The organism is Bacteroides sp. 3_1_23 (assembly GCF_000162555.1).
Taxonomy (GTDB): Bacteria; Bacteroidota; Bacteroidia; order Bacteroidales; family Bacteroidaceae; genus Bacteroides; species Bacteroides ovatus.
On record NZ_GG774955.1, the window covers coordinates 1020747 to 1078417 of the forward strand.

A 57671-nucleotide genomic window follows, 5' to 3' on the forward strand; every position below is an offset into this window, starting at 1 on the left:
CGTAAAAAAAATAATATTGTTGTATATGCGTTTGATCTTACAGCTAATGAGCAAAATATGTATGAAGGAATGGTGAACGATATCGCGATAGGAGATGGCATTAACGCTATGATGGATGATGGTGCTTATTGGGGGCAATCCATCTATCCTCCTTATGATTGGGGATTTATTTCCGGTGAGTATTCTTATACTTATAAACCGTTGGACTGGCTTTTGCGCCAGATGTATAATGTGTATTCAAAAGGATGGGTACGTCCGTCCGGAATGTGAGAAATAAAATGAATCTTAAAACTAAAGATATAATGAGTCTGATAATTCAAAACAAGAATATAATGAAAATAAGTAATAATTGTTTGGTCATGGTTTTCCTGTTATTAATAACAGGTTGTGACAACAAAGATTATACTAAGGAATCTCCTTTTGGTAATAGTGTATATATTGATGCGGCGAAAGTGAAGGATATAGCTAATTTTACATTTAATAATCTTAAACAGGATGGACAGCAACAGATTTCTGCTGTACTGGCATATCCTGCTGAGCAGGATATAGATGTCAGCTTTCGGACAGATCCTTCATTGATAAGTTATTATAATGCACGTTTAGGGAATAATTATGCAATGTTGGATGCTAAGTATTATAAGTTCTCCACCCAGCATGTTGTCATTCCTAAGGGAAGTGTAGATTCGGAAATGGTAACTATTGAATTTTCCAACCTGATAGACTTGGATATTGACACTAGCTTTCTATTACCTGTTACTATTGGAGAAGCATCAGGAGGGATGAGCATATTGGGCGGATCTAAAAATATCTGTTACATAGTGCGTCGTTCCAGTGCTATAACTACTGCTGTCAGTCTTGCTAACAATTATTTTGAGATACCGGGATTTGTTGCCGGTAGTCCTACTGCTAATGTAGTAAACGGATTGAAGCAACTTACTTTCGAAGCTGTTGTTCGAGTGAATAGATTTGATCCTCTTACTGAAATCTCATCCATTATGGGTATTGAGCAATATTGTTTGTTACGTTTTGGTGATTCTGGCTTTCCTAGACAGCAATTGCAATTTGCGGTTAATGAAATGAAATTTCCAAATGCCAATGATGGTAAACTGTTGCAACCTGGTGAGTGGTATCATGTTGCCGTTACTTATGACACGGAGACAAAGGCTGCTATTATGTATGTAGATGGTAAAGAGCAGAGCCGCATTGACGATTACGGAAATGGGGAAGCCATAAACCTTGGAAAACAGAAGAAAGGAGACTTTATGTTTAAGATAGGACACTCTTATGGAGACCCCGACGATATGAGTCGGCAATTAAATGGAGAGATTTGTGAAGTACGTATATGGAATGTGCTCCGTTCACAAGAAGAAATTTACAGGAATATGTATGATGTTGATCCCCAAACTACTGGTTTGAAAGCTTACTGGAAGTTCAACGAAGGTAAAGGAAATAACATTGCAAAAGACTTGACCGGTAATGGAAATGATGCTGTGGCTTATACAACTGCTATATGGCCGGAGGGGATTGAAGTACCGCAGAAAAATAAAGAGTAGCTTTCGGGAATAATATCTTGAAATGAAATTAGTGCAAATAAATCACCTTTGTTACATTGTGTTTCAAAGGTGATTTTTCTGTTTAGATTCAATTCTTTAAAATATCAGTCATTTTATCTTAGGCGATATATAATGTGCATTTGCTATAAGAATAATGCTTGGTGCTTTGGTTTTCTCGGATTTTATGTTCACCTTTGTATTGCATTACAATATTTAAGTCGTTTATATGTCTTAGGAGATCCTTAGTTGTCGTCAGTTGCAGGTATATATATACTTTGCAGTTAATGATAGTACGGCTCTGTGTTCCTCGTGTGGTAGGTTAATTACCCCACTCATATCCTAGGCTGCGGCTAATAGATTTGTAATGCAGCGGGGGATCAGGGTCGTATCTTTTTATTGAGATTTTTATATATCATTCTGTATTATTTTATAATAAAACATTGATTTTATTGGCTTTATAAGGAAATAGTCTTATCTTTGTAGGGCATTACATGTCTATTTTGCCGACTGGAAGCCAAGGAGCCTTTAGTCGTAAACGACTACGAACATATTTTTAATATGTTCGTAGTTTCGCGATATTACGGTTCTGTCCCCGTGTGGAGGGTTAATGCCCCCACTGTATCCTAGGCTTCGGCATAGATATGTAATGCAATGGGTCGGCAGGACCGTATTTTCTTATAATTGATTTAGAAAACTTGACTCTGTAAAGACTCTGTAAATGGCCCTGTAAACGGGAAAATTTAGCAATATAAATATTATTTTATGTATCGCTTATCGTATTGATTGAGTAATGAAACGTGCGATATAGTTTAGTGATTATGCAGAGTACAATTCTCAAAGTTATGGTTTAACGTTCGGGATAAAACTCTTTTTCTTCTTACTGAACTATCTGAATTTTTCAGATAGTTGCGTCTTCTTGTACTTCTTCTGATTCGTAATAATGGAAGTCTTTTTATCTTTTTGTATATTAATCTGAATATTGATTTGGGTAAGTGAGTGTACGTTAAATATAATTATGGTTTGAGATGGTTATTCTAATATTTTTCTTTTAGAATATCTTCGACTAAGGCAAATGTAAGATTCTCGGAATCGTATTCGGATATTTTTTTGTGCTTCTTCAAATAGGCAATTCGAGCATCTGTATATTGCTCATATAGATAATCGAATATAGAATGAATCTTACTGGTGGAAACAGTGCCATTGTTATATTCGATATAAGCGATCAAATCGCTGATATTGCAGTCTTTGGGTTGTTCGTTTCCCGATGCGACTAAATAGAATTGTGATTTAGCCCTCGAAACAGCAACATTGAGCAGGTTGGGATCGTCGGAAAAGGAAGTGATGACATCGTCGACGGTGGTCATAATGATAGCATCCTTTTCTCTTCCCTGAAATTTATGGACTGTTGCGACATCAATATCCTCTTCAAGTGCGGATTTTACTGCATCTACTTGTTTGTTATATGGAGCTATGACGCCAATTTCATCTGTTTCATAAGATAGATTCGGTAGTACTTCCTCTTTGATAACATCTATTTCCCGTTGATTCATGTGGCTGCGGGAGTGGTTACCTTTGGCTGTCCGTACGGCACAAATGACATCCTCTTCTCCTTTATCACGTGTCATGATGACAAGATCTCCACCATAAAATTTCTGATTACAGAAGTTGATGATTCGAGGATGGCATCGATAATGTTCCCGTAACAAGGTCTGCGGTACAAATGACCAATCGGGGATAAAGTTTAGATGACTTCGATGGATGGCTCTTTCTCGTCCAAAATTGGCATATGTTTTTTAAGCGCTTCTATAATTCTTTCTTTTTTATCCGTTTTCATCATTCTCAGAATCAATTTAGGATATTCATTTGATGATAACTTTAGAATACCTGAAATTTGGAGGTGTAAGCTTTTCCGATTATAGATTTTCAGTAGGTTATCATAATCTTGCGATGTAACTATGGCATCAATTTTCTGTTTAGATTGGTTATATATTTGCGGAATATCAATAGAATTCACAATCTTTTGTGCTTGCGCCTCTAAAGCTTCCATTGTATTTTCACTAGGTTTTGTGTAACATTGAAGTTTATGGCGGATTTCTCTAGAACAAATTGAACATAGTTGTAAATCATATTCTCTTTTAAACTTGTTGAATAAAAACTGTTTTACCTGATTAAATGTTTCATTAGGTTCTAATGCTTGGTTCTCTGCCACTAGTTTTATTATATCCTCGATTAGGTATAAATTTTCGACTTCAGCCACATCTAGCGTGTAAATATTCGATTCCTTATAGCATGAAATCTCCGCTTCCGTCATATAATCACGATCTATTAGCCCTTTTATGCTATAATTATGCATGTTTTTTATTCGCTCATTATTGAATGATTTTGTCATTTCTATGACTTTAGAGCAATCATGGCATGGAATTATGTTATAGTTACTGTAAACGAAAGGGTATAATTGATTATCGTAACTTCCTCTTTCTCCTTCGACAAATAGAACAGGTTTTCTATTGCCTAATACCTCAAACATTAAACTATCAGGAATATTTTCATCGGGATCTAATATTTTAATATCCCATCGGTTATTGCCAAAATATGACTTAACCCATATTTTAGTTGCTTCTTTTCTTGAAGCAGCAAAGTCTAAATCATGAGTTATATATATGAATGTTTTGTTTGGACAGAATTCTTCAATTTTATCCCATAAACGATACATAATAGATTTGTGCAAATGTATTTCAGGTTCATCTATTATGATTGTCATATCATTCGGCGCAATAAGGCATTGACCTAATAGATAAATTGTTACTCTTTCTCCATCAGACATTTCTTTGGCATGATATTCCTCTGATGAAGTGGTTTTGGCTTTTATCTTTGCATCCTCAAGAATAATTTGTCTATGAGGATATATAGCATTCCATATAGAAGTAATTTTGTCTATAATCATTTGTGGAACATCGGCTTTCGTTTCACCTCTTTTTTCTTTATCCTTACAGTCTATAACATAAGCTCTATCTTCTTTATTTAAACGGGCAAAGATAGCAGATAAAACGCTGTCATAATCATCTATTAGTTTAGTAGTTAATCCATTCCCCCAATTCCATTTGTAATTTTTATCATGGTGAAGTTCTTCACCATAATATATTTTATTCCATGCCGCTTCTTCGCTTTTGATAGTGATATTATCCGGGATTGACAATGCTCTTTGAGCTGAAATTCTAAGGACTTCTCCATTTGCTGATTGCTGTTCAATCCAAGCACCTAGATGGCTTTTTCCACTTCCATTTGCGCCTACAATAACAAAATTTTGTACACTCTCAATTTTTGTAGGTTTATTGTTCACAGGTATGATTATAGACTTGTTACTCATTGTTTTTTTCTGATAAATTATTGTATTTGATGTTTGGTTCAGCAGTTATGGTGTATGAACTGCTTTCAGGAAACTCATATTTCTTCGGGGCTTTTTGATAAAGAGGTTCTGAATCATCATTATCCGTTCATTGTTTGCATTGACGAATGACTGTTTCCAATGCATTAGCAGCTTCCTCGGGCGGATATTTATATTTCTTCAGCAACCGCTTTATCATTTTGCGCATTCCGGCTCTGGCAGATTCTTTTTTCTGCCAGTCAATGTTAGTTATCTCTTAATTTAGCTTCTATCTCTTCAATGGTAGGCATGGTACCTTCCACTTTTTCGGGATAGAACTTCTCCAGATCATATTCGGAAATACCCAAAGGTTGGCTGCTCGACTCCAAAGCATACTGAGCTTGTATGCGGTCTTTCTCTTTGCAAATCAGTAAGCCGATGGTTGGGTTATCCCGTCCTTCCTTACGCAGCAAATGATTGCAAGCTACCACATATCCACCTAATTGACCGATGTCGGCAAAAGCAAATTTACCGATCTTTACCTCTACCACTACATAGCAGGAAAGCGAAAGATTATAAAAGAGTAAGTCGATAAAGTTTTCCGTTTCGCCTATTTCCAAACGATATTCTTTGCCCACATAAGCGAAACCTGTACCCAGTTCAATCAGGAATCGGGTAATGTTATTCAGTAGAGCATTTTTGAGCAATCGTTCATTGTAACGCCCAGTTATACCCGTGAAAGCAAAATTGTAGGGGTCTTTGGTCAACTCCTGTGCAAGGTCGCTCATCGCATCGGGCAATGTTTTTGTAAAGTTAGTCAGTGCCTTGCCCTGCCGCTCATAAAGGTCGGTGCTAATGAAATTGAGCAGCATACTACGACTCCAGCCGTTCTCCACCGTCTGGTGAACATAGAACAGAGCTTTGTCTATATCGTCTTTCACTTTATCCATTATCAAGCAATGGTGTCTCCATGGGACTTCAAATATTCCACCAACTTGGTGGAAAGTTTTCAGAGCATCCTTATATAACAAATAAAACTTCCTACAATAGTAGATATTGCTCTTTGACAAACCAGCCGCATTGGGTATAGCTTCACGTAAATCTTTGCTCAATTGAGTGATAACACTTTCGCCCCAGCGTTCTTCTACGTGCAATTCAACAATGTCACGACCTAAAAGCCAGTTGAATTTCAACTGTTCCACATTTACTTTCACCGCTGCCTTTATTTGGCTTTGACGATAGCGACCGCAAAGGTCTTTCACCCATTGCAGATATTCTTTATCAAGTATGTTTATTGACTGGTTCATCGTAATCTATAATACTTCAGTTGCGTTAATTTTTAGTTCTCCTGACATCAGCTTCGGGAGAAGAGTGTCGCGTAGAATTGTTAACCTAATACTTTCCTGTTCATTTCTTAGTATTTGGTCGAAATACGGTTTATTTATCTGCCTATTTTGGTAAAACAGATGATTCTTATTGTTATGTGTATTGTATCTTATCCGCATTTTAATTAATGTATTAAAAGTAGAAAATAATTTCCATTGTGCTGTCGTACTTTAAATGAGAAGTAAATGTAGGTATTATTATTGATGTAATTGTTATAGTTGGAGTAAAATTTATTCTTTTGGTTGTTAGAATATGCAGAAACTTCTATTCTAACAAAAAAAATGATTTGCAATGAGCATTCTAATGCAAGTTTAATACTTCGCTTAACTTATCTCCAATAATTTTTTTCTCATTACTACCTATAGTAGACAATCTCACCAATGGAATTCCGTACAACTCTAAGATACGATCCTTTTTAATATCACGTTCTGACTGACTCGTCCCCGATTTGTGGAATGTATAACCATCTGTTTCAATAGCCAATATCGGTTGTTTACTCACACGATTATAAATTAGAAAATCGATATGAGTATTTATATTTGCAGCATATTTGCTTTCCTCTTCATTCAATAGAGAATAATCCTGAATCAACATATAGAGTGGTAAATGGCAAATGATATTCAAATGACGCATATTGATATTTTCTTTCAGGATATCTTCAAGTAATGCAAATGTAAGATTCTCGGAATCGTATTCGGATATTTTTTGTGCTTCTTCAAATAGGCAATTCGAGCATCTGTATATTGCTCATATAGATAATCGAATATAGAATGAATCTTACTGGTGGAAACAGTACCATTGTTATATTCGATATAAGCAATCAAATCGCTGATATTGCAGTCTTTGGGTTGTTCGTTTCCCGATACGACTAAATAGAATTGTGACTTAGCCCGCGAAACAGCAACATTGAGCAGGTTTGGATCGTCGGAAAAGGAAGTGATGACATCGTCGACAGTGGTCATAATGATAGCATCCTTTTCTCTTCCCTGAAACTTATGGACTGTTGCGACATCAATATCCTCTTCAAGTGCGGATTTTACTGCATCTACTTGTTTGTTATATGGAGCTATGACGCCAATTTCATCTGTTTCATAAGATAGATTCGGTAGTACTTCCTCTTTGATAACATCTATTTCCCGTTGATTCATGTGACTGCGGGAGTGATTACCTTTGGCTGTCCGTATGGCACAAATGACATCCTCTTCTCCTTTATCACGTGTCATGATGACAAGATCTCCACCATAAAATTTCTGATTACAGAAGTTGATAATTCGGGGATGGCATCGATAATGTTCCCGTAACAAGGTCTGCGGTATATTCGGAATAACTTTGCAGATGGATTGCAAAAAACTCATATTGGCACAATCATATTCCGGCTTAATCAGGCACGCATTAGCGATAAAGTTTAGCTTTTCCTTATTTTCTTCCGTGACCACATTGGGAAGTTGCATGGTGTCACCGACAATGATTGCATTTTTAGCACATGACAAGGCTAAAGCTCCGGTCTCAACGGAAACCTGTGATGCTTCGTCCATAATGATATAATCATATACGGCATCTCGTTGCAGACTGCTTAATGATGAAAAGGTCGTACTTAAGATAATAGGGTATTCTTTCTGTACCTCTCGCCAATTATTTTTTAGATCAGGGAGCGTAAAGATGGGCTTGTCATGATTATTGCCATAGGTATGAAATAACTGATTCTTTAGATATTTCATTGATGTATCGGCCATTTGTCTAGCCATTTCTGCTGCATCTTTGTTGGCAAGTTCCTTTTCTAATGTGTCTATTTCAACTTCCAGTTCTGCATACTTTGTTTGGTAGAATAAGATTTGGAAGTCGGCGATAATCAAACTCATCTCCCGTTTATAAAAACCTTTATTGGGGATTTTACAAATCGCTTTGCTTCTGAATTTAAAGAATAACCATTTCAACCGTTGAATAAAAGCTGCTATTCCCCGAGGACTTGATGATTGTTCTTTTTCTGCAAATTGCTGACATTCATTCCATAAATTCAGAAGGTCTGCCGAACTGGAATTTTTCCGTTGTTGGAGAGTAAATTCTTTTGTTCCGAACTCTTGCAGATAATGTTGCCACTCTATTTTTAAAGCTTGTATTTCCTGTCTTGCCATGGCAAGGCGTTCCTGTTTGTAAAATATGCTTTTTAGTTCTTCTGTCTGATGATGTATCTGATTGAGAAATTGAGGTTGGTCGACATCCGTATTATGCCATGACTCAAAGTGCTCCGGATATTGTTTTTCCTCTTCTTGAGTCTCGATGAATTTCTCTTTGTTAGCTGTGCTGCCAAGCAATGCAACAATGAATCCCATATCGTATTTGGATAACTTCTCAAGTACATTGACAATGGCGGAGTTATTATTAGATACTACCTGAACAGTCTTACCACGCACAAGGATATTGGCAATGATGTTCAGAATCGTTTGGGTCTTTCCAGTTCCCGGAGGTCCTTGTATAACACTGATTTGATTCTCAAAAGCTGCCTGGACTGCTTTTTGCTGGCTTGCATTACAACCGAAAGGAAAAATCAAGGTTGAGGCAGGCTGGGTCTGCATTTTATATTTTTGAGGATTCAGATATACAGCAATAGCTCTGTTGTTTGCGATGAAATGAATCTTTTCATATTGTTTTGCCAATAGCTTCGTTCCGTCATCAGCTTTCAATTCGTTCGCATCGGCAACTTTCTTCAAATATTCGAATATACTTTTCGAACGACTCTCTCCCAAGCATGATTCGATAATTTCTAAGTCCTTTTCTCTGTAATCATACTCTTTACCATTCAGAAAACGAATGTGCCAATAGTTGTGTGATCCGGCCTTAAAAATAGATAAGGCTTTGATGTTTGATAAAGTTCTCCCTTTACTGATTATTTGATAATTATTGGGGTCCGGTTTGTCCGGATCAGTCAGCCAAAGGACATTTTCTTCTTTGTAAGTATACGCACTGGGAACATTCCGGAATACTACCTTATAGTTGCCATTATGATTTTGGCAACTTTCTATTTCAGGAGTCTTGATTTGACCTTTTATAATAATCAGATTTTCGGAAGTATCTATCATAGGCTTGTGTGTAAATATAATAAGTCATGCTGCTGTTTTTATTTATTATTTAGGATATAAAAGTAAGAATATTTTCCAGAATATCAAAGCTGAAGTAGAAAAAACAGTGAATGACTTTATTCAGCTTTGTATTGTTATAAATATAGAGTGAGATTCGGTTTGGGAGTATTGAACGTGATAAAAGAGATTTGTTTTGCCAATGAAATCATTATCTTTGCAAGGTATATATTAATGAACGAGGAGGATATTATGCTTGCATACACATATATTGAACACGGAAAGTTTGAATTGCAGGAGAAAGCAAGACCGGAAATAAAGGATTCACGGGATGCAGTCGTGCGTGTAACACTTGGTAGCATCTGCACCAGTGATCTTCATATTAAACATGGCAGTGTGCCGCGTGCTGTGCCCGGAATAACTGTCGGGCATGAGATGGTAGGTGTGGTAGAACAAGTAGGGGCTGATGTCACTTCGGTGAAGCCTGGTGACAGGGTGACTGTGAATGTCGAAACTTTCTGCGGTGAGTGTTTTTTCTGTAAGCATGGATATGTGAATAACTGTACTGATCCTAATGGCGGTTGGGCTTTAGGTTGTCGAATTGATGGCGGTCAGGCGGAATATGTCAGAGTTCCTTATGCGGATCAAGGTTTGAATCGTATTCCGGATACAGTGAGTGATGAACAAGCTTTGTTTGTCGGTGATGTGCTTGCAACAGGCTTTTGGGCAACACGCATCTCGGAAATAACCGCGGAAGATACTGTTCTTATCATCGGTGCCGGACCTACTGGGATTTGTACTTTATTGTGTGTGATGCTGAAGAAGCCCAAACGCATTATTGTCTGTGAAAAGTCTCCTGAAAGAATTCGGTTTGTCTGCGAGCATTATCCTGATGTGTTGGTGACTGAACCGGAAAACTGCAAGGATTTTGTTCTCAAGAACAGTGACCATGGTGGTGCAGATGTCGTTTTGGAAGTGGCAGGGAGTGACGATTCCTTCCATTTGGCTTGGAATTGTGCCCGTCCTAATGCTATTGTCACGATTGTAGCCCTCTATGATAAACCACAACTTCTTCCTTTACCTGATATGTATGGCAAGAATTTGGTTTTTAAAACAGGTGGAGTGGATGGCTGCGATTGTAACGAGATTCTCATGCTGATTGAGGAAGGTAAAATTGATACAACTCCTCTTATTACACATCGATTTCCATTAAATGAGATTGAGGAAGCTTACCGTATTTTCGAGAACAAGTTGGATGGGGTTATTAAAGTAGCTATATCAGGAAATAAATAAAAATAGAATTTTTGTATGAAGAATATACTGATAGTAAGTAATAATGATATGTGCCGCAGTCGTATGGCACAGGAAATTTTGAACTCCTTCGGTAGAGGGATGAAGATTAGTACTGCCGGTATTTTGGCTGGAAATTCTGTTCCTGACGTTGTTTGCCAAGTGATGGAACAAAATGGATATGACTTTTCGCGTAGAAAGCCCTGTGACGTTGCGACGTATGCCCAACAGACATGGGATTATGTCATTACCCTTTGTCCGGAAGCGGAGGAAGTGCAAAAGGAAATGCAGAGTGTAGTGAGAAAATACGTTTCTTTCAACTTTACAGATCCCTTTCAGGGAGGAATTCATGTAGAAGATGAGCAGGAAGAACGGGTTAGGGCACTATATGACATCATGCATAAAGAACTGTATGAGTTCTTTCGGAGTGAATTGATGGAAAAGTTGTTGCCTCGCTGTTCCTGTGGCGCAAATACGTATTGTAGGTGTGAGTAGGAATTAAGTAATCATATATGTACATCATCCGGTAATGGTGGCAGAATTGCGTCATTTTGAACGCGAAGTTGCCAGAAAGCAATAGCGGATGCGGCGGCTACATTGAGAGAATCGACACCGTTTGCCATAGGAATGCGGACTACATAGTCCGCCTCATTAATTGTTTCGTTTTGAAGACCATCCCCCTCTGTTCCCATTACGATGGCTAACTTGGGTTCGGTTGCTAAGATAGGATTATCGATAGAGATTGATTTCTCCGTGAGTGCCATAGCGACTGTACGGAAACCCAGTTTGCGCAACTCATTGGGAGAACCGTCCAACCAAGTCCATGGTATCAGGAAGACAGAACCCATCGAAACCCTGACTGCACGTCGGTTTAACGGATCACAAGAATTGCGTGTTAATAATATAGCATCTATCCCCAAGGCGGCTGCGGAACGGAAGATGGCTCCGATATTAGTAGCGTCTACCACGCCCTCAATGACTACGATCCGCCGGGCTTTCCGACACACCTCCTCTACACTTGGTAGTGCCCGACGACGCATGGCACAGAGGACACCGCGCGTCAGTGTATATCCGGTCAATGTGGCAAGTAACTTTCTTTCACCGGTATAGACAGGTATATCACCACAACGTTCAATGATGCCAGCGGCATCACCAGTGATATGCTTCTGTTCACACAAGAGGGCTAAAGGCTCATAACCAGCATTCAGAGCTACATGGATAACTTTGGGGCTTTCTGCAATAAGCAATCCCTTATCAGGCTCGATACGATTCCGTAATTGAGCTTCGGTGAGGGTACTGAATATTTCTACTCCGGAGTCTGTTAAGGATGATATTTCTATAATGGGCATAGTGATTTCTTTAAACGATCTATTTTATTGCAGCAATGATAGTATGCGCTTCTTACTTACCAATACAAAAATGTTGAAAGATATTTTGAAGCACCATATCATTCGTAACCTCCCCCGCTATGTCCGAAATAAAGAAGATACACTCTCGTATGTCTTGCGAAAGAAAATCCCCGGAAATCTGCGAATCAAGTCCGTTTTGTACTCTATGAATAGCTTCCAAAGCTTTGTTTAAAGCTTCGTAATGTCTTACGTTTGTCACAATAATATCATTCTGTGTCACTGTAGGCAAGTGTGCAGCATCAATAAGCATTTTTTGTAGCTCACTTGTATTCTTCCGTTGTTTGGCCGAGATGAAAATAGATTCCGTAGATTCTTTGGGGAAGTCTTTTAATAAAGATAATACATTCTCTTTCTGTTTATCTTCAATCAAATCAGTCTTATTGAATACAACAATCAAATGTTTTCCTTCACAACGTGGAATTATTTTCTCCGATAACTGTTCAATTTGAGAAGCGGCATTCACAGCATCTACCATCCAAAGAACAATCTCCGCCTGATCCAACTTCTGAAAAGTACGTTCAATACCCAAACTTTCAATCGTGTCATTGGTTTCCCGGATTCCGGCGGTATCAATGAACCGGAAAGTGATTCCTCCGATATTGACAGTATCTTCGATTACATCACGTGTTGTCCCGTGAATATCACTGACAATGGCTTTATCCTCATTCAATAATACATTCAGTAAAGTCGATTTTCCGGCATTTGTTTCACCGATGATAGCTACGGGAACACCATTCTTAATGGCGTTGCCGACACTAAATGAATGAGCCAACCGCGAAATGACCTGTTCAATTTCATCTGCCAGTTTCCTTAATGCCGAACGATCGGCAAATTCCACATCCTCTTCGCTGAAATCCAACTCCAATTCAATCATGGAAGTGAAATTCAACAACTTGTTGCGTAGATCTGTCAGCTCTTTACTGAATCCACCCCGCATCTGGCTCATTGCCAATCGGTGAGTGGCAGCAGATGAAGAAGCAATCAAGTCCGCCACAGCTTCTGCCTGACTTAAATCCATTTTTCCATTGAGGAAAGCACGTTGCGTATATTCTCCCGGCTGGGCCATGCGGCAACCGTTTTTAATAAGCAACTGCATTACCTGTTGAAGAATATAAGTGGAACCATGACACGTGATTTCCGTACTGTCTTCTCCCGTATACGAATGAGGAGCACGGAAAAGGCTGACGAGCACTTCATCAATCATCTCGTCTCCGTCATAAATACGCCCGAATGTCAAAGTATATGGTTTTTGTTCGCTCAATAATTTGCCAGCTTTGGCTGGCTTGAAGATGCTGCCGGTAATAGAAATAGCTTCCGGACCGGAAACGCGGATGCTTCCGATAGCACCGCCTTGAGCGGTAGCGATGGCACAGATAGTATCTTGAATCATTGTTTTTTCTTTTTGGATGAGCAAAGATAATTGTTTCTAAGTAAAAAACAGAAAATTGAGCACAACTTGTGCTTTATTTGTTTATATTTGCTGCCATGCAGTGGTACACCAAACAAAATAAAACAATAATGCTTATGGAACCAGCGATTAATTTATATTCTTCCAATGAAAAGAGTGAACTCATACGGGAGAACTCACAAGAAATACTTTCTGTCCTTGCAGCTCATCAAATAGCTTTGTGGGAATATGATATCATTACGGGCAAATGCTCCTTTTCAAACGATTATTTTTTTACACTGGGATTAAAGGATGCCGGGATCATTTTTGAAGATATAGATGATTTCTATCGGTTTATTCATCCGGAAGATATTGAATTCTATAAACAAGCCTTTGCAGAAATGCTTTCATCAGACTCTAAGACCTCACAAATTAGAGTTCGTTGTATAAGTGAACAAGGGAAAGTAATTTGGCTGGAAGATCATTTTCTGTCTTACAAAGAGAGTTGCGAAAGTCATCCGGGTAAACTGCTGGCATATACGGTGAACGTCACTTCACAATGCGAAAAGGAGCAACATATCAAATATCTGGAAGAGTATAATCGCAAAATAATTGAAGCATTGCCGGAATTCATTTTTATTTTTGATGATAATTTCTTTATTACCGATGTCCTGATGGCACCGGGAACGATATTGCTTCACCCTGTGGAAGTGCTACGCGGAGCAGATGGACGATCTATTTATTCACCGGAGGTTAGCGACTTGTTCATTTGTAACATTAGGGAATGTTTGCGTGATGGTAAGTTGAAGGAAATAGAATATCCGCTTGAAGTGGATGGAAGTCTGCATTATTTTCAGGCACGTATCGCCCCCTTTGAAGGAAACAGGGTACTTGCGTTGATACATGATATCGGAGACCGGATTCAGCGTTCGCAGGAATTGATCGAAGCTAAACGTCGTGCGGAAGATGCTGATAAAATGAAGTCGGTCTTTTTAGCTAATATGAGCCATGAAATTCGTACTCCGTTGAATGCTATTGTCGGTTTTTCGGAGATTATCGCAGTGACAGAAAGTGAAGAAGAGAAAATGGAGTATCTGGAAATTATTCAGAGAAATAGCAACCTGTTACTGCAGTTGATTAATGATATTTTAGACCTTTCCCGTATTGAATCCGGCAAATCGGAAATGCATTTCCAGCAGGTTGAGATCGCAGGACTAGTGGAAGAAGTGGAAAAAGTGCACCAGCTGAAGATGAAGTCGAATGTAGAATTGAAAGTGATTCGTCCCGAAGGAGAATACTGGACTTCTACTGATCGTAACCGTGTGATGCAGGTATTGTTCAATTTCTTGTCGAACGCAATTAAAAATACGGAAAAGGGAAGTATAACTTTAGGCTTGAAACATGAAGGCTCCTGGCTGAAACTGTATGTCAGCGATACGGGTTGCGGTATATCCAAAGAGAAACTCCCTCAAATTTTCACCCGGTTTGAGAAACTGAATGATTTTGTGCAAGGCACCGGATTAGGGCTTTCAATTTGTAAAAGCATTGTAGAACGACTGGGCGGCCGTATCGAGGTAACTTCAGAATTGGGGCAGGGGAGTACGTTTGCACTCTATTTGCCTTATCAGGAAGTACCGAAAGAAGTTGCTGAAAGAAGCCTCTCACATAAGAAGAACGTCGATGAGGATAAACGTAAAAAGATATTAGTGGTAGAAGACATTGAGTCGAACTTTGTCCAACTTAATATTCTTCTGAATAAGGAATATATTATTTCATGGGTACGCAACGGACAGGAAGCCATCAATAGTTTTATCCGCGAAAAGCCGGATTTGATTCTGATGGATATTCGTATGCCGATCATGGACGGTATTCAAGCCACTGAAAAGATCCGTACTATTTCTCTGACTGTGCCTATTATTGCAGTGACCGCGTATGCTTTCTATACTGAACAGCAACAGGCTATTCAGGCAGGATGCAACGCTGTTATCTCAAAGCCCTATTCTTTGGAAAGGTTGAAAGAGACAATAGAATCTTATATCGGATAATTAATTTTCTAAAAGAGAACTAACATTCTGAATGTTGTAGTGTTATTTATTATATAGTAGTAACATTATAATATATTAGAATATGGAGAAAGTGAAAAAGATAGTCCTTATCGGGGCAAGCGGCTTTGTGGGCTCTGCCCTTCTGAATGAAGCATTGAATCGTGGTTTCGAGGTTACGGCAGTGGTTCGTCATCCGGAAAAGATAAAGATAGAGAATGAAAATCTGAAAGTGGTGAAAGCCGATGTCTCCGCGCTTGATGAAGTGGCTGCCGTTTGTAAGGGTGCAGATGCTGTTATTAGTGCATTCAATCCGGGATGGAATAATCCTGATATATACGATGAAACAATCAAAGTTTATCTGACCATTATTGATGGAGTGAAGAAAGCGGGTGTTAATCGCTTTTTGATGGTAGGCGGTGCCGGTTCTTTGTTTATCGCTCCGGGCTTGCGTCTGATGGATTCCGGTGAAGTACCTGAAAATATATTGCCGGGAGTGAAAGCTCTAGGAGAGTTCTATCTGAACTTTTTAAAGAAAGAAAAGGAAATAGACTGGGTATTTTTCTCTCCGGCAGCGGATATGCGTCCGGGAGTACGTACAGGACGTTATCGGTTGGGAAAAGATGATATGATTGTAGATATTGTAGGAAACAGCCATATCTCTGTTGAAGATTATGCCGCCGCCATGATTGATGAACTGGAATATCCGAAACATCATCAGGAGAGATTTACAATTGGTTATTAATAAAAAAACAATGGCTTGAATCTACACATATTATCAGTGAAAGATTCAAGCCGTTATACATTCTTTTAATTGCAATTTTATTCTTTCGATTACAATTTAACTCTCCTGAATATAGATTTATATCCTGTCAAGTACTGTCTTAATTAGCGTATCGATTGTATTCTTATATCCGGTGTTGGCCTCTTTGATAAGTCGGTTGGCTATCACCATGCAGACGGTCATAGCCTTGTGTCCCATCAATCGGCTAAGTCCTGCCAAAGCTGAACTTTCCATTTCGAAGTTGGTAATTTTGTAACCTTTATATTCGAACGCTTCAATCTTATCATTCTGTTTCGGGTCTGCTAACGGGATACGAAGTTCACGTCCTTGAGGACCGAAGAAACCTCCGGCAGCGATTGTCACTCCACGTACCATGTCGTCTTTGGCGATCCGGTCAATCAATTCTTCATTGGCATCAATGACGTAAGGAGCAGGAGCGCACATATTTCCCGACCAACCCATGTGATTGAGGAAAGCACGTTCGAAAGGCAAATCGCATACGGCATTACGTCCGGCATAGAAATTCAGTAACCCGTCGAAACCGATGGACTTTTGTGAACAGACAAAAGTTCCGACAGGCGTATTGGGTTGCAGACCGCCACATGTGCCGATACGCACTAATTCCAGTTGGCGGAACTGATCCTTTTCTTCACGGGTGACAAAGTCGATATTGGCGAGTGCATCTAATTCATTCATTACGATGTCGATGTTATCGCAACCGATTCCTGTAGAGACTACCGTAATCCGTTTACCTTTGTAAGTACCCGTGATGGTTTTGAATTCGCGGCTTTCCACTTCACATTCTTTGTTTTCGAAATGAGAAGCTACGAGTGCTACACGTCCGGGGTCACCTACCAGGATTACTTTATCTGCCAACCATTCGGGTTTTACGTGAAGATGGAATACTGAACCGTCTTCATTGATTATCAATTCAGAGGATGGAAAGTACTTTTTCATGTCATTGAAAGGTTTTAGTTTTATAATAGGATTGTATCTATAAATAGAAACGCCGGAACCGGATTTAAGTTCAGAAGAAGTCTCTTTCTTTTTCCATAGGAAAGGGGAGAACGTCTTACGACTGAAATAAAATCGGATTCCGGCGTTTGTGAACGATTATTTGCTCAATGGCTGATTGCCAGCATTGCCTGTTGTCGGCTTGGCGATATTCTCACGCATGGAAGTATCAGCTTCGATATTCTTCATGCGATAATAATCCATGATGCCTAAGTTTCCACTGCGGAAAGCTTCAGCCATTGCTTTAGGAACTTCAGCTTCTGCTTCGATCACTTTGGCACGAGCTTCCTGTGCTTTTGCTTTCATTTCCTGTTCGGAAGCTACTGCCATAGCACGGCGCTCTTCAGCTTTTGCCTGTGCAATATTCTTATCTGCATTAGCCTGATCGATTTGCAGAGCCGCACCGATGTTCTTACCTATGTCGATGTCCGCAATATCAATAGACAGAATCTCGAAAGCAGTTCCTGCGTCCAGACCTTTACGAAGTACAAGTTTAGAGATAGAATCCGGATTCTCCAATACCGATTTATGGTTTTCAGAAGAACCGATAGACGAAACGATACCTTCACCTACACGGGCAAGGATCGTATCTTCACCTGCACCACCGACCAGCTGGCGGATATTGGCACGTACTGTAACACGAGCCTTAGCTATCAACTGGATACCGTCTTTCGCAACAGCCGTTACAGGAGGAGTATCAATCACTTTCGGGTTTACAGACATCTGTACAGCTTCGAATACGTCACGTCCTGCCAGGTCGATAGCAGTAGCCATCTGGAAAGGCAATTCGATGTTGGCTTTCGATGCCGATACTAAGGCGTGAACTACCTTTTCTACGTGTCCGCCAGCCAGATAATGGGCTTCCAGTTCGTCGCGGGTGATATTTTTCAGACCGGCTTTGTGGGCTTCGATCATTCCCGGAACGATGATATACGGCGGAACGTTACGTATACGCATTAAGAATAGTTGTATCAGCGAGATGTTAACTCCCGAAACTTTAGCCGACAACCAAAGGAAGAACGGCACGTAATGGAAAAATATTATCAAGAAGATAATACCTCCGGCTATCAGAAAGATAGGCAAGTAGAAAGATGATTCCATTGATGTTTTTATTAAGTGAATATTATTCTTTGTGTTTCTCAACCATGATTGTACCGTCGGTGATCCGGCTTACGATTATCGGAGTCTTCTCATTGAGGAACCCGTCTATTGACTTTACCTCTACAATTTTTCCGTTAATCTCGGCATAACCGATTTGTGCCAGGCGGGTAGTACTGATTCCTATATCACCCACTTTGACGCTATCTTCTGCGCTACGGTCTACTTTTGAATCGATATCTTTTTTCAACGCCAGTTTGTCCAGCATTTTCGATCGCATAAACCAAATCAGGGATCCGATACAGGCAACCGTTGATATGCCAAGAGTGACAAATCCTCCTGCCATACCTAAATTGGTGAATGCATAGTAGTTGGCATACAGGATGCAAACCAATGCAGAAATTCCGGCCAGACTAATGCCCGGGATGACGAACAGTTCTACCAGAAACAGTATGACTGCGGCAATAATGAGAACGGCGATAATGAGTATATCCATAGTTCAGAGTTATTATTTATTTTGTTTTTTCTGCATTACGTACATTCACTTCGAGAGCATCGAGTTCTTCGGACATTTGCAGTATCCGCTTTTCGAGGTCGAGAATGGCAGGAGCCATTTTGGCTTTTCCCTGTTGGTTGGCACCGGCATATTGTTGACGAAGGCCGTTCAGCTTTTCTTCTTGTTGATAATAGTCTTTTTCCATCTGCTGATAGCGTCGGAAAAGTGTCTTGGCTTTTGCGGATTTAAAGTCGCTCATCAGATAGTAAGTCGTATGGTCGTCAATGACAAACTCAAAGTCCATGGCACGGCGTTCTTTGGGCTTATGACTGATAGCAGCTTTCAATCGTTGCAGTGCTTCGGTAACCGCTTGTTTATCCTTCCAGGTTTCTTTCAGCGAATGAATCTGTGCCAGACGAATGATCTCTTGCTGCTCCATTGCTTCATAATTATAAGTCTGTTTGGAAGTGTTAGGGATGAATACATAAATACATACCTTTCCTTCCGGTTGGAAACGGTCGGAAGCAAACCATCCGAGGTTGTTGTATTCATCGATGACGTACATATAATCGTTGTACGGCGAGTTGAACGGCATACCCACATTTTCCGGAACAAGATAAGTGTCGGTATTCGTGTTGTAGCGAGTGACAAAAATATCATAGCCACCCAATCCCTCGCCATCGCTGGCGTAATAAACGGTGACTCCATCCGATAGAACAAACGGATAATTCGCATTCCCGGAAGCATTGATACTACCCGGTAACGGACGTCCGTCACTCCATTCATTCAACAACTTGTTCTTTGAAAAGATATCAAGATTACCTTTCTCGCCCTTTTCGCTATAATAAATTTTATTTCCGATTTCTGTTTCATAAACAGTTCCCGGATGATCTCCTTCTGTCTTGAAGAATTCATTGAAAGTAAACAGTTTGCCCGATTCTTCGCTGATCTTGTAAGCGTTCAGGAAAGTTGCTTTGTCCACAACGAAACTGTCGATGATACATACTTCCTCAACCCCCTTCAACATACGAAGGTCAGATTTGCTTTTCTCTAGAAGTTTCTCCGCTTCTTCCGTCGGTTTCTTGCGTTTACTTAAGTCTGCGATGTATTCTTCAAAGCAGTTCACGGCATCTTCGAAGCGGTACGTCTCATTATATGCTTGTCCCAAATAGAGTTGTCCACCGGTGATACGTTTCTTTACCGCTATTTCAAGAGGTTTCACCGCCTCTTCCGCCTCTCCGGTTTTCAGGCAACATACGCCATACCAATAATTATAATTCCCGTTCGACGGTTGTGATTTAGTATACTTCTTAAAAACTGGTTTGGCTTGTTCGTACTCACCTTTGGTAAATAAGGTGCGTGCCTGTTCCAACGTTTGTGCAGAGACTTCGCAAAGGAAGAGGCTGCAAATTAAAAATAGAATATATTTTCCTTTCATCGTTTTGAGCGTTTATGAGTGACGGGTAGATTGAAAACATCGCTGCTTTCGGGCACCGGTCCATTTATCAATTGTTCAAAAGTACAAATTTATTAGAAATAAACCCTTTTTCAGTGATTCTATTATGTTAATTCTTCTTTAAATCATTCTTTTCGCTTACTTTTGCAGCCGATTTTTAAAGATATGACACAATTTACGGAAGAAGAGAAAACCATTCGCCGCATTGAACGGCGGTTTAGCAAAGGAGTGGTGCAATATGGATTGATAGAAGAAGGAGACAAAATCCTTATCGGACTATCGGGAGGAAAAGATTCGTTGGCGCTTGTGGAACTGTTGGGGAGACGCGCACGTATCTATAAACCTCGCTTTTCTGTCGTTGCCGTCCATGTAGTGATGAAGAATATTCCTTATCAGAGTGATACGGAATATTTGAAAGCGCACTGTGAGACGTATGGAGTTCCCTTTGTGCAGTATGAGACAGCTTTTGATCCTGCTACCGACACACGTAAATCTCCCTGCTTCCTCTGTTCATGGAACCGTCGGAAAGCCCTGTTCACAGTTGCCAAGGAACACGGATGCAATAAAATCGCTCTCGGTCACCATATGGATGATATTTTGGAAACTTTATTGATGAATATCACTTATCAGGGAGCTTTCAGTACAATGCCGCCCCGGTTGATGATGAAGAAGTTTGATATGACAATTATTCGTCCGATGTGTCTGGTCCATGAAGCTGATTTGGTAGAATTGGCAGCTTTGCGTCATTATCAGAAGCAAGTGAAGAATTGTCCTTATGAATCGCAGTCCAGCCGGAGTGATATGAAAGGAATTTTACGGCAGTTGGAAGCGATGAACCCGGAAGCTCGTTATAGCCTTTGGAGCAGTATGACTAATGTACAGGAGGAATTATTACCAGATAAAATAGATTAATTTGAATAGATTGTTATGAAAGGATTCTATACCATTTTGTTACTGATTGTATCTAATGTCTTTATGACATTTGCTTGGTACGGACATTTAAAGATGAAACAGGAGTACAGTTGGTTCGCAGCTCTTCCGCTGATCGGTGTGATTGCGTTCAGCTGGGCGATCGCCTTTTTTGAATATTCCTGTCAGATACCGGCCAATCGCATTGGCTTTATAGGCAATGGAGGCCCGTTTTCATTGATGCAACTAAAAGTCATTCAAGAGGTAATAACACTTGTTATTTTTACAGTGTTCACTACCATCTTCTTTAAAGGTGAGGCTTTACATTGGAATCATCTGGCTGCATTTATTTGTCTGATTGCAGCAGTGTATTTCGTGTTTATGAAATAGATATTTGCCAATTGAATAGAGGTTCTGTTTTACTCAAGTAGAACCTCTGTTTGTATAATATATATATATATATATATTACGGAGTAGTTATGTATTTTTTCATTCCCTCCGTATAATAAGTCTTGAACTCTCCATTTTCTCCACTATAAATAAAGTAGGCGTCAATCGTTGTATCCGCTTTGCAGAAAGCTTCCGCTTCTTCCAGTCCCATCACCATGAAGGCGGTGGCAAGGGCGTCGGCAGTCATACAGTCTTTGGCGATTACCGTAGAGGACAAGATATTGTGTTGTACCGGATAGCCAGTTCTAGGGTCAATCGTATGGGCGTATTTCTTCCCATCCTTATAATAATAATTGCGATAGTTTCCGGAAGTAGCCAAGCCTAAATCTGTTATCTCAAGAATTGTCTGTAAGTCTTGGTTTACGGCCAGTGAATCGTCGATGGGCTTATTGATTCCAATGCGCCATAAGCCTTTGGAAGGATTTTTCCCTTTCACTACCACCTCGCCTCCTATATCTACCATATAGTTTTTTATTCCCTTACGGTCGAGCAGTTGTGCAATTACGTCTACCGAATACCCTTTGGCAACGGCACTACAACTTAACATGGTACGAGGATCCTGTTTGATAACTTTGCCGTTATCCATTTTCACTTTTTTATATCCGGTGATTTGTAACAGACTGTCTATCATTAATGAATCAGGAAAAGCACCTTTTTTGAAACCGAATCCCCAAGCATTGGCAAGAGGGGCTACTGTAATGTCGAAAGCACCCTTTGTCTCGCGGGAAATTTCCATCGAGCGATGGAAGCATTTCTGGAAAAAACTATCAGTCACCAGCTCTTCATTGCGGTTGACGCGACTGATAACAGAACTGTCATTGAATGGCGATAAAGATTGGTCGAAGCGTTTTAGTTCAGCTTCTATTTCCGGTTTTAAGTCACCGTCATGCTGATAAGTAATTTTATATACTGTCCCAAACACCAAACCTTTGACACTGTAATAGCCACCTTGTTGATTATGTCTGACTAATATCCAGATAGTTGCCAAAATCAGGAAAGCCAGCCAAAGGAAACTTTTTTTTGTTTTCATACGCTCTTCTATTTGATGAGAAAACTCGTTTTATTGAAGAAATAAATGTTCAATTAATATCTTTAGTCCGATAATGACTAGAATGATACCTCCCCATAACTCTGCTTTCAGTTTCCGGGCGATGCCGCAGCCACATTGGATACCAAAGATCAGACCGATGAGTGACATGACAAATGAAACAAATCCGATAATGCTGATAGGAGGGAGGATTTCGGTATAATCCTGAACTCCCAGAAAGGCAAAGGAAATGCCGATTGCCAATGCATCAATACTCGTGGCTATTGCCATGGTTAATACCACTTTCGGATTTGCCGGATTGAACAGTTTACAACATTCTTCTTCTTTGAAAGATTCTAAAATCATTCGTCCGCCTAAGAAGGCAAGGATCGCGAAAGCAATCCAATGGTCTACACTTTCTATAAGATGACTGAATGTCTTTGCACACATCCATCCGATAAATGGCATGATTGCCTGAAAAAAGCCGAAAGCAAAAGCCATGACTAGCATGGGTTTCCATCGGGTACGTTTCAAAATAATACCGCTTGCAATTGAGACAGCGAAACAATCCATCGCCAGACCTATTGCAAGCAGCCAAATCTCTAGTCCTGTCATTGTATTCTAAAGAGGCAATTTATAAATAAGGGAATAAGTGATTCCCATGTTATTTGATTTAAACTTTCCGTAACCGGGCACGTACCATGGGTCTCCATATTCTCCGGTAGATGCTTTGGTTTTGTATTTCATACGTACCGACCACCCCATGTTGAAGTTTTTGTAAATACGTACTTTGACGCCTAAAACGATTTCCAGCCATTGCACCGATCCTTTCATACCCAGATGGCTGAATGGCACACTTCCTCCCCAATAACCGTCTTCCAAACTGGGGTTACCTATTACATCTCCCCAGATAGGATCATCTGCCGGCATTGTGGAAACATCATATTTAAATGAACTGAATGCATAGCGAAGTCCTGCATACAAGTAGCTATTCTTCTCTTTTTTCTTTGCCATGGTGTTGTAGTCCACACCGATTCGGAAGAATGGGGCCATTTTGCTCTTATAGTGTATGCCTGTTTCGCTCCAGGTATCTGTTCCTCCCATACCAAACTCAATAGTAGGGATGAATTTATTCTTGAGGTTAACGGCTACGCTGACTTCAGAACTCATAAAGTCGCCTCCCAGCAGCTTGCTTCCAATGCCATATAAATCCACACCGACATACGTACCATTGTAGAGCGGAATGGTATCTATCTCGGCAACCTCTTTTTTCTTCTGATCTCTTTTGGGCGTTTGCGCCGGACGTTGCTGTTGTGCCAGCAACGGAAGCCCAATGCAAAAGAGCAGAAGCAGACTAATTAGTCGTTTCATCAGGTGTGCGTTCTGGCCGATAATTATAGAATATCTGCAAGTTCTCGATTTCATTTGTATTGGCTTCTTTATTTTTTATATGAAGAGAATCTATCTGGTCCGGCTGCCCGTTGCCATAGGGAGGAGGGTTACCCGGTCTTCCCGGTTTTCCAAATTTAGCGCTGATTATATTTTGTTTCATCATATAACCACATTCCATGGACTGGAAATAAGGAGTATTTTGTTGTACAATGTATAATGTGTCAAAATCTTTTTCTCTACGTTTGGGATCGTATCTGAATATGAACACAGTAGTGTCACTTGTGTATCGTAGTGGCAACATCAGGGTATGCACATTCTTTTCATTGTTCAGAATGATAGAGTCGGTGCCTAATGCTGTGATTGTTAATGAATCAAGCGTGTCTTTTAATGCAATAGTAGGATTATCCGGATTAATGGTATATATTGTGCAGTACATCATCGGACGTCCTGCCAATGAGCAATCGTTCTCATCCGAGCAGGCACTGTGTAAGCTGACTGCACCGCCAATGATAGTCAATATGAGAAAGATACGAATTAAATTCTTCATAGTCAGTTTATTGAATGTGAATCAAATTTTCTTTTCTATCTGATAGTTATTCCGTTCCGGTGCATTGCGCGAGATGAGTTCGCCAAGGAATCCGGCTAAGAATAATTGCGTACCTATAATCATTGCCGTAAGTGACAAATAGAAATAGGGAGAGTCGGTCACCAGTCGGTAGGGGAGACCGTTGTACATGGCATATAGTTTGCTGGCACCTACGATGATGACAGAAATCATTCCGATCAGAAACATCAATGATCCCAACAGTCCGAAGAAATGCATCGGCTTGATGCCGAATCTGGAGAGGAACCAAAGAGAGAGTAAATCCAGATACCCGTTTACGAAACGGTTCAGTCCGAATTTTGTTGTGCCGTATTTACGCGCCTGGTGGTGTACCACCTTTTCACCGATTTTCTTGAATCCGGCGTTCTTTGCCAAATAAGGTATATAACGATGCATCTCACCGTACACTTCGATATGTTTTACGACCTCTTTGCGATAGGCTTTCAATCCGCAGTTGAAGTCGTGCAGGTTTTTGATGCCTGATACTTTGCGGGCAGTAGCATTAAACAACTTGGTGGGCAGTGTCTTTGAAATTGGATCATATCTCTTTTGCTTCCAGCCGGATACCAGGTCGTAGCCATCCTTTGTAATCATCCGGTAAAGTTCGGGGATTTCGTCCGGGCTATCTTGTAGGTCCGCATCCATCGTTATGACTACGTTTCCTTCCGCTTCAGCGAATCCACAGTAGAGTGCAGGTGATTTACCGTAGTTACGGCGGAATTTGATACCTTTTACATGTTCCGATTGAGCTTTAAGCTTTTCGATCACTTCCCATGAATGGTCGGTACTTCCATCGTTAACGAAAATCACTTCGAATGAGAATCCGTTGGCTTGCATTACCCGTTCTATCCAAGCATAGAGTTCGGGTAGTGACTCTTCTTCATTGAATAATGGGATTACAACTGATATATCCATTTTTTTATTACTAATTACTTACGAATTACAAATTACGATTGAGACACTCCGTCATTTTCCGATTTGGCCTTTTTCATTACCATCAATGCGGTAGGAATGGCCAGGATGCTTCCCCAAAATACATCCCATGACAATAGTTGCATGGTGATATTGATGGAAGTAAGTGAACGGGCGGTATCTATCGTTTCTTTTATAACTTCTTTGTTTTCTATCAGAGCCGGGGTGTTGGTCATCAGTTCGTCCCACAACTGGATGTAAGAGTTGATGATAAATCCATGATCGATGAATTGGAAATAGGCGTAGTGAGCCACAGCTACCAGCAGAGAAGCAAACATATACATAAATATGGTAAAGAGCATGGCATGTGAAAATTGGATACTTCCTCCGCAAATCTTATCCCGGTACATTTTCGCATAGTGATATCCGATGAAAGGTACGGACAATGTCAGGATTACAAATAAAAGCGAAAGGAAAGGTATGTGGAATCCCAGCGGAAATAATATGAACTTCAATATCCAGTAGATTCCCATATACGTGCCAAAATGCATGGCATATTTTTGTAAATAGCTTCTGTTCTCTGTCATCTTCATTTATAAATTGCGCACAAAGGTACAAATAATATCGGTTGGTAGGGGAAATCTGGTTGTTAAAGTTAATAAAGCAGAGGAAGTTGCTGTCTGAATATTTTTTTGCAATTTTAATTGCCTGAAATGTAGTCTGTTAGTCTTTTGTTAGTAAAAAAGTTGTCTGCAGCTATTGCAGAATACATAAAAATGTCTACCTTTGCAACCGCAAAACGGGTAAGTCCTATACGGCCAGCTCCCTTCGAATCCTCCAGGGCTTGATCGCAGCAAAGGTAGTTGGTTGTAGCGGCGCGATATAGATAGCTTACCCACCCGCCTCTTTAGCTCAGTTGGCCAGAGCACGTGATTTGTAATCTCGGGGTCGTTGGTTCGAATCCGACAAGAGGCTCAAAAAAGGATATATAACAAATCCAAGAAAAAAGCATTCAGGTATTAGTCTGGATGCTTTTTTTATATATTTGCATATTATCGAAATACACAGTTCTGAAATGACCAGTTCGGAACTGTGTATTTCGGAAACTGATAAAGTGTTGATAATATGAAGCTTGATAAGCTTTCTGTTCTTCTTGAAGCTTTGATGAATTTTGGTTTTTCCCTAATTGTTGTAATATTCCATTTTTAAGAAAAGCAAATATTTATAGTTTCTTTTTGATTCATTATTGTTATTCATTCTTGTATATTATGCTCAGGATAGGATCTGAGTAAAAGCATCACATTGGATAAATGGCGTTGCAATATTCCATGAAGTTGCTTGATGATATTTATATTCCCGGAGAGAAAAACGATGAATTGCAGTTGAGAGGCAATTTCTTGGTTCGTTTGTTTGCGTTCTTTACTTTCGATGTTATTTTGCATTAGATAAATGCCTAATGCTTTCTGAATATCGGCTATTCCCTTGTCCCATTCATGTTCGCCAAGTGTTTGAATGAAAGTACAATATTGCTTGAGCTTTTTGCTTAGCTTTTTTAAACTGTTGTATTCGGTGTCAATGGGAGGATTAATGTGCGCAGAGCGTATTATGTTTGACATCAGCAAATAATACGTTTTCATTCCATTTTCAGAATTGAATGTAGTCAGGATATACTGTTTCGTAGCTTCTGAAACCTCTTCCTGTAAGTCTTTTAATTGACTGTTTTCCATAATCATTAGAATTTAAAAGATGAATAATAGATTGATGGGAGAGGAAGAAGTGCTAATAAAAAAGCGGTTTCGCCTGTCCCATTGTCTAACATACCGACGGCAGGTTTAGAGGTGCATTAACACTCTCTATGGGGGTACGAAACCGCCCATATAAGAGTTCACATACGAACATAAAAATGCTCGCTGCGATAGTAGGCAGGTTTCCCCACCGTCTGTTAATATGTTAGACGTTGCAAATGTAGCCTTATTAATTCAATTCGCAAAATATTGGAGATATTTATTGATGCTTAGTGAAGCTAGTTTTCTTACAATGCAAAAAGATTTAGTGAATGGTTAATATGTAAAAATCCCCGGATAATCTAATTGTCCGGGGATGAATTATTCAAGTAAGAGAATATTGAATTATTTAATTCTCTTGTAACCATATACAGCCAAATCTCCCAGTTCCTCTTCAATGCGGAGTAACTGATTGTATTTAGCCATACGGTCTGAGCGGCTTAAAGAACCTGTCTTGATCTGTCCGCTGTTAGTAGCTACTGCGATATCGGCGATAGTAGCATCTTCTGTTTCACCCGAACGGTGAGAAGTAACAGTAGTGTATCCATGACGGTGAGCCATTTCGATAGCGTTCAGTGTTTCTGTCAGCGAACCGATTTGGTTTACTTTAATCAGGATAGAGTTGGCACAGCCTTTTTCGATACCCATTGCAAGGAAATCTACGTTGGTTACGAACAGGTCGTCACCTACCAACTGGCAACGGTTGCCGATGCGTTCGGTCAGCTTTTTCCAGCCTTCCCAGTCGTTTTCGTTCATACCGTCTTCGATAGAGTCGATAGGGAATTTGTTGATTAGTTCTTCCAGGTAGTCAACTTGTTCTGCGGAAGTGCGTTTCTTACCTTTTTCACCTTCAAACTTGGTATAATCGTAAATACCATCGTGGTAGAATTCGGAAGAAGCACAGTCCATACCGATCATAACGTCTTTGCCCGGTTCGTATCCTGCAGCTTTGATAGCGGCCAGAATAGAGTTCAAAGCATCTTCCGTACCCTCGAGGTTAGGTGCGAAACCACCTTCATCACCTACAGCAGTGCTAAGGCCACGGTCTTTCAAAACTTTCTTTAAAGCGTGGAATACTTCAGCACCCATGCGCAGACCTTCTCTGAAAGAAGGAGCACCTACGGGACGGATCATAAATTCCTGGAATGCGATCGGAGCATCGCTATGTGAACCACCGTTGATGATGTTCATCATCGGTACAGGCATTACATACGTATTTGTTCCACCGATATAGCGGTATAGAGGAAGATCCAGATAGTTGGCAGCAGCTTTAGCTACGGCAAGAGATACACCGAGAATAGCGTTAGCACCTAAATTCGATTTAGTCTTAGTGCCGTCCAATGCCAGCATTGTGTAGTCGATACCTCTCTGATTGAGTGAAGACATACCAATCAGTTTCGGAGCGATGATTTTATTTACATTATCAACCGCTTTTTGTACTCCTTTTCCACCATAGCGCTGTTTGTCACCATCGCGAAGTTCCAATGCTTCGTGTTCACCTGTGGAAGCACCTGACGGCACAGATGCACGTCCCATAATGCCGGATTCCAATACTACGTCAACTTCTACTGTGGGGTTACCTCTTGAATCGAGAATTTCTCGAGCTACAATTTTTTCAATTTTCATCGTTTCTATTGTTTTTGAATAAGATTTCTGCAAAAGTACGGACTTGACGGGGAGTGAGAAATCACTATAAATAGGTATTCTTTTTGTGCCTATTCCCTATATGTCGTTAGTCCGACCTTATACTATAACAACGGGACGATGCTTTTTGTTTGAGTGCGGCGGGGTGAATTTGCAGGATTTTAATCTTCGATAATAACCCCTAACAGTGGAAGCAAATCCATTGCTTGCAGGGAAGTGATGACAGCCCCTTTCAGATCGCTGATGTTAAGCGTGATTCCGCTGATACGGGAAGTGCGCAAATCTATTCCGCGAAGCGGAGCGTGTGAAAAATCGGCTTCTACGAGATCGCAACTCTCAAATGCGACGGATGAAAAACGGCAGTCGTTCAGACTTCCGTTGCGGAGCTGGCTGTGTGCAAAACGTACCTGGTTCATTTTACTCATAGCCAGATTGATATAACCTGCGTTGCAGTCATGCAGCAAGACGTGATTCATTGTTGTTTCCGATAAATTGGTACCCAATAGCTTGCAGGAAATGAATTCTACCCGGTAGAGCGAACTTTCAGCGAAAGAAATGTTGGATAAGTCGCAGTTCTCGAACCTGACATCGGTCAGTTGGGAGGAACGGAATTTACATTCGCTGAATGTCTGATGCTGAAAGGTGCAGTTTTTGAAACTTTTATAAGATTTGTCGATGCCTTCTTCTTTTCCTTTGCAGAATAAAAGATGAGAGACGGTTTCTTCTCTGTCGAGCCATTTCTGTAGGGTAATAGTACTGACTTCCTGTTCTTCCATCATGGGAGGAACAACGCGGACGGGTTTGGTTGGGCTTCTTTTAATCATGGCGTAAAGGTAGGATTTATATTCGAATTATTAAATCTGTTTTCCCACATATCCGCCGGCTAACGTTGCGGCTAATCCTATTCCTATACTTAATAATGTATATAGAACAAATGCTCCGTAAAATTCTCCTTTCAGCAGACCTACGCCGTCACTGGAGAAAGTAGAGAACGTTGTGAAACCTCCACATAAACCCGTTGTCAGAAACAAACGGAACTCGAACGGAAGGTGGAATCGCTCTGAAAGGGCATAGAACAGGCCGATGAGAAAACTGCCGAGAAGATTGACCGTGAAAGTGGCCCATGGAAAATGATAAGGGACGATTCGTTCGTGCATTAACAACTGGATGAAATAACGCAGTGCACTACCGGTTCCTCCACCGATAAAGATATAGATAACTTCTTTACTCATTTGATTGAAAGATTGATATTATTTGTAGGCGGCTTCAAAATCTTTTTCGAATTGCTGGAAGCCTCCGGGATAAACAAGATTGATTTGTTCTGAAACGGTTGACGGATCATTTTTGTTTTGCAGAACGGATATGAACTTTTTGAATATCTCGCGAGGAACGCTCTCTATCCAGAAAGTGACAAGCGCATGCGAAAGGATATAAGAGTATTGCTCGTCCGTCATTTGCTGTTTCATAAATTTGCTCTGGCTGCTATTTAAAAATGTAGGAAGGTTTACTTCTCCCAGCATATACATCGTCCGAACTCTCCCTTGTTCGTATTCGGTAAATGTGTGGCGGACTGCTTTTTTGTGAATGGTGCAATGTTCGAAGTACTCCGACAGTCCTTCGTTAAGCCAGCTTGGAGGACGCTTGCCGAGAATCTGCGAAACGAAATGATGACTCAGTTCGTGATAGATAATGGCAAGACTTCTCTCCCGTCCATTCTCCCGTCCTAAGATGACTGCCTTTTGTAGCTTAGGTGAGTATGCACCACTTGCCTTGATAGGCAGAGACACATTGATACTTTCTAAGTAATCGATTGCTTCTCTTCTATTTTCAAATACATATAGTTGGAGGCTCAGCGTATCGGGCAGTCCGAATTGTGAATAGAAATCAACCTCATGTTGAAGAAACTGTTCTATCTTCTTCCGGTCTTTGTCGGGAAGCGGGTCACCGCCATATTCCACTTTTACGGTTTGGGCATGAAGCAAACCGCAGAAAAAGAAGACCGGGAAGAAAAGTAAAAATATGCGCATGATACATCTATTATTTCAGGTTGTGTAGCTTCATATATTTCTTTTTATCACGTTTACTCATGTCCTGCATGATAAGGTCATGGTCGGTCACAGCCTGATAGATGGTTTTCTCTTCCGGTTTCACATCTCCTTCAGTTGTGCGGAATACAGGAATAAAGTGGGAGTAAGGGTATCCGGATGATAATCCTCCTTTGAACTTATTTTCATCCAGAAAAAAGAAAGAGATGGCAGCACCTGTGGGGCCTGCCTTTCCTATGGCTTGTCCAACTTGTACTTCTTCGCCCGGTTCGATAAAATTCTCGTTCATCACCAGATAGGCTGCAAAAGTCTGATCGGGATGATAGATGAGCAGCTGTTGCGGGTTGGTGGTTTTACAGGCTATTCCGCTGCGGGTGGCGTAGATTGTATCACCTTGTTTGATGTGAAAATTCAAGGTCTTGAATGGTTCACGCGGATCGGTTTTCCAGGCTGTCTTTTGATTGTTCTTTACGGGTAAGGCATAAGGAGTCTGAATATTGAAATCTTTAGGAAATTTGCCCCGGCAGAACGTATAAGAAGAGGCACTTTTAAACGGATTGTCTACCTGTGCGTTCTTTTCTATTTTAAATATAGTGTTTTTTCCGTTACTTAAATTGTAGGAACGGTCGTTGGCACGATACAGATAATAGTCGCAATAGTCTTCATTGTAGTAATTGAGTTCGGTAGTTCCCTGAGCATCTTTTTCCCATTTTGACTCGATGATACCGTATGGACGTTCCAGCAGTTTACGTAAAGACTGCGCGGAAGTGTAGCTGGCGGACAATGTGAAAATCAATAGAGCGATCAATTTAAGGTGCTGTGCCATATTCTAAATAGTAAAGTGTTTATTGATATAGTTGGGATAATACGTTGCAAATATAGAAAGATTATGTAATATGCGTTTTTAATCCTTTTAATTTCTTCACCATAGACACTATATTTTTTCTAGCTTCTGGATTTGTTATCTGCTTTATATTTAAATGTTTATCCCGTTTCAACTTCTATATCCTTCTATATTTTCTTTATAAAGAAAAACACCTCTATTGTTTCCTGTCTATCTTTGCCATACGATTATTAACTAACTCATTTATATCATGAAGAACATGAAAATAGGAACTGCAATATGGGTCTGCCTGTTGCTCTCTTTTTTCTTCGGCACATCAGCAAAGGCCGAAAGTATCACTTCTCCTGACGGACAATTAAAACTTAATTTCTCTGTCAACATGCAAGGAGAACCGGTGTATGAACTCTCTTATAAAGGAAAAGAGGTGATTAAACCTTCGAAACTGGGACTGGAATTGAAAAATGATCCCGGACTGATGAAAGGATTCACTCTGGCCGATATTAAAACTTCTGCTTTTGATGAAACATGGGAACCGGTGTGGGGAGAGGTGAAATCGATCCGCAACCATTATAATGAAATGGCTGTTACCCTGAATCAAAAGGCGCAAGATCGTAATCTGATTATTTGTTTTCGTCTTTATAATGATGGCTTGGGGTTCCGCTATGAGTTCCCGCAGCAAAAGAATCTGAATTACTTCGTTATAAAAGAAGAACATTCGCAGTTTGCTATGGCCGGCGATCATACGGCATTCTGGATTCCAGGCGATTATGATACGCAGGAATATGACTATACCGAATCCAAGCTTTCAGAGATTCGCGGATTGTTGCAAGGGGCAATTACTCCAAATGCTTCTCAAACTCCTTTTTCACCAACAGGTGTGCAGACATCTTTGCAAATGAAGACAGCCGACGGGTTGTATATCAATCTGCATGAAGCGGCTTTGGTTGATTATTCTTGTATGCATCTGAACCTTGACGATCAGAACCTGATTTTTGAATCATGGCTGACTCCTGATGCAAAAGGGGATAAAGGTTATATGCAAACGCCTTGCCGTTCACCCTGGCGCACGGTGATTGTCAGTGATGATGCTCGTGATATTCTGGCTTCCAAATTGACTTTGAACTTGAATGAACCTTGTGCCTACGAAGATGTTTCCTGGATTAAGCCGATGAAATACATCGGTGTGTGGTGGGAAATGATTACCGGAAAAAGTTCCTGGTCGTACACGGATGATGTTTATTCTGTGAAACTGGGACAGACGGATTATTCCCAAACAAAACCGAGCGGGCGTCATGCAGCCAATAATGACAAAGTGAAGCGTTACATTGACTTTGCTTCAGAGCATGGATTCGACCAGATCTTAGTGGAAGGCTGGAATGAAGGATGGGAAGACTGGTTCGGAAATTCGAAGGATTATGTCTTTGATTTCGTAACTCCGTATCCTGATTTTGACGTGAAGATGCTCAATGCGTATGCAAAGGAAAAAGGAGTGAAGCTGATGATGCATCACGAGACTTCCGCTTCTGTACGTAACTACGAGCGTCATCTTGATAAAGCCTATCAGTTTATGATAGATAACGGATACAATGCTGTGAAGAGCGGGTATGTAGGTAATATTATTCCGCGTGGAGAACATCATTACGGACAGTGGATGAACAATCATTATTTATATGCGGTGGAAAAAGCGGCCGAATATAAGATCTGTGTAAATGCTCACGAAGCAACCCGTCCGACAGGATTATGTCGCACATATCCGAATCTGATCGGTAATGAATCGGCTCGTGGCACGGAATATGAAGCCTTTGCAGGGAATAAGCCGTTCCATACCACTTTGCTTCCTTTCACCCGTCAGATTGGTGGACCGATGGATTATACACCGGGTATCTTTGATACAAAACTTTCTTTCCTGTCAGGCGACCACAGTTTTGTACGTACAACTTTGGCAAAACAGTTGGCACTTTATGTAACGATGTACAGTCCTTTGCAAATGGCAGCCGACCTTCCGGAGGGTTACGAACGTCACATGGATGCATTTCAATTTATCAAGGATGTAGCCGTTGATTGGGATGACAGCAAGTATCTGGAAGCGGAACCGGGAGATTATATTACCGTAGCACGTAAGGCAAAAGGTACTGATAACTGGTTTGTAGGTGGTATCACCGATGAGAATCCCCGTACTTCTGCTTTTACACTTGATTTTCTCGAACCGGGAAAACAATATGTAGCTACTCTTTATGCTGACGGAAAGGAGGCGGATTTTGAAAAGAATCCTACTTCTTACCAGATAAAAAAAGGACTTGTTACAAACAAGAATAAGATGTCTGTGAAGCTGGCACGTAGCGGAGGATTTGCAGTAAGTTTGATTGAAGCAACTTCCGCTGACTTGAAAACGATCAAGAAATGGAAATAAGATTCCGGTAAAAAGATTGTTTCCGGATTCCCCGCTTTTTAATAAATATTAGTTGTGCTTCGCAAAGAAAACTAAAACTTTGCGGAGCGCTTTTTTTATAGGACGAATTCTTTTTTGTACTTTTGCGCCATCTTTTTTAAAACATCATCAATAAAGAGAACAACATGGGAGGTTTTTTCGGAACAGTCTCGAAAACTAGCTGCGTGACTGATTTATTCTACGGCACAGATTATAACTCACATCTGGGTACCAAGCGAGGAGGACTCGCAACATACAGTGAGGAAAAAGGTTTTATACGCTCCATTCACAATTTGGAAAGTACTTATTTCCGAACCAAGTTTGAAGGAGAACTGGACAAATTCAAAGGAAACGCCGGCATCGGCATCATTAGCGACACAGACGCACAACCTATCATCATCAATTCTCACCTCGGGCGCTTCGCCATTGTCACAGTCGCTAAAATAGTCAATATCCAGGAATTGGAAGAAGAACTTCTCAGTCAAAACATGCACTTCGCCGAACTTAGTTCGAGCAACACCAACCAGACGGAACTTATCGCATTACTTATTATACAAGGCAGAACTTTTGTGGAAGGTATCGAAAATGTGTTTAAGCACATTAAGGGTTCTTGTTCGATGTTGCTTCTGACGGAAGATGGTAGTATCATCGCTGCCCGTGACCGATGGGGACGTACTCCGGTGGTGATTGGAAGGAAAGACGGTGCTTATGCTGCAACGAGCGAATCGTCCAGTTTTCCGAATCTGGATTATGAGATTGAGAGATATTTAGGTCCCGGTGAGATTGTCCGTATGTATGACGATCATGTTGACCAGCTTCGCAAGCCCAATGAGGATATGCAGATTTGCTCGTTTTTGTGGGTGTACTACGGTTTCCCGACTTCTTGTTATGAAGGAAAGAATGTAGAGGAAGTGCGTTTCACCAGCGGATTGAAAATGGGACAGACAGATGAATCGGAAGTGGATTGTGCTTGCGGTATTCCTGATTCGGGAGTGGGTATGGCTTTAGGATATGCTGAAGGAAAGGGGGTTCCTTACCATCGTGCTATTTCAAAATATACACCGACATGGCCTCGTAGCTTCACTCCGAGCAATCAGGAGATGCGTTCGCTTGTTGCTAAGATGAAGTTGATTCCCAACCGTGCCATGCTGCAAAATAAACGTTTGTTGTTCTGTGACGATTCAATCGTGCGGGGAACTCAATTACGTGACAATGTGAAGATTCTGTATGATTACGGAGCAAAGGAGGTGCACATGCGTATCGCTTGTCCGCCATTGATTTATGCTTGTCCGTTTGTTGGTTTTTCGGCTTCTAAAAATGCATTGGAGTTGATTACCCGTCGTATTATCAAGGAACTGGAAGGGGATGAGAATAAGAACCTGGAGAAATATGCTACTACCGGTTCTCCGGAATACGATAAGATGGTTAGTATTATTGCAGAGCGTTTCGGTCTCAGTTCATTGAAGTTTAATACACTGGAAACGCTGATTGAGGCTATCGGATTACCTAAATGCAAGGTTTGTACACATTGCTTTGATGGTAGCAGCCATTTTTAAAGTAGTCAAATAGGATATTTAAGTATCCGGATAAAAGTATACAATAAAAAGAGCCGTGAATTGCTTTGTAATTCACGGCTCTTTTTTTACCTTTACGGCACTATAAACTATCAATTTGTAAATTGTAATTAGTAACTTGTAATTAAAACAATATGACTTTAGTAGACAGATTTTTAAAGTATGTAAGCTTCGATACACAATCTGATGAATCGACAGGGCTTACTCCAAGTACTCCGAAGCAGATGATTTTTGCTGAATACTTGAAAAAAGAGTTGGAATCTTTGGGATTGGAAGATATTACTTTGGATGAGCATGGCTATCTTTTTGCTACACTTCCTGCCAATATAAATAAAGAAGTACCCACTATCGGGTTTATTGCCCACATGGATACAAGTCCTGATATGACGGGTAAAGATGTCACTCCGCGCATTGTGGAAAAGTATGACGGTTCGGATATTGTGCTTTGTGCTGAAGAGAATGTAGTCCTTTCTCCATCACAATTCCCGGAATTGCTGGATCATAAGGGAGAAGACTTGATTGTGACCAATGGAAAGACGTTGCTTGGTGCTGACGATAAAGCCGGGATTGCGGAAATTGTATCTGCAATGGTGTATCTGAAGGAACATCCTGAAATCAAGCACGGAAAAATCCGTATCGGCTTCAATCCGGACGAAGAAATTGGTGAAGGTGCTCATAAATTTGATGTAGAGAAATTCGGTTGCGAATGGGGATATACGATGGATGGAGGTGAAGTAGGGGAGTTGGAGTTTGAGAACTTTAATGCTGCTGCCGCAAAAATAACCTTTAAAGGACGTAATGTGCATCCGGGATATGCCAAGGATAAGATGATTAACTCTATCTATCTTGCCAATCAGTTTATTACGATGCTTCCCTCACAGGAAAGACCGGAACATACGACCGGCTATGAAGGATTCTATCATTTGATCGGTATTCAGGGGGATGTGGAGCAAAGCACTGTGTCTTATATCATCCGCGATCATGACCGTGCAAAATTTGAGAACCGTAAAAAAGAGATAGAACGTCTGGTAGCTCAAATGAACGCTGAATATGGAGCTGGTACTGCGACACTCGAACTGCGCGATCAGTATTATAATATGCGTGAGAAAATAGAACCGGTAATGCACATCATCGATACTGCTTTTGCAGCTATGGAAGCCGTGGGTGTGAAACCGAATGTAAAACCGATTCGTGGAGGTACGGATGGTGCGCAGCTTTCTTTTAAGGGATTGCCTTGTCCGAATATCTTTGCCGGTGGTCTGAATTTCCACGGTCGTTACGAATTTGTGCCTATCCAGAATATGGAGAAAGCAATGAAAGTGATCGTAAAAATAGCAGAACTGGTGGCTTCCAAATAAAAAGACGGTAAGCTCCGGTAATACTTAATACCTGATACTTAAAACTTAATACTTTAAAATAATGAAAACCACTCCGTTTACAGAGAAACATATAGCACTTGGTGCTAAAATGCACGAGTTTGCAGGTTATAATATGCCTATTGAATACTCCGGCATCATTGATGAACACATAACTGTTTGTCAAGGTGTCGGTGTATTTGATGTATCGCACATGGGAGAATTTTGGGTGAAAGGACCGCAAGCGTTGGCCTTTCTGCAGAAAATAACATCTAACAATGTGGCGGCACTGGCTCCGGGTAAAATACAATATACTTGTTTTCCGAATGAGGATGGGGGGATTGTAGATGATTTGCTGGTTTATCAGTATGAACCGGAAAAATACATGTTGGTGGTGAATGCTTCCAATATGGAAAAAGACTGGAACTGGTGTGTTTCTCACAATACGGAGGGAGCCGAGTTGGAAAATTCGTCGGATAACATAGCTCAACTTGCTATACAGGGTCCGAAGGCTATTTCGGTTCTGCAAAAGTTGACGGATATTGATCTTGCTACTATTCCTTATTATACATTTAAGGTTGGAACGTTTGCAAGTGAAGAGAATGTGATTATCTCCAATACGGGTTATACCGGTGCGGGAGGTTTTGAGCTTTATTTCTATCCGTCTGCGGCTGATTCTATATGGAAGGCTATTTTTGAAGCTGGTGAAGAGTATGGCATTAAACCTATCGGTTTGGGTGCCCGTGATACGCTCCGGTTGGAAATGGGCTTCTGTCTGTATGGCAATGATCTGGATGATACGACTTCTCCGATAGAAGCCGGATTGGGATGGATCACTAAGTTTGTGGAGGGCAAGGATTTTGTCAACCGTCCGATGCTGGAAAAACAGAAAGCGGAAGGTGTTACCCGTAAACTGGTTGGCTTTGAAATGGTTGATCGCGGAATTCCCCGTCATGGCTATGAACTGGTGAATGATGAAGGCGAGAAAGTGGGAGTGGTGACCTCCGGTACGATGTCGCCTACCCGTAAGATTGGTATCGGTATGGGATATGTGAAACCGGAATATAGTAAGGTGGGTACGGAAATCTGTATCGATATGCGTGGTCGGAAATTGAAAGCTGTGGTAGTGAAACCGCCTTTTAGAAAGTAAAAAATAAGCTTGTTATTGTGTATAGCCCCGGATAAGTTACGACTCTATCCGGGGCTAACTTATTTTATGATGGTTATTGCAAAACATATCCGTAAATATGTTGTTTATCCCATAGAAATAATATAATTTTGTCATCAAATACGATAAAATAATGTCTCAATTACCTACTCTTATAGCTGACCTCGCACTTATATTGATTTGTGCCGGTGTTATGACTTTGTTGTTTAAGAAGTTGAAACAACCTCTGGTCTTGGGATATGTAGTTGCCGGATTTCTGGCAAGTCCGCATATGCCGTATACTCCTTCAGTGATGGATACTGCCAATATTAAGACTTGGGCGGATATTGGTGTTATTTTCTTGCTGTTTGCTCTTGGTTTGGAATTTAGTTTTAAGAAGATTGTCAAGGTGGGTGGTTCTGCCATCATTGCTGCCTGTACCATCATCTTTTGTATGATTTTGTTGGGAATAGGAGTCGGCATGGGTTTCGGCTGGCACAGGATGGACAGTCTGTTCTTGGGCGGTATGATTGCGATGTCGTCTACTACTATTATTTATAAAGCTTTTGATGATTTAGGATTAAGGAAGAAGCAGTTCACCGGACTTGTGTTGAGTATCTTGATTTTGGAAGATATTTTGGCTATTGTATTAATGGTGATGCTTTCCACTATGGCGGTAAGCCAACATTTTGAAGGTACCGAGATGTTGGAGAGTATCGGGAAATTATTGTTTTTCCTTATTCTGTGGTTTGTTGTCGGTATCTATCTGATTCCTGAATTCTTGAAACGCTGCCGGAAATTGATGGGAGAGGAGACTCTGCTTATTGTGTCGTTGGCACTTTGTTTCGGTATGGTAGTGATGGCGGCTCATACAGGATTTTCTGCTGCATTTGGTGCATTTATAATGGGATCTATTCTGGCGGAAACAATCGAGGCGGAATCCATAGACCGGCTGGTGAAACCGGTAAAGGATCTTTTTGGAGCTATCTTTTTCGTATCGGTCGGTATGATGGTGGATCCTGCAATGATTGTAGAATATGCCGTACCTATTATAGTTATTACTTTGGCTGTTATCTTGGGACAGGCCGTTTTTGGTACATTCGGTGTTATTCTCTCCGGAAAGCCTTTAAAGACGGCTATGCAATGCGGCTTTAGTTTAACGCAGATCGGCGAATTTGCGTTTATTATTGCTTCTTTGGGAGTCTCTTTGCATGTAACGAGTGATTTTCTGTATCCGATAGTGGTAGCGGTTTCTGTGATTACTACTTTCCTGACTCCTTATATGATTCGTTTTGCCGAGCCGGCTTCTACTTTTGTGGATGCTCATCTTCCGGAATCATGGAAAAAAATAATGATGCGTTATTCTTCCGGTTCGCAAACAGCTCTGAATCACGAGAATTTGTGGAAGAAGCTAATCTTGTCAATGGTACGTATAACAGTTGTTTATTCAATTGTCAGTATGTCGATTATTGCACTTTCTTTTCGTTTTGTTGTGCCATTCTTTAAAGAGAATCTGCCTCATTTCTGGGCATCGTTGTTGGGAGCGGTATTTATGATTCTGTGTATTGCTCCTTTCTTGCGTGCCATTATGGTGAAGAAAAATCATTCGGTTGAGTTTATGACCTTATGGCATGATAGCCGTGCCAACCGCGCGCCGCTGGTATCGACAATCGTGATTCGTATTATGATAGCGGCACTTTTTGTCATCTTTGTTATTTCCGGATTATTTAAGGCGTCTATCGGATTGATTATTGGAGTGGCTGTACTTATTGTATTGTTGATGGTATGGTCTCGCCGTTTGAAAAAGCAATCGATATTGATTGAACGTCGTTTCTTCCAGAATCTCCGTTCCAGAGATGTACGTGCAGAGTATCTGGGAGAGAAAAAGCCGGAGTATGCCGGTCGTTTGTTGTCGCATGATTTGCATCTTGCCGATATGGAAATTCCGGGTGAATCCAGTTGGGCGGGAAAGACATTGATGGAGCTGAACTTGGGGAAGAAGTTTGGAGTTCATGTTGCTTCTATTCTTCGTGGAAAGAGGAGGATTAATATCCCCGGTGGTTCTGTTCGTCTGTTTCCAATGGATAAGATACAGGTGATAGGGACGGATGAACAATTAAGTGTGTTTAATGAGGCGATGCAAAACGGAGCGAAGATAGACTGGGAGGTTTATGAAAAGAGCGAGATGGCTTTGAAGCAGTTTATCATTGACAGTGATTCTGTTTTTCTGGGTAAAACGATTCGTGAATCGGGTATCCGCGACAAATATCATTGTATGATAGCCGGTGTTGAAAGTGAAGACGGTACACTGATGGTTCCTGATGTAAATGCTCCACTCGAAGAAGGCGATGTTGTTTGGGTGGTAGGCGAAAAAGAGGATGTGTACCAATTAGTCGATCAAAAAAACGAAAAAGTACAAGCCGGATAAGAATGGAATACTTATTTTTGCAACGATAAAAACTTAAAATAATAATATCATGAAGAGTGATCCGAAAGAATGTCTGTATTGCCAGAACAATGAAACGCTGCATAATCTGATGATTGAGATTGCGCAATTGAGTGTGTCACGTGTGTTTTTGTTTAAGGAACAAACCTACCGTGGACGTTGTCTTGTTTCTTATAAAGACCATGTGAACGATTTGAATGAATTGAGTGATGAAGACCGTAATGCTTTTATGGCAGATGTAGCGCGTGTCACTCGTGCCATGCAAAAAGCTTTCCAGCCGGAAAAGATTAATTATGGTGCTTACTCGGATAAATTGTCTCATTTGCATTTTCATTTAGCACCTAAATATGTGGATGGACCTGATTATGGAGGTATATTCCAAATGAACCCGGGAAAGGTTTATCTGACTGACGCAGAATATCAGGAACTGATTGATGCTGTTAAAGCGAATCTGTAAAAAGAAAGGGCGAACTGCAACTCTATAAGTGGTAAGCTATACAAATCGTAAACAATGAACGGTGAGCAAGCCTGTGGATATAACGCAGTCTGTTTACCGTTCATTGTTTACGATTCATCGTTTTTCTATTTATCCTATTCTTCAAAATCGAAATCAAAGTCAAAATCATCCATAAACTCTGGAGTTGTAAATTCTTCCAGTTCCCGGCGATCTTTCTTGGTCGGGCGTCCGGTTCCACGTGCCCGGTCTACGAATCCGCTGATTTTGCTCATTTCAAGTAATTCATATTGATCGGGAGTCGTTACATTTTCCATCATTTCCGATACCAGTTTGGCTCCTACACGTTTCTCAATCGGTTGTAATACTTTGAATGAGTATGTGATAGGTGGTTTCTTCACTTGAATAACATCACCCGGTTTTATCATACGGGCAGCTTTGACCAGCGAACCGTTGATGGTAATACGTCCTTTTTTGCAGGCTTCTGCTGCAATCGTACGTGTCTTGAAGATGCGGACAGCCCACATCCATTTATCTATTCTTGCTTCAGCCATTTTAGTTAGTTATTTAGTGATAAATAATTAGTCGGTTAGTGGACGTTATCATTGATCGCTAACCGTTCATTGTTATCTTTATTTTTTATAGAACAGGTTCATTATTTCTTGTTGAACTGGTTCATTGTGATATCGATACCGGCAAGACAGAAACTTTTGATAATTTCCCCTGCCATCTCCAGTCTTTCATCCATTGTCTTCCAGTCTTCATCAGTGAAGTGACCGAGTACGTAATCGATTTGTCCGCCACGTGGAAAATCACTCCCGATTCCAAAACGCAGACGGGCATAGTTTTGAGTGCCCAGAGTGGCGGCAATATGCTTTAATCCGTTATGGCCTGCATCACTTCCTTTTCCTTTTAGGCGTAACGTTCCGAAAGGAAGAGCCAGATCATCTACTACGATCAGCACATTTTCCAATGGAATATTTTCTTTCTGCATCCAATAGCGAACGGCCAATCCACTCAGGTTCATAAAAGTCGATGGCTTGAGCAGGATCAACTGACGTCCTTTGATGGAAAAGCTGGTGGTGAATCCATAGCGTCCATCCATAAAAGGAGGAGCATTGTTAATTCTGGCCAATGCTTCTACTGTCATGAATCCGATATTATGTCGGGTTTCATGATACTCGGGACCAATGTTTCCCAGTCCGACAACTAAATATTTTATCATCGTTTTTCCGTAAAACAGTTCATTAATATAGAAAGAGAAACGCAGATTAATACAAATTAATGCAGACTGAACATCTGCTTTAATCTGCATTAATCTGCGTTTGAAGTATATCTCTTTACAGGGATAATCTCAATTACTTGCCAGCGGCTGCTGCTGCACCTCTTGCTGCACGAGTCAACTTAACAGCACATACAACGGCTTCTTTAGCACTAATCAGTTCAAGGCCTTCGAAGCTCAATTCGCCAACTTTAACAGTCTTGCCCAATCCCAGGTGAGAAACGTTAACGATCAGTTTCTCAGGAATTACATTGTACAAAGCTTTCACTTTGATCTTACGCATCTGCAGTGCAAGTTTACCACCGGCTTTCACACCTTCTGCAAGACCTTCCAACTGTACAGGTACTTCCATTACGATAGGTTTAGCTTCGTCAATCTGATAGAAGTCAACGTGCAGGATAGTATCTTTTACCGGATGGAACTGAATATCTTTCAGGATAGCGTTTACTTTTTTGCCATCGATAACCAAGTCTACAACGTAGATGTGCGGAGTATAAACTAAGTTACGAAGTCCTTCGTTAGTCACTGTGAAGTGAACTACTTCATTACCTCCGTAAAGTACACAAGGTACACCACCGTTTTTACGAATTTCTTTCAAAGCTCTAGCTTGTTCAGAAGAGCGTTCTGCAATTGTTCTTGCAGTTCCTTTTACTTCAATTGATTTCATTTCTTTAAAAATTTGTGTTACTCTAAATTAAGTTAGCTTGCTTAATTCACCATCACACGATGTGGATTATCACACGATGTTGCAAAAAAGCGGTGCAAAAGTACGTCTTTTTTTTGAAATATCAAAGAGTTACTTTCTTAAAAGTCAATATCGATCTTAATTTCGTTCTCTAACTTGTTTTCCCGGGCTTCTTCGATTGCTTTCTGTTCACTTTCTTCATCCGCTTCGGTGTTCAGGCGGGCGATGTATTCGTTCGCATCACTGCACTCAATGAAGTTGACTGCTTCTTCGAGTCCTGCCATAAACTTCTGAAAGTCCTCCCTATATAGGAAGATTTTGTGTTTTTCGAAACTAACCTGAGAATCGTCACCTTCTCCCGTTATCACTTTCTTACTCTCTGTAATAGCCAGGAACATTTCATCTTTACGATTCTTCTTTACGTCAAGGTAATAGATGCGTTTACCTGCTTTAATGGACTTGGAGAATACAATCTCCTTATCATTCATGTCTGCGCTCATTTTCTTTTTTAAATCTTCCATATCTTTCGGTCCGTTTATAATCGGCCTCAAAATTGGATATTTTTTTTAAACTGTCAAAAGAAAAAGCGCAGAGAATCAAATACTGCATTAAAAAATGTGATTTATTAGTGGAAACTCATTAAAAATATCTACTTTTGCAGTTCGATAACAACAGTATTAATTTGAATTATGATCAACAGAGTTCTTATTCGTCTTAAGATTATACAGATAGTATATGCCTATTATCAAAATGGCAGCAAAAATCTAGACTCAGCGGAGAAAGAGTTATTCTTTAGTCTTTCAAAGGCGTATGACCTTTATAATTATTTGCTAATGCTGATGATAGCATTGACAGAGTATGCACAAAAACGTATTGATGCGGCAAAAGCTAAATTGGCACCTACGAAAGAGGAGTTGTATCCCAACAGGAAGTTCGTAGATAACAAGTTTATTGCTCAATTGGAAGTCAATAAGCAATTGGTAGAGTTTATAGCCAATCAAAAAAGAACCTGGGCAAACGACCAGGACTTCATCAAGGAACTTTATGAGAAAATTGTAGAAACCGATATCTATAAAGATTATATGGCTTCTGACGACCACTCATACGAGGCCGATCGTGAATTATGGAGAAAACTCTATAAAACATACATCTTTAATAATGATTCTCTCGATCAGGTATTGGAAGATCAGAGTCTGTATTGGAATGATGACAAAGAAATTGTAGATACATTCGTCCTGAAAACGATCAAACGTTTTGATGAAAAGAAGGGTGCCAACCAGGAACTGCTTCCGGAATTTAAGGATGACGAAGATCAAGAGTTTGCACGTCGTCTGTTCCGTCGTACTATTTTGAATTCCGACTATTACCGTCATTTGGTTAGTGAGAATACAAAAAATTGGGATCTGGACCGTATTGCATTTATGGATGTTATCATTATGCAGACTGCATTAGCAGAAATTCTTAGTTTCCCGAACATTCCGGTCAGTGTTTCGTTAAATGAATATGTAGAGATAGCGAAGTTGTATAGCACAGCTAAAAGCGGTAGCTTTATCAACGGTACACTGGATGGAATAGTTAATCAATTAAAAAAAGAAGGTAAGTTGACTAAAAACTGATACCTTTGTCCATATAGTAGAAACTAAAACAGATTATTTATGAACGTATTGACTGTATTATTGCAAGCTCCTGCCGGTGCTGCCGGAGGTGGAAGTATGATGTGGATCATGCTGATAGCTATGTTTGTTATCATGTATTTCTTTATGATCCGTCCTCAGAATAAGAAGCAAAAAGAAATAGCAAATTTCCGTAAATCTCTTCAGGTAAATCAGAATGTGATTACTGCAGGTGGTATCCACGGAACAATCAAGGAAATTACTGACGATTACATAGTACTTGAGATTGCTTCTAATGTAAAGATTAAAATAGACAAGAATTCTATTTTCGCTGATGCTTCAGCTGCTAGCAATCAATCTAAATAATAGTTGATAAATAAGTGCCTATGTTTGATCGTAGGAAAATAGAATATACATATTTAAAACTATCAAAGAAAATTAAGGATTTTCTGCTCAGTGATAAGAGCAGAGAGTTCTTAATTTTTTTATTTTTCTTCTTGATAGCCGGTGGATTTTGGCTGCTTCAGACTTTGAATAGTGACTATGAAGCGGAGTTTTCCATTCCGGTGCGAATGAAAGATGTTCCCAATAATGTAGTGCTGACTTCGGAACCGCCTTCCGAACTTCGCGTCAGAGTGAAAGATAAAGGTACGGTGCTGCTCAATTATATGCTGGGGAAAAGTTTTTTCCCGGTAAATCTAGGTTTTCTTGATTATAAAGGAAAAGATAATCATGTGAAGATTTACGCATCTGATTTTGAGAAAAAGATATTGAGTCAATTGAATGTGTCTTCCAAAATTCTTTCAATCAAGCCGGATACATTAGAGTATATCTATTCTGAAGGAAAGTCTAAGTTAGTACCTGTCCGCTTTCAGGGAAAAGTGACAGCCGGACTTCAATATTATGTATCAGATACGATTTGTAATCCGGACTCTGTATTAGTTTATGCTCCGGAAGGAATTCTGGATACTATTACCACCGCATATACTCAAAAGATAAACCTGGAGAATATTTCAGATACAACCCGGCGACGAATTCCGCTGAATTCTGAAAGAGGAGTGAAGTTTGTTCCGGCTTCGGTAGAAATGACCTTTCCGGTAGATATTTATACGGAGAAAACAGTAGAGGTGCCATTGCACGGAGTTAATTTCCCAGCCGATAAGGCATTACGTACCTTCCCTTCCAAAGTTCAGATAACTTTCCAGGTGGGGTTAAAGCGGTTCCGCAGCATAAAAGCAAGCGATTTTATCATCAATATTTCTTACGAAGAGTTGTTGAAGCTCGGTTCTGATAAATATACGGTTAAATTGAAGTCGTTTCCGAGCGGAATCAATCAAATCCGTATTGTTCCTGAGCAAGTAGACTTCTTGATAGAACAAATTACTTCTAATGTCGATTAAGATTGGTATAACCGGTGGTATCGGTAGCGGGAAAAGTGTGGTTTCCAGATTATTTGGAATAATGGGAATTCCTGTTTATATTTCAGATATAGAAGCAAAGCGTATCACGCAGACAGATCCGGTGATTTGTCAGGAACTTTGTGCGCTGGTCGGTCAGGATGTGTTTCAAAATGGTGTGTTGAATCGTTCTTTGCTGGCATCCTATATGTTCGGTCATCCGAATCGTGTGCAGAAAGTGAATGAAATTATTCATCCACAGGTGAAAGAAGATTTTCGTCGGTGGGCTGCCCGGTTTGGTGGTGAACAATTGGTAGGTATGGAGTCTGCCATACTTGTGGAAGCCGGTTTTAGGAGTGAAGTTGATTTTCTGGTTATGGTGTATGCGCCGCTGGAAGTGAGAGTGGAGCGCGCCATAAAACGGGATTGTTCATCGAGAGAACAGGTGATGAAGCGTATTGAGGCACAAATGAGTGATGAAGTTAAGAGAAGTCATGCTGATTTCGTGATAGTCAATGATGATGAAACACCGTTAATTCCGCAGGTTTTGGAGCTTATTTCTTTGCTATCTAAAAATAATCATTACCTTTGCTCCGCAAAAAATAATTAATAAATAAAAGGATATATACTATGTTGAAGACTATCTTGTCTATCTCAGGTAAACCGGGATTATACAAACTTATTTCGCAAGGAAAAAATATGTTGATTGTTGAATCAGTCAATGCTGAGAAGAAACGTTTCCCCGCTTATGGTAATGAAAAAATTATTTCTTTGGCCGATATAGCAATGTATACGGACGATGCAGAAGTGCCTTTGTATGATGTGCTGGAAGCTATAAAAGAGAAAGAGAAATCAGCGCAGGCTTCTATCGACCCGAAAAAGGCTACTCCTGAACAATTGCGTGAATACTTGGCTGAAGTATTACCAAACTTTGATCGTGAACGCGTATATGTAGCAGATATCAAGAAATTGGTAGCTTGGTATAACATCTTGATTTCTAATGGAATCACAGAATTTAAACCGGAAGGTGAAGTTAAGGAAGAAGCAGCTGCAGAATAATCTGTACCGTTTATTTAATCAAAAATAGAGAACATGATAAGCATTTTAAATGCTTATCATGTTTTTTCGTATAAACACTTGTATGTTCAGAAAAAAATTAGTATTATTTGGGTAATCTTTTACTAAAATAAATATCTTCTACTTATATTGTAAATAATGATGCTTTTTTATGTATCTTTGTCGCTGTTCACTATTCTTGGGAATAGCAGTAGTGAACGGTGAATAACAATAGAGAACAAAAGCGTTATAAAGATATTATTCAAGACTTGAGATCTGGACAATATTGAACTACTTAGGAATAATGTTTAAACGCTCGTGTTCTGCCATGTATGTAAATATGTGGTTGAACATTAGTTGTTTTGCATGATTTGGCTAGTAGATGTCTAAAACGTCAAGGGGGGATAATTGTAGTAAGTTCCCACGCTTTTTATTTTTAATAGCCTTCTAGGGGAGCAGACGGTTTTTGATATAGGGTATGGAGACAATAACAAATAAAGAAGTAAACGTCCGTTTGGACAATGAAAAAGGGACATTATGCCTGACAGGTTTGTTGGCAGGTACAATGGTATTCCTTTACGATTCACAGGGAGAATTAAAAGGCAAACATAAATTTGCTTTGCCTTCATTGACTATGGAAATCCCTCAACAGGGTACCTATGTTTTGGTAATGAGCCATCCGAATTGCCAACCGGAAGTCCGGAGATTTACATATTCAGGGATATAAATAATACCGGTATGCTTCTTATCAAGCATACCGGCATTCTATTTAAATGGAAACTCTTAATTTCTGAATACCAATCCGTCTCCACCAGCGTCAACGGTAATTGCTTTGCTGCGGTCGACTTCTTGGGAAAGTAACTTTTTGGATAGATCGTTCAACAGATAACGTTGAATAGCCCTCTTTACCGGACGAGCTCCAAATTCTGGATCATATCCCACTTGAGATAAGAAGTCCAATGCTCCTTCCGTTAGTTTCAGTTCCACTCCGTTTTCGGCAAGCATTTTCTGAACTCCCTTGATTTGTAAGAGTACAATCTGCTTGATTTCCTTCTCATTCAATGGTAAGAACATGATCGTTTCATCAATACGGTTCAGGAATTCCGGGCGAATCGTCTTTTTCAACATATTCATGACTTCCTTTTTCGTTTCTTCAATCACTTCTTCTTTATTGGAACCGTGCAACTTCTCCATCTGACTTTGTATATAAGAACTGCCCATATTCGAAGTCATGATGATGATTGTATTTTTGAAGTTGACCACCCTTCCTTTATTGTCAGTCAGTCGTCCGTCATCCAATACCTGTAACAGGATATTGAAAACATCCGGATGAGCTTTTTCTATCTCGTCAAACAGGACAACAGAGTAAGGTTTTCGACGTATAGCTTCTGTCAGCTGACCGCCTTCATCATATCCTACGTATCCCGGAGGCGCTCCGACTAAACGGGAAACACTGTGCTTTTCCTGATACTCGCTCATGTCGATACGAGTCATCATCGTTTCGTCATCGAACAGGAATTCCGCCAATGCCTTCGCCAGTTCGGTCTTACCTACACCGGTGGTTCCGAGGAAAATGAACGAGCCAATCGGACGTTTCGGATCCTGTAATCCGGCACGACTACGGCGCACGGCATCTGCCACGGCTTCAATCGCTTCATCCTGACCGATTACACGTTGATGGAGTTCTTCTTCCAGGTGCAATAGTTTGTCTTTCTCACTTTGCAGCATCTTGCTGACAGGAATACCTGTCCAACGGGAAACAACATCGGCAATGTCCTCCGCATCTACCTCTTCCTTAATCATGGCCTTATCGCCTTGCATATCACGTAGCTGCTTTTGAGTATCTTCTATCTCTTTGTCCAAAGCCTGAAGTTTACCGTAACGGATTTCGGCTACTTTACCATAGTCACCTTCACGTTCAGCTTTTTCTGCTTCAAATTTAAGATTCTCTATCTCAACCTTATTCTGCTGGATTTTATCCATCAGCGTTTTTTCACTCTGCCATTTGGCTTTAAAGGACTTTTCCTGTTCTTTAAGTTCGGCAAGCTCCTTACCGATGATTTCCAGTTTCGGTTTATCGTTTTCACGTTTGATAGCTTCCCGTTCGATTTCCAACTGCTTGATTTTGCGGGAGATTTCATCCAGTTCTTCAGGAACAGAATCTACCTCCATACGCAGTTTAGCTGCGGCTTCATCCATCAGGTCAATGGCTTTGTCCGGCAGGAAACGGTCGGTGATATAACGGCTGCTCAATTCGACGGCTGCAATGATTGCATCATCTTTGATACGTACATGGTGATGGTTCTCGTAACGCTCTTTTAGTCCACGAAGGATAGAAATGGTACTCAAGTTGTCCGGTTCATCCACTTGTACGATTTGGAAACGACGCTCCAAAGCTTTGTCCTTTTCGAAGTATTTTTGATATTCGTCGAGGGTTGTTGCTCCGATGGAACGTAATTCTCCACGAGCTAAGGCAGGTTTTAGAATGTTTGCGGCATCCATGGCGCCCTCACCCTTGCCGGCTCCTACCAGTGTATGAATCTCATCAATGAACAGAATAATATCACCTTCTGATTTCTTCACTTCATTGACAACTGATTTCAGCCGTTCTTCAAACTCACCTTTATACTTTGCACCGGCAACCAGTGCCCCCATATCCAGTGAATAGACCTGTTTGTTTTTCAGGTTTTCAGGTACATCTCCTCGAAGAATACGATGTGCCAAGCCTTCTACGATCGCTGTCTTACCAGTTCCCGGTTCACCGATTAGAATCGGGTTGTTTTTTGTACGGCGGCTCAATATCTGGAGTACCCGGCGGATTTCTTCATCACGTCCGATTACAGGATCCAGTTTTCCGCTACGGGCAGCTTCATTCAGGTTGATAGCGTACTTTTCCAATGATTGATAAGTGTCTTCACTGGATTGTGATGTTACTTTTTCTCCTTTCCTCAACTCGCTGATGGCATTGCGTAATTCTTTTTCCGTCATACCGGCATCTTTCAAGATAGTGGAGACGGTACTTTTCACAGTCAGCAATGCTAGTATGATATGCTCTAATGAAACAAACTCATCGCCCATTTCTTTAGAATACTGTGTTGCTTTCTGCAATACTTCGTTAGATTCACGACTCAGATACGGTTCTCCGCCGGATACTTTTGGCAGGGAGTCGATCTGTTTGTCGACAACAAGAGCTACCTGCTGTCCGTTCATGCCAAGTTTCTGGAAGATGAAGTTAGTGACATTTTCACCCACCTTCATTACTCCCTGCATGATGTGGACAGGTTCAATGGCTTGTTGTCCCCGGCTTTGTACCAGGTTCACGGCCTCCTGTACCGCTTCTTGAGATTTGATGGTAAAATTGTTAAAGTTCATATCTTTGTTCTCCTTTCTTATTTCACGTTTTTAATAACACCTAAGAGGGCGCAAAAGATTTGCCAAGTATAAAAATATGACAAAATAGCATGAGTATTAAGGAGTTAAAGGACAAAATGACCTTTTTATCTGGGAGTAACTGACGAATTTGCTATAAAATATCATTTGTTACCTGATACGCTTGTTTGTGTAATCTTAGCCTGTGATGAAAGAAAATAAATATTGAAAAGTGGATAAATAAAAGTATTGTAGTATCTTTATCCGCTGTAATAATATAGATGGTATATGAGTGATAAGCCCCAAATAAAACTTGCTGAAACAGTGGTGTTGATTGACGCTGCTTTTTTGAATTTTGTAATAACGGATATAAAAGGATATTTTGAAGAAACTTTGCATCGTTCTTTACAAGAGATAGACCTTTCGATGTTGACCACCTATATAACCTTGGATGCAGGGATTACAGAAGGGAAGAACGAGGTGCAATTTCTTTTTGTGTATGATAAAGAATCCAGTCGATTGCAATATTGCCAACCTTCCGATTTGCAGGAAGAATTGAATGGAGTTGCGTTTCAGAGCCCTTATGGTGAATATTCTTTTGCTAGCGTTCCGTCGGAAGGAATGGTGTCAAGAGAAGATTTGTTTTTGGATTTACTCTCTATCGTTTCCGATTCGGCAGACGTGAAAAGGATGATCGTTATTTCTTTCAATGAGGAGTATGGAAAGAAAGTGACTGATGCTTTGCATGAAGTGAAAGGTAAAGAGGTCATTCAATTCCGTATGAATGAGCCGGAACTTCCGGTGGATTATAAATGGGATATGCTGGCTTTCCCTGTCATGCAGGCGTTGGGGATAAAAGCGGAAGAATTGCAATAACTATTGTGCTTTTATTCTTTCTGTAATTCATTATTCGTCATTGATTTCTTAACTGTTAATCATAATTGCCGTGTCCGATTTTCGTTTAAAAGTATTTCAGAGCGTAGCGAAGAATCTAAGCTTTACGAAGGCTTCGCAAGAATTGTTTGTCAGCCAACCTGCTATCACCAAACATATTCAGGAACTGGAGACTTACTATCAAGCTCGTTTGTTCGACCGTCAAGGGAGCAAAATCTCACTGACTAAGGCCGGAGAATTGCTGCTGAAACATAGCGAGAAAATCCTGGACGATTATAAACAGTTGGAATATGAGATGCATCTGTTGCATAATGAATATATCGGTGAACTGAAATTGGGAGCCAGTACTACGATTGCACAATATGTACTTCCTCCTTTGTTGGCGAACTTTATAGCCAAGTTTCCGCAAATTAATCTTTCTTTGATTAATGGAAATTCCCGTGGAGTGGAAGCTGCCTTGCAAGAGCATCGGATTGATTTGGGACTGGTCGAAGGGATCTTCCGCTTACCTAATCTGAAATATACTCCATTTTTGCAAGATGAACTGGTTGCCGTGGTGCATACACAGAGTAAGTTAGCTGTCTCGGATGAGATTACTCCGGAAGATTTGCTGAATATTCCTTTGGTTTTGCGGGAGAGGGGTTCCGGTACATTAGATGTATTTGAACGTGCCTTATTGCAACATAATCTCAAACTTTCTTCTTTAAATGTATTGATGTATCTCGGTAGTACAGAGAGTATCAAACTTTTTTTGGAACATACGGACTGTATGGGAATTGTTTCTATCCGTTCGGTGCATAAAGAGCTTGTAGCTGGTAATCTCCGTGTAGTCGAAATAAAAGGAATGCCGATGCTGCGCGAATTTAACTTTGTACAACTGCAAGGGCAGGAGGGAGGATTGTCACAGGTATTTATGCGTTTCGCCGGACATCATAGTAAAAGCCTGTAAGTTTGTCTTTTTCTCTCGTGCAGGCTTAGGGTCTCCAGAATCAGAAAAATGATTTTCATTTCTCATATTCTCATAATCACTATATAATAATTTTATAACCAGTTGATTACCGAATGAGAAACGTTTTGAGAAAGCCTATTTCTCATAGTTTCTTTAGTGAAATAGGCCTCAAAACAGTTATTTCTCATCTATTTCCGGGGTATTTCTCATACTGTTATTCACTTTGTTCAGCTATTTTTTTCTTTATATATACCCTGTGTGCTCCTCTTCCAGTGATTTCTATTCCAGAATCCGGTTGATGGCCCCACTGTCTTAGTTCGTTGGTTGCTGCTGTTTGCAACAATCCTGTTAGTTTGCGATATTCCCAAACAGTCAGGAAGGGATGTTCGTCCAGATACTTTAAAGCTAATGCCAGTCGTTGTTCCGGTGTGAATTTTTTAGAGGAGCGTTGTTTTTTCCAGGGTGCTCTTTCCAGTTGGCATCTTTCGCTGATATTTCTCACCATTTCTCGGTCTACCCGAAAGTTTACACCTCCTATAAAGATACTTTGTGCGTTGCGATGAGTTCCACCTTCTTCCGGATCTTCCCGCTCCTTGTCTCTGCCTAAGGTAAGAGAGGGAGTAAACGTTCCTATTCCGTCTATTTTTACTGAACGTCCTTCTGCCATCAAATGCGCCATTTCAATGGCGGTTTGAAGTAGTACGCCTTCTATGTCTCCTGCACTGAATCCACTGACGTCACCAACTCGTTGCGCTAACTCTTTTATGCTTGCATTATCTATCCGCGCAAATTTAGGATAAGTAATTCTTTTGCCTGTTTTCTGAAGATCGGGCATCTCCTCTATGATATATCTTGCCATATCATCTATTGTTTAAAGTGTTAATAGATAAGTTCTTTTGTATTAGAGGCAAACTTCCTTTCTTCTAATAGTAAAGTTCTTGTTGATTAATTATAAACTATAAATGCAACTTTTGTTTTTATAATTGAAGCTTGCATTTATAAAAACAAAGCTTTCATTTTTATAATCAAAGCTTGCATTTATAGTTTGTTCCTATGCAAAGATAAGTTTTCTATTTGACAAAAAGAAGTTTATCCTTAATAAAGAAGAAGTTTTCTATTAATAGTTTGAGAGGGAATGAAGATGATTAACGAGAAAGGATATAGCGGGATTTTATGCTTAATATATTATTTCCTAAAAAGTGGATGCAATGCTTCTGTTAGTTTTTAGAAAAGTGTATATTTGTAATATTATGAGTCATACTAATATCATGCAAGCTGAAGAAAATGATTTGGTAAACATTTTATCTTTGCAAAAGAAATCTTTTATGGTGGTGGCCGAACGAATGAATAAATTCGATTTTCCCCCTTTGTTGCAAAATCAGGATGAGATTTGTGATGAGTATCAGACAGGCATTATTCTAAAATACGTATCAGATGATGGACAGATTGTAGGTTCTGTCAGGGGATGTATGGATGAAAATAGAGTATGTCATATTGGTAAATTGATAGTGCATCCCGATTTTCAGAATAAAGGCATAGGTAGAGAACTTATGACTGAAATAGAACGATTATTTCCTCACTGTCATAAGTTCTCTCTTTTTACGGGCGAAGAGACACCCAATACTTTGCATCTATATAGCAAAGTCGGTTATAATATTGTATGTAGAAAAGAAATGGAGGGTATCAGCATGATTATTATGGAAAAAGAAAAACTTACTTATAGAGATTTTACGTCTGACGATTTAGAAACTGTTTGTAAATTACCTCGAAACAAGCAGGAACTGTTTTTTATGTTTCCTAAAGCTGATTTTCCTTTAACAATCGATCAATTAAAGAATACAATAAAAGATAGATTTGATTCGACTGTTGTTTTATTTAATAATGAAGTAGTAGGGTTTGCAAACTTCTATGAGGTAAGAGAATCTCAATATTGTGCTATTGGAAATGTAATAGTAAGTCCTTGTTTTCGTAATCGTGGTGTTGGCACATTTCTGATAAATACTATGGAATATATTGGGAAAAAGCAATATAATGTATCGGAGCTTCATTTGTCTTGCTTTGATACTAATACGAATGGGCTTCTGTTATATACTAAATTAGGATATAAACCCTATGAAATAGAGAAGTATATTAATAAGGAAAACGAAGTCTCGGCTTTAATAGAATTGAAAAAAGTGCTGTGATTCGAAATAAATCACTTATTTGATTCTATTATCTCCTGAAAGTATGATAACTTAAAAAAAATGCGAGAAGTATCTATGACTGACTATAACTTACAACGATTTTTAGATGCTCAGCGAGGGGATTATGAACAAGCCCTTGCAGAAGTTAGAAACGGGCGGAAATATTCCCATTGGATTTGGTATATATTTCCTCAACTGAAAGGATTGGGCGTGAGTTATAATTCACAGTATTATGGTCTTAGCGGCAAAGAAGAGGCTGAAGCATATCTTGCCCATCCAATTTTGGGAGAAAGACTGCGTGAAATAACGTCTGTTTTTCTTCAATTGAAGAATAAAACGGCGCAGGAAGTTTTCGGTCCGTTAGATGCGGTGAAAGTATTGTCATGCATGACGCTTTTTAATGAAGTTGCTTCGGATGATTTGTTTCAGCAAGTGATCGACCGTTATTATCAGGGTAAAGTGGATGAGACAACAAAAAGAAAATTGGAATAATAACTAATACTAATTTATATGGGCTGTTTAATGAATTTATTATGGCTGTTGCTTGGTGGTATCTTTACCGCTGTCGAATACCTCATTTCGAGTTTATTGATGATGCTGACCATTATCGGCATTCCTTTTGGAATGCAAACATTGAAGTTGGCCGGACTTGCTTTATGGCCTTTCGGTAAAGAAGTCAGAAGTGGGAACCGTTCCGGTGGCTGCCTCTATATATTGATGAATATCCTGTGGATATTTCTGGGTGGCATTTGGATTTGTCTGTCACATTTGGTTTTCGGGGCTATATTGTGCATTACCATTATCGGAATCCCTTTTGGATTGCAACACTTCAAGTTGGCATCTTTGGCATTATCGCCTTTTGGGAAAGACATTGTAACAGTGTAAGAGTAGTTGGGAGAGAGTATGCCTATAATTAAAAGTTATAATGCATAATTAGAAACTATTGGTGGGGCTTGATTGTTTACCGTACCTTTGCACCCGGAAAACGATTAAAGACAAAAAGATATGATTTCAACAGCTACAAAAACTTTGCAGGCAAATAATAAGATGATTTATATTGCGCTGCTTTCCACTCTGACTTTCTTCCTGTTTTTAGACTATATTCCGGGATTGGAAGCATGGTCGGCTTGGGTAACTCCTCCCGTTGCTTTGTTCCTCGGACTTATTTTTGCATTAACTTGCGGACAAGCACATCCAAAGTTTAATAAGAAAACATCGAAATATCTGTTGCAATATTCAGTAGTAGGACTGGGATTCGGTATGAACCTTCATTCTGCTTTAGCTTCCGGTAAGGAAGGTATGGAATTTACGGTCATTTCAGTAATCGGAACATTGGTAATTGGCTGGTTCATCGGACGTAAATTGTTTAAAATAGATCGGAATACAGCTTATCTTATCAGTTCGGGAACCGCTATCTGTGGTGGTAGTGCTATCGCAGCAGTGGGACCGGTGTTGAAAGCGAAGGACAGTGAAATGTCTGTGGCATTAGGTACAATCTTTATCTTGAACGCTATTGCACTTTTCATTTTCCCTGCCATTGGTCATGCATTGAATATGGATCAACAACAGTTTGGAACATGGGCAGCTATTGCCATTCATGATACCAGTTCTGTAGTAGGCGCGGGAGCTGCCTATGGTGAAGAAGCATTGAAAGTGGCTACTACTATCAAATTGACCCGTGCTCTTTGGATTATCCCGATGGCTTTTGCTACTTCCTTTATTTTCAAGAGTAAAGGACAAAAGATAAGTATTCCATGGTTTATCCTCTTCTTCGTATTGGCATTGGTGGTAAATACTTATTTACTGGATGGAGTGCCACAATTAGGAGCAGCTATCAACGGTATTGCCCGTAAGACTTTGACGATAACTATGTTCTTCATCGGTGCTTCTCTTTCTATTGATGTTTTGAAAGCCGTTGGAATTAAACCTCTGATTCAAGGAATATTGCTTTGGATAATTATCAGCTTGAGTACATTGGCATACATTTATTTTGTATAAGGGATAAAAGAGAGAATGATATAAAAAAGAAAAAGGTGGGAGAATGATCGTAAACGACTTTCTCCCACCTTTGTTTACTTAGCTTTCAGCCTACGGATAAACAGATCTAAAGCTATTTATTTCTTCTTCAATTCTTCAAAAATCAGTCCTTCCAGTTCTTCTGCCAATTCAGGATTATCCATAATGCATTGTTTAGCAGCATCACGCCCTTGTCCTAACTTAGTATCGTTGTAGCTATACCATGAACCGCTCTTTTTGATGATTCCCAAGTCAGCACCCAAGTCGATGATTTCTCCGGAGTGGGAGATACCTTCACCGAACATGATGTCAAATTCAGCTCTGCGGAAAGGAGGCGCTACTTTGTTCTTCACTACTTTCACTTTGGTCAGTTTACCAAGAATCTCTTCACCATCTTTGATAGGTTGACTACCACGGATATCCAGACGTACAGAAGCATAGAATTTCAATGCGTTACCACCAGTCGTTGTTTCCGGGTTACCGAACATAACGCCGATCTTCTCACGCAGCTGGTTGATGAAAATACAAGTCGTACGTGTCTTGCTCACAGCAGCTGTCAACTTACGGAGTGCCTGAGACATCAAACGTGCCTGAAGACCTACCTTGTTGTCACCCATGTCACCTTCGATTTCCGCTTTAGGGGTCAGTGCGGCTACAGAGTCGATAACGATGATGTCGATAGCAGAAGAACGGATCAGTTGTTCTGCAATTTCCAAAGCCTGTTCTCCGTTGTCCGGTTGAGAGATATAAAGATCATCAATGTTCACTCCCAGTTTAGATGCGTAGAAACGGTCGAAAGCGTGTTCGGCATCAATAAAAGCAGCGATACCGCCGGCCTTTTGTGCTTCAGCAATGGCGT

The 57671-nt window shown here is 40.2% G+C and carries 53 protein-coding genes, 1 tRNA gene and 3 pseudogenes (1 of these 57 only partly in view); 27 read left to right on the forward strand and 30 right to left on the reverse strand.

The features are described from left to right. Together HMPREF9010_RS02880 and HMPREF9010_RS02875 are read left to right on the forward strand one after the other, a co-directional pair. Positions 1 to 270 (forward strand): hypothetical protein (locus HMPREF9010_RS02880; protein ID WP_157453737.1); only part of this gene is annotated, 270 nt, incomplete at its 5' end. A 32-nt stretch (positions 271 to 302) separates the two neighbouring features. Then, entirely contained in the window at positions 303 to 1553 is a 1251-nt protein-coding gene (locus tag HMPREF9010_RS02875) for a DUF1735 and LamG domain-containing protein (RefSeq protein ID WP_004310970.1), read from the forward strand. Between the two features lie 1043 nt (positions 1554 to 2596). Here the strand turns inward: HMPREF9010_RS02875 and HMPREF9010_RS02870 are convergent. From HMPREF9010_RS02870 to HMPREF9010_RS02860, 5 genes and pseudogenes are all read right to left on the reverse strand, one after another. Further along, positions 2597 to 3271 (reverse strand): annotated as a pseudogene (locus tag HMPREF9010_RS02870) (DEAD/DEAH box helicase); the annotation flags it as partial. Between the two features lie 23 nt (positions 3272 to 3294). Next, positions 3295 to 4920, reverse strand: coding sequence for a DUF4435 domain-containing protein (locus tag HMPREF9010_RS0124815; protein WP_050428303.1), 1626 nt, complete (start codon positions 4918 to 4920; stop codon positions 3295 to 3297). Next, a pseudogene (locus HMPREF9010_RS26645) lies at positions 4913 to 5182 on the reverse strand (type I restriction enzyme endonuclease domain-containing protein); the annotation flags it as partial. The gene HMPREF9010_RS0124815 and the pseudogene HMPREF9010_RS26645, both read right to left, overlap by 8 nt. Position 5183: 1 nt before the next feature. Continuing rightward, complete coding sequence (locus HMPREF9010_RS02865; RefSeq protein ID WP_008651288.1) at positions 5184 to 6224, reverse strand: YhcG family protein; 1041 nt, start codon at positions 6222 to 6224, stop codon at positions 5184 to 5186. 379 nt (positions 6225 to 6603) lie between these two features. Further along, positions 6604 to 9380 (reverse strand): annotated as a pseudogene (locus tag HMPREF9010_RS02860) (AAA domain-containing protein). A gap of 249 nt (positions 9381 to 9629) precedes the next feature. Here HMPREF9010_RS02860 and HMPREF9010_RS02855 point away from each other — a divergent pair. Together HMPREF9010_RS02855 and HMPREF9010_RS02850 are read left to right on the forward strand one after the other, a co-directional pair. Then, positions 9630 to 10670, forward strand: coding sequence for an alcohol dehydrogenase (locus HMPREF9010_RS02855; protein WP_032852958.1), 1041 nt, complete (start codon positions 9630 to 9632; stop codon positions 10668 to 10670). A 15-nt stretch (positions 10671 to 10685) separates the two neighbouring features. After that, positions 10686 to 11162 carry a low molecular weight phosphatase family protein gene (locus HMPREF9010_RS02850; protein WP_004304876.1) on the forward strand — a complete coding sequence of 159 codons (477 nt, stop codon included), beginning with the start codon at positions 10686 to 10688 and terminating at the stop codon, positions 11160 to 11162. 11 nt (positions 11163 to 11173) lie between these two features. On the opposite strand, the gene HMPREF9010_RS02845 is transcribed toward HMPREF9010_RS02850, so the two are convergent. Together HMPREF9010_RS02845 and mnmE are read right to left on the reverse strand one after the other, a co-directional pair. After that, entirely contained in the window at positions 11174 to 12016 is an 843-nt protein-coding gene (locus HMPREF9010_RS02845) for a TrmH family RNA methyltransferase (RefSeq protein ID WP_004304878.1), read from the reverse strand. Between the two features lie 52 nt (positions 12017 to 12068). Further along, positions 12069 to 13466 carry a tRNA uridine-5-carboxymethylaminomethyl(34) synthesis GTPase MnmE gene (gene mnmE / locus HMPREF9010_RS02840; RefSeq protein WP_008651294.1) on the reverse strand — a complete coding sequence of 466 codons (1398 nt, stop codon included), beginning with the start codon at positions 13464 to 13466 and terminating at the stop codon, positions 12069 to 12071. A gap of 134 nt (positions 13467 to 13600) precedes the next feature. Between mnmE and HMPREF9010_RS02835 the strand changes: the two genes are divergently transcribed. Both HMPREF9010_RS02835 and HMPREF9010_RS02830 read left to right on the forward strand, forming a co-directional pair. Continuing rightward, positions 13601 to 15508, forward strand: coding sequence for a PAS domain-containing hybrid sensor histidine kinase/response regulator (locus HMPREF9010_RS02835; protein ID WP_004309766.1), 1908 nt, complete (start codon positions 13601 to 13603; stop codon positions 15506 to 15508). An 82-nt stretch (positions 15509 to 15590) separates the two neighbouring features. Then, positions 15591 to 16250 carry an NAD(P)-dependent oxidoreductase gene (locus tag HMPREF9010_RS02830; RefSeq protein WP_004302018.1) on the forward strand — a complete coding sequence of 220 codons (660 nt, stop codon included), beginning with the start codon at positions 15591 to 15593 and terminating at the stop codon, positions 16248 to 16250. Positions 16251 to 16367: 117 nt separating this feature from the next. Here HMPREF9010_RS02830 and HMPREF9010_RS02825 read toward each other — a convergent pair whose 3' ends face one another. The 4 genes from HMPREF9010_RS02825 to HMPREF9010_RS02810 all read right to left on the reverse strand — a co-directional run bounded on the left by HMPREF9010_RS02825 (position 16368) and on the right by HMPREF9010_RS02810 (position 20335). Continuing rightward, on the reverse strand, positions 16368 to 17246 hold the full coding sequence (locus HMPREF9010_RS02825; protein ID WP_004320316.1) for a nucleoside phosphorylase: 879 nt from the start codon (positions 17244 to 17246) through the stop codon (positions 16368 to 16370). A 156-nt stretch (positions 17247 to 17402) separates the two neighbouring features. Further along, the gene (floA, locus tag HMPREF9010_RS02820) at positions 17403 to 18404 is read right to left on the reverse strand and encodes a flotillin-like protein FloA (RefSeq protein WP_004304885.1); all 1002 of its coding nucleotides are present in this window, start codon (positions 18402 to 18404) and stop codon (positions 17403 to 17405) included. 22 nt (positions 18405 to 18426) lie between these two features. Further along, on the reverse strand, positions 18427 to 18897 hold the full coding sequence (locus tag HMPREF9010_RS02815) for an NfeD family protein (RefSeq protein ID WP_004309768.1): 471 nt from the start codon (positions 18895 to 18897) through the stop codon (positions 18427 to 18429). A gap of 16 nt (positions 18898 to 18913) precedes the next feature. Next, positions 18914 to 20335, reverse strand: coding sequence for a tetratricopeptide repeat protein (locus tag HMPREF9010_RS02810; protein WP_008651296.1), 1422 nt, complete (start codon positions 20333 to 20335; stop codon positions 18914 to 18916). 183 nt (positions 20336 to 20518) lie between these two features. Between HMPREF9010_RS02810 and HMPREF9010_RS02805 the strand changes: the two genes are divergently transcribed. Together HMPREF9010_RS02805 and HMPREF9010_RS02800 are read left to right on the forward strand one after the other, a co-directional pair. Next, positions 20519 to 21265, forward strand: a complete 747-nt coding sequence (locus HMPREF9010_RS02805; RefSeq protein ID WP_004304890.1) for an ATP-binding protein — start codon at positions 20519 to 20521, stop codon at positions 21263 to 21265. A gap of 15 nt (positions 21266 to 21280) precedes the next feature. Then, positions 21281 to 21652: a DMT family protein gene (locus tag HMPREF9010_RS02800; protein ID WP_004302024.1), complete on the forward strand. Its 372-nt coding sequence runs from the start codon at positions 21281 to 21283 to the stop codon at positions 21650 to 21652. Positions 21653 to 21728: 76 nt separating this feature from the next. Here HMPREF9010_RS02800 and HMPREF9010_RS02795 read toward each other — a convergent pair whose 3' ends face one another. Genes HMPREF9010_RS02795 through HMPREF9010_RS02770 form a run of 6 tightly spaced genes read right to left on the reverse strand, consistent with a single transcriptional unit; the run spans position 21729 to position 26240 of the window. Beyond that, positions 21729 to 22742 (reverse strand): FAD:protein FMN transferase, encoded by a 1014-nt coding sequence (locus HMPREF9010_RS02795; RefSeq protein WP_008651297.1) that lies wholly within the window; start codon positions 22740 to 22742, stop codon positions 21729 to 21731. Between the two features lie 30 nt (positions 22743 to 22772). Beyond that, the gene (locus HMPREF9010_RS02790) at positions 22773 to 23354 is read right to left on the reverse strand and encodes a manganese efflux pump MntP family protein (RefSeq protein ID WP_004325313.1); all 582 of its coding nucleotides are present in this window, start codon (positions 23352 to 23354) and stop codon (positions 22773 to 22775) included. Between the two features lie 6 nt (positions 23355 to 23360). After that, positions 23361 to 24110, reverse strand: a complete 750-nt coding sequence (locus HMPREF9010_RS02785) for a DUF6048 family protein (RefSeq protein WP_004302039.1) — start codon at positions 24108 to 24110, stop codon at positions 23361 to 23363. Further along, positions 24094 to 24678 (reverse strand): DUF6452 family protein, encoded by a 585-nt coding sequence (locus HMPREF9010_RS02780; RefSeq protein ID WP_004309772.1) that lies wholly within the window; start codon positions 24676 to 24678, stop codon positions 24094 to 24096. Before HMPREF9010_RS02780 ends, HMPREF9010_RS02785 begins: the two co-directional genes overlap by 17 nt. A 21-nt stretch (positions 24679 to 24699) precedes the next feature. Next, on the reverse strand, positions 24700 to 25650 hold the full coding sequence (locus HMPREF9010_RS02775; RefSeq protein WP_004302041.1) for a glycosyltransferase family 2 protein: 951 nt from the start codon (positions 25648 to 25650) through the stop codon (positions 24700 to 24702). Between the two features lie 32 nt (positions 25651 to 25682). Next, on the reverse strand, positions 25683 to 26240 hold the full coding sequence (locus HMPREF9010_RS02770) for a DUF4199 domain-containing protein (RefSeq protein WP_004316473.1): 558 nt from the start codon (positions 26238 to 26240) through the stop codon (positions 25683 to 25685). 308 nt (positions 26241 to 26548) lie between these two features. On the opposite strand from HMPREF9010_RS02770, the gene HMPREF9010_RS02765 reads away from it, so the two are divergent. Then, positions 26549 to 26622 (forward strand) — tRNA-Thr (locus HMPREF9010_RS02765). 278 nt (positions 26623 to 26900) lie between these two features. Here HMPREF9010_RS02765 and HMPREF9010_RS02760 read toward each other — a convergent pair. From HMPREF9010_RS02760 to HMPREF9010_RS02735, 6 genes are all read right to left on the reverse strand, one after another. Beyond that, the gene (locus tag HMPREF9010_RS02760; RefSeq protein ID WP_032852959.1) at positions 26901 to 27374 is read right to left on the reverse strand and encodes a hypothetical protein; all 474 of its coding nucleotides are present in this window, start codon (positions 27372 to 27374) and stop codon (positions 26901 to 26903) included. A gap of 402 nt (positions 27375 to 27776) precedes the next feature. Next, positions 27777 to 29057: a phosphopyruvate hydratase gene (eno, locus tag HMPREF9010_RS02755; RefSeq protein ID WP_004302046.1), complete on the reverse strand. Its 1281-nt coding sequence runs from the start codon at positions 29055 to 29057 to the stop codon at positions 27777 to 27779. A 179-nt stretch (positions 29058 to 29236) separates the two neighbouring features. Continuing rightward, positions 29237 to 29899 (reverse strand): pentapeptide repeat-containing protein, encoded by a 663-nt coding sequence (locus tag HMPREF9010_RS02750; protein ID WP_004302047.1) that lies wholly within the window; start codon positions 29897 to 29899, stop codon positions 29237 to 29239. A gap of 30 nt (positions 29900 to 29929) precedes the next feature. After that, on the reverse strand, positions 29930 to 30307 hold the full coding sequence (gene crcB, locus HMPREF9010_RS02745) for a fluoride efflux transporter CrcB (RefSeq protein WP_004302048.1): 378 nt from the start codon (positions 30305 to 30307) through the stop codon (positions 29930 to 29932). Between the two features lie 18 nt (positions 30308 to 30325). Beyond that, complete coding sequence (locus HMPREF9010_RS02740) at positions 30326 to 31102, reverse strand: hypothetical protein (RefSeq protein ID WP_008651305.1); 777 nt, start codon at positions 31100 to 31102, stop codon at positions 30326 to 30328. 10 nt (positions 31103 to 31112) lie between these two features. After that, positions 31113 to 31946: a M23 family metallopeptidase gene (locus HMPREF9010_RS02735; protein ID WP_004302050.1), complete on the reverse strand. Its 834-nt coding sequence runs from the start codon at positions 31944 to 31946 to the stop codon at positions 31113 to 31115. Positions 31947 to 32214: 268 nt separating this feature from the next. Here HMPREF9010_RS02735 and HMPREF9010_RS02730 point away from each other — a divergent pair, with 268 nt between their 5' ends. The 6 genes from HMPREF9010_RS02730 to HMPREF9010_RS02705 all read left to right on the forward strand — a co-directional run bounded on the left by HMPREF9010_RS02730 (position 32215) and on the right by HMPREF9010_RS02705 (position 41371). Continuing rightward, the gene (locus HMPREF9010_RS02730) at positions 32215 to 34374 is read left to right on the forward strand and encodes a glycoside hydrolase family 97 protein (RefSeq protein WP_008651307.1); all 2160 of its coding nucleotides are present in this window, start codon (positions 32215 to 32217) and stop codon (positions 34372 to 34374) included. Between the two features lie 164 nt (positions 34375 to 34538). Continuing rightward, positions 34539 to 35948, forward strand: a complete 1410-nt coding sequence (locus HMPREF9010_RS02725; RefSeq protein WP_004302052.1) for an amidophosphoribosyltransferase — start codon at positions 34539 to 34541, stop codon at positions 35946 to 35948. 152 nt (positions 35949 to 36100) lie between these two features. Continuing rightward, positions 36101 to 37324 (forward strand): peptidase T, encoded by a 1224-nt coding sequence (gene pepT, locus HMPREF9010_RS02720; RefSeq protein ID WP_004302053.1) that lies wholly within the window; start codon positions 36101 to 36103, stop codon positions 37322 to 37324. 61 nt (positions 37325 to 37385) lie between these two features. Further along, positions 37386 to 38471, forward strand: a complete 1086-nt coding sequence (gcvT, locus tag HMPREF9010_RS02715; RefSeq protein ID WP_004302054.1) for a glycine cleavage system aminomethyltransferase GcvT — start codon at positions 37386 to 37388, stop codon at positions 38469 to 38471. Positions 38472 to 38622: 151 nt separating this feature from the next. Then, on the forward strand, positions 38623 to 40896 hold the full coding sequence (locus tag HMPREF9010_RS02710; RefSeq protein ID WP_004302056.1) for a cation:proton antiporter: 2274 nt from the start codon (positions 38623 to 38625) through the stop codon (positions 40894 to 40896). 49 nt (positions 40897 to 40945) lie between these two features. Beyond that, positions 40946 to 41371: an HIT family protein gene (locus tag HMPREF9010_RS02705; RefSeq protein WP_004302057.1), complete on the forward strand. Its 426-nt coding sequence runs from the start codon at positions 40946 to 40948 to the stop codon at positions 41369 to 41371. A 134-nt stretch (positions 41372 to 41505) separates the two neighbouring features. Here HMPREF9010_RS02705 and HMPREF9010_RS02700 read toward each other — a convergent pair whose 3' ends face one another. The 4 genes from HMPREF9010_RS02700 to HMPREF9010_RS02685 all read right to left on the reverse strand — a co-directional run bounded on the left by HMPREF9010_RS02700 (position 41506) and on the right by HMPREF9010_RS02685 (position 43856). Then, on the reverse strand, positions 41506 to 41922 hold the full coding sequence (locus HMPREF9010_RS02700; RefSeq protein ID WP_004302058.1) for an RNA-binding S4 domain-containing protein: 417 nt from the start codon (positions 41920 to 41922) through the stop codon (positions 41506 to 41508). Between the two features lie 101 nt (positions 41923 to 42023). Beyond that, positions 42024 to 42590 (reverse strand): aminoacyl-tRNA hydrolase, encoded by a 567-nt coding sequence (gene pth, locus HMPREF9010_RS02695; RefSeq protein ID WP_032848766.1) that lies wholly within the window; start codon positions 42588 to 42590, stop codon positions 42024 to 42026. A gap of 136 nt (positions 42591 to 42726) precedes the next feature. Further along, entirely contained in the window at positions 42727 to 43317 is a 591-nt protein-coding gene (locus HMPREF9010_RS02690) for a 50S ribosomal protein L25/general stress protein Ctc (protein ID WP_004302060.1), read from the reverse strand. A gap of 137 nt (positions 43318 to 43454) precedes the next feature. Continuing rightward, positions 43455 to 43856 carry a PUR family DNA/RNA-binding protein gene (locus HMPREF9010_RS02685; RefSeq protein WP_008651309.1) on the reverse strand — a complete coding sequence of 134 codons (402 nt, stop codon included), beginning with the start codon at positions 43854 to 43856 and terminating at the stop codon, positions 43455 to 43457. Positions 43857 to 44024: 168 nt separating this feature from the next. Here HMPREF9010_RS02685 and nusB point away from each other — a divergent pair, with 168 nt between their 5' ends. The 6 genes from nusB to HMPREF9010_RS02655 all read left to right on the forward strand — a co-directional run bounded on the left by nusB (position 44025) and on the right by HMPREF9010_RS02655 (position 48128). After that, positions 44025 to 44951, forward strand: coding sequence for a transcription antitermination factor NusB (nusB, locus tag HMPREF9010_RS02680; protein WP_004302062.1), 927 nt, complete (start codon positions 44025 to 44027; stop codon positions 44949 to 44951). Positions 44952 to 44990: 39 nt separating this feature from the next. Continuing rightward, positions 44991 to 45314, forward strand: coding sequence for a preprotein translocase subunit YajC (yajC, locus tag HMPREF9010_RS02675; RefSeq protein WP_004302063.1), 324 nt, complete (start codon positions 44991 to 44993; stop codon positions 45312 to 45314). Between the two features lie 20 nt (positions 45315 to 45334). Continuing rightward, positions 45335 to 46348, forward strand: a complete 1014-nt coding sequence (locus tag HMPREF9010_RS02670; protein ID WP_004309789.1) for a CdaR family protein — start codon at positions 45335 to 45337, stop codon at positions 46346 to 46348. Further along, positions 46338 to 46955, forward strand: coding sequence for a dephospho-CoA kinase (gene coaE / locus HMPREF9010_RS02665; RefSeq protein WP_004302065.1), 618 nt, complete (start codon positions 46338 to 46340; stop codon positions 46953 to 46955). The genes HMPREF9010_RS02670 and coaE overlap by 11 nt, the downstream gene beginning before the upstream one ends. A gap of 20 nt (positions 46956 to 46975) precedes the next feature. Beyond that, entirely contained in the window at positions 46976 to 47404 is a 429-nt protein-coding gene (locus tag HMPREF9010_RS02660) for a DUF5606 domain-containing protein (protein ID WP_004302066.1), read from the forward strand. Positions 47405 to 47879: 475 nt separating this feature from the next. Beyond that, positions 47880 to 48128, forward strand: coding sequence for a hypothetical protein (locus tag HMPREF9010_RS02655; RefSeq protein ID WP_004309790.1), 249 nt, complete (start codon positions 47880 to 47882; stop codon positions 48126 to 48128). Positions 48129 to 48184: 56 nt separating this feature from the next. On the opposite strand, the gene clpB is transcribed toward HMPREF9010_RS02655, so the two are convergent. Further along, on the reverse strand, positions 48185 to 50773 hold the full coding sequence (clpB, locus tag HMPREF9010_RS02650) for an ATP-dependent chaperone ClpB (protein WP_004302069.1): 2589 nt from the start codon (positions 50771 to 50773) through the stop codon (positions 48185 to 48187). A gap of 285 nt (positions 50774 to 51058) precedes the next feature. Here clpB and HMPREF9010_RS02645 point away from each other — a divergent pair, with 285 nt between their 5' ends. Further along, on the forward strand, positions 51059 to 51646 hold the full coding sequence (locus tag HMPREF9010_RS02645; RefSeq protein WP_004305640.1) for a DUF6621 family protein: 588 nt from the start codon (positions 51059 to 51061) through the stop codon (positions 51644 to 51646). A 70-nt stretch (positions 51647 to 51716) separates the two neighbouring features. Next, entirely contained in the window at positions 51717 to 52613 is an 897-nt protein-coding gene (locus tag HMPREF9010_RS02640; protein ID WP_008651317.1) for a LysR family transcriptional regulator, read from the forward strand. 214 nt (positions 52614 to 52827) lie between these two features. On the opposite strand, the gene HMPREF9010_RS02635 is transcribed toward HMPREF9010_RS02640, so the two are convergent. Then, positions 52828 to 53472, reverse strand: a complete 645-nt coding sequence (locus HMPREF9010_RS02635) for an HU family DNA-binding protein (RefSeq protein ID WP_008651318.1) — start codon at positions 53470 to 53472, stop codon at positions 52828 to 52830. 349 nt (positions 53473 to 53821) lie between these two features. Between HMPREF9010_RS02635 and HMPREF9010_RS02630 the strand changes: the two genes are divergently transcribed. The 4 genes from HMPREF9010_RS02630 (at position 53822) to HMPREF9010_RS02615 (ending at position 56794) form a co-directional block, all read left to right on the forward strand. Then, positions 53822 to 54796: a GNAT family N-acetyltransferase gene (locus HMPREF9010_RS02630; RefSeq protein WP_008651319.1), complete on the forward strand. Its 975-nt coding sequence runs from the start codon at positions 53822 to 53824 to the stop codon at positions 54794 to 54796. A gap of 60 nt (positions 54797 to 54856) precedes the next feature. Next, the gene (locus HMPREF9010_RS02625) at positions 54857 to 55288 is read left to right on the forward strand and encodes a DUF1810 domain-containing protein (RefSeq protein WP_008651320.1); all 432 of its coding nucleotides are present in this window, start codon (positions 54857 to 54859) and stop codon (positions 55286 to 55288) included. Between the two features lie 18 nt (positions 55289 to 55306). Beyond that, on the forward strand, positions 55307 to 55681 hold the full coding sequence (locus HMPREF9010_RS02620; RefSeq protein WP_004305673.1) for a YccF domain-containing protein: 375 nt from the start codon (positions 55307 to 55309) through the stop codon (positions 55679 to 55681). Positions 55682 to 55801: 120 nt separating this feature from the next. Continuing rightward, positions 55802 to 56794, forward strand: a complete 993-nt coding sequence (locus tag HMPREF9010_RS02615) for a YeiH family protein (protein ID WP_004305675.1) — start codon at positions 55802 to 55804, stop codon at positions 56792 to 56794. A 116-nt stretch (positions 56795 to 56910) separates the two neighbouring features. Here HMPREF9010_RS02615 and recA read toward each other — a convergent pair whose 3' ends face one another. Next, a protein-coding gene (recA, locus tag HMPREF9010_RS02610; protein ID WP_004302078.1) for a recombinase RecA crosses the window boundary here: on the reverse strand, positions 56911 to 57671 show its 3' portion. 274 nt of this gene lie beyond the right edge of the window; the window shows 761 of its 1035 coding nt (coding positions 275–1035); its start codon lies off the right edge, out of view; it ends in the stop codon at positions 56911 to 56913.

Coding starts and splice junctions, on each gene's coding strand:
- HMPREF9010_RS02875 (WP_004310970.1), top strand. CDS start 303: ATGAGTCTGATAATTCAAAACAAGAATATAATGAAAATAAGTAATAAT.
- HMPREF9010_RS0124815 (WP_050428303.1), bottom strand. CDS start 4,920: ATGAGTAACAAGTCTATAATCATACCTGTGAACAATAAACCTACAAAA.
- HMPREF9010_RS02865 (WP_008651288.1), bottom strand. CDS start 6,224: ATGAACCAGTCAATAAACATACTTGATAAAGAATATCTGCAATGGGTG.
- HMPREF9010_RS02855 (WP_032852958.1), top strand. CDS start 9,630: ATGCTTGCATACACATATATTGAACACGGAAAGTTTGAATTGCAGGAG.
- HMPREF9010_RS02850 (WP_004304876.1), top strand. CDS start 10,686: ATGAAGAATATACTGATAGTAAGTAATAATGATATGTGCCGCAGTCGT.
- HMPREF9010_RS02845 (WP_004304878.1), bottom strand. CDS start 12,016: ATGCCCATTATAGAAATATCATCCTTAACAGACTCCGGAGTAGAAATA.
- mnmE (WP_008651294.1), bottom strand. CDS start 13,466: ATGATTCAAGATACTATCTGTGCCATCGCTACCGCTCAAGGCGGTGCT.
- HMPREF9010_RS02835 (WP_004309766.1), top strand. CDS start 13,601: ATGGAACCAGCGATTAATTTATATTCTTCCAATGAAAAGAGTGAACTC.
- HMPREF9010_RS02830 (WP_004302018.1), top strand. CDS start 15,591: ATGGAGAAAGTGAAAAAGATAGTCCTTATCGGGGCAAGCGGCTTTGTG.
- HMPREF9010_RS02825 (WP_004320316.1), bottom strand. CDS start 17,246: ATGAAAAAGTACTTTCCATCCTCTGAATTGATAATCAATGAAGACGGT.
- floA (WP_004304885.1), bottom strand. CDS start 18,404: ATGGAATCATCTTTCTACTTGCCTATCTTTCTGATAGCCGGAGGTATT.
- HMPREF9010_RS02815 (WP_004309768.1), bottom strand. CDS start 18,897: ATGGATATACTCATTATCGCCGTTCTCATTATTGCCGCAGTCATACTG.
- HMPREF9010_RS02810 (WP_008651296.1), bottom strand. CDS start 20,335: ATGAAAGGAAAATATATTCTATTTTTAATTTGCAGCCTCTTCCTTTGC.
- HMPREF9010_RS02805 (WP_004304890.1), top strand. CDS start 20,519: ATGACACAATTTACGGAAGAAGAGAAAACCATTCGCCGCATTGAACGG.
- HMPREF9010_RS02800 (WP_004302024.1), top strand. CDS start 21,281: ATGAAAGGATTCTATACCATTTTGTTACTGATTGTATCTAATGTCTTT.
- HMPREF9010_RS02795 (WP_008651297.1), bottom strand. CDS start 22,742: ATGAAAACAAAAAAAAGTTTCCTTTGGCTGGCTTTCCTGATTTTGGCA.
- HMPREF9010_RS02790 (WP_004325313.1), bottom strand. CDS start 23,354: ATGACAGGACTAGAGATTTGGCTGCTTGCAATAGGTCTGGCGATGGAT.
- HMPREF9010_RS02785 (WP_004302039.1), bottom strand. CDS start 24,110: ATGAAACGACTAATTAGTCTGCTTCTGCTCTTTTGCATTGGGCTTCCG.
- HMPREF9010_RS02780 (WP_004309772.1), bottom strand. CDS start 24,678: ATGAAGAATTTAATTCGTATCTTTCTCATATTGACTATCATTGGCGGT.
- HMPREF9010_RS02775 (WP_004302041.1), bottom strand. CDS start 25,650: ATGGATATATCAGTTGTAATCCCATTATTCAATGAAGAAGAGTCACTA.
- HMPREF9010_RS02770 (WP_004316473.1), bottom strand. CDS start 26,240: ATGAAGATGACAGAGAACAGAAGCTATTTACAAAAATATGCCATGCAT.
- HMPREF9010_RS02760 (WP_032852959.1), bottom strand. CDS start 27,374: ATGGAAAACAGTCAATTAAAAGACTTACAGGAAGAGGTTTCAGAAGCT.
- eno (WP_004302046.1), bottom strand. CDS start 29,057: ATGAAAATTGAAAAAATTGTAGCTCGAGAAATTCTCGATTCAAGAGGT.
- HMPREF9010_RS02750 (WP_004302047.1), bottom strand. CDS start 29,899: ATGATTAAAAGAAGCCCAACCAAACCCGTCCGCGTTGTTCCTCCCATG.
- crcB (WP_004302048.1), bottom strand. CDS start 30,307: ATGAGTAAAGAAGTTATCTATATCTTTATCGGTGGAGGAACCGGTAGT.
- HMPREF9010_RS02740 (WP_008651305.1), bottom strand. CDS start 31,102: ATGCGCATATTTTTACTTTTCTTCCCGGTCTTCTTTTTCTGCGGTTTG.
- HMPREF9010_RS02735 (WP_004302050.1), bottom strand. CDS start 31,946: ATGGCACAGCACCTTAAATTGATCGCTCTATTGATTTTCACATTGTCC.
- HMPREF9010_RS02730 (WP_008651307.1), top strand. CDS start 32,215: ATGAAGAACATGAAAATAGGAACTGCAATATGGGTCTGCCTGTTGCTC.
- HMPREF9010_RS02725 (WP_004302052.1), top strand. CDS start 34,539: ATGGGAGGTTTTTTCGGAACAGTCTCGAAAACTAGCTGCGTGACTGAT.
- pepT (WP_004302053.1), top strand. CDS start 36,101: ATGACTTTAGTAGACAGATTTTTAAAGTATGTAAGCTTCGATACACAA.
- gcvT (WP_004302054.1), top strand. CDS start 37,386: ATGAAAACCACTCCGTTTACAGAGAAACATATAGCACTTGGTGCTAAA.
- HMPREF9010_RS02710 (WP_004302056.1), top strand. CDS start 38,623: ATGTCTCAATTACCTACTCTTATAGCTGACCTCGCACTTATATTGATT.
- HMPREF9010_RS02705 (WP_004302057.1), top strand. CDS start 40,946: ATGAAGAGTGATCCGAAAGAATGTCTGTATTGCCAGAACAATGAAACG.
- HMPREF9010_RS02700 (WP_004302058.1), bottom strand. CDS start 41,922: ATGGCTGAAGCAAGAATAGATAAATGGATGTGGGCTGTCCGCATCTTC.
- HMPREF9010_RS02690 (WP_004302060.1), bottom strand. CDS start 43,317: ATGAAATCAATTGAAGTAAAAGGAACTGCAAGAACAATTGCAGAACGC.
- HMPREF9010_RS02685 (WP_008651309.1), bottom strand. CDS start 43,856: ATGGAAGATTTAAAAAAGAAAATGAGCGCAGACATGAATGATAAGGAG.
- nusB (WP_004302062.1), top strand. CDS start 44,025: ATGATCAACAGAGTTCTTATTCGTCTTAAGATTATACAGATAGTATAT.
- yajC (WP_004302063.1), top strand. CDS start 44,991: ATGAACGTATTGACTGTATTATTGCAAGCTCCTGCCGGTGCTGCCGGA.
- HMPREF9010_RS02670 (WP_004309789.1), top strand. CDS start 45,335: ATGTTTGATCGTAGGAAAATAGAATATACATATTTAAAACTATCAAAG.
- coaE (WP_004302065.1), top strand. CDS start 46,338: ATGTCGATTAAGATTGGTATAACCGGTGGTATCGGTAGCGGGAAAAGT.
- HMPREF9010_RS02660 (WP_004302066.1), top strand. CDS start 46,976: ATGTTGAAGACTATCTTGTCTATCTCAGGTAAACCGGGATTATACAAA.
- HMPREF9010_RS02655 (WP_004309790.1), top strand. CDS start 47,880: ATGGAGACAATAACAAATAAAGAAGTAAACGTCCGTTTGGACAATGAA.
- clpB (WP_004302069.1), bottom strand. CDS start 50,773: ATGAACTTTAACAATTTTACCATCAAATCTCAAGAAGCGGTACAGGAG.
- HMPREF9010_RS02645 (WP_004305640.1), top strand. CDS start 51,059: ATGAGTGATAAGCCCCAAATAAAACTTGCTGAAACAGTGGTGTTGATT.
- HMPREF9010_RS02635 (WP_008651318.1), bottom strand. CDS start 53,472: ATGGCAAGATATATCATAGAGGAGATGCCCGATCTTCAGAAAACAGGC.
- HMPREF9010_RS02630 (WP_008651319.1), top strand. CDS start 53,822: ATGCTTCTGTTAGTTTTTAGAAAAGTGTATATTTGTAATATTATGAGT.
- HMPREF9010_RS02625 (WP_008651320.1), top strand. CDS start 54,857: ATGCGAGAAGTATCTATGACTGACTATAACTTACAACGATTTTTAGAT.
- HMPREF9010_RS02620 (WP_004305673.1), top strand. CDS start 55,307: ATGGGCTGTTTAATGAATTTATTATGGCTGTTGCTTGGTGGTATCTTT.
- HMPREF9010_RS02615 (WP_004305675.1), top strand. CDS start 55,802: ATGATTTCAACAGCTACAAAAACTTTGCAGGCAAATAATAAGATGATT.